Annotated in this window: 54 protein-coding genes and 1 tRNA gene (2 of these 55 only partly in view); 26 read left to right on the top strand and 29 right to left on the bottom strand. The window is 60.9% G+C overall.

Features of this window, described 5'->3' with window-relative positions:
- From AC0L7I_RS11460 to AC0L7I_RS11450, 3 genes are all read left to right on the top strand, one after another.
- Window positions 1–747, top strand: partial view of a sensor histidine kinase gene (locus tag AC0L7I_RS11460; RefSeq protein WP_473396558.1) — the 3' portion only. It extends 423 nt beyond the left edge of the window; only the last 747 of its 1,170 coding nucleotides appear in the window; its start codon lies off the left edge, out of view; the stop codon is at window positions 745–747.
- Window positions 744–1,370 carry a response regulator transcription factor gene (locus tag AC0L7I_RS11455; RefSeq protein ID WP_473396557.1) on the top strand — a complete coding sequence of 209 codons (627 nt, stop codon included), beginning with the start codon at window positions 744–746 and terminating at the stop codon, window positions 1,368–1,370. Before AC0L7I_RS11460 ends, AC0L7I_RS11455 begins: the two co-directional genes overlap by 4 nt.
- Before the next feature lie 73 nt (window positions 1,371–1,443).
- Entirely contained in the window at window positions 1,444–1,830 is a 387-nt protein-coding gene (locus tag AC0L7I_RS11450; protein WP_473396556.1) for a response regulator transcription factor, read from the top strand.
- A 237-nt stretch (window positions 1,831–2,067) separates the two neighbouring features.
- Here AC0L7I_RS11450 and AC0L7I_RS11445 read toward each other — a convergent pair whose 3' ends face one another.
- The 6 genes from AC0L7I_RS11445 to AC0L7I_RS11420 form a co-directional block, all read right to left on the bottom strand.
- The gene (locus AC0L7I_RS11445; RefSeq protein WP_473396555.1) at window positions 2,068–2,871 is read right to left on the bottom strand and encodes an MBL fold metallo-hydrolase; all 804 of its coding nucleotides are present in this window, start codon (window positions 2,869–2,871) and stop codon (window positions 2,068–2,070) included.
- The gene (locus AC0L7I_RS11440; protein ID WP_473396554.1) at window positions 2,868–3,641 is read right to left on the bottom strand and encodes a TatD family hydrolase; all 774 of its coding nucleotides are present in this window, start codon (window positions 3,639–3,641) and stop codon (window positions 2,868–2,870) included. The genes AC0L7I_RS11445 and AC0L7I_RS11440 overlap by 4 nt, the downstream gene beginning before the upstream one ends.
- A gap of 10 nt (window positions 3,642–3,651) precedes the next feature.
- Complete coding sequence (locus AC0L7I_RS11435; protein WP_473396553.1) at window positions 3,652–4,587, bottom strand: DNA polymerase III subunit delta'; 936 nt, start codon at window positions 4,585–4,587, stop codon at window positions 3,652–3,654.
- On the bottom strand, window positions 4,584–5,246 hold the full coding sequence (tmk, locus tag AC0L7I_RS11430; protein ID WP_473396552.1) for a dTMP kinase: 663 nt from the start codon (window positions 5,244–5,246) through the stop codon (window positions 4,584–4,586). The genes AC0L7I_RS11435 and tmk overlap by 4 nt, the downstream gene beginning before the upstream one ends.
- The gene (locus AC0L7I_RS11425) at window positions 5,236–6,387 is read right to left on the bottom strand and encodes a D-alanyl-D-alanine carboxypeptidase family protein (protein WP_473396551.1); all 1,152 of its coding nucleotides are present in this window, start codon (window positions 6,385–6,387) and stop codon (window positions 5,236–5,238) included. The genes tmk and AC0L7I_RS11425 overlap by 11 nt, the downstream gene beginning before the upstream one ends.
- A gap of 120 nt (window positions 6,388–6,507) precedes the next feature.
- On the bottom strand, window positions 6,508–7,695 hold the full coding sequence (locus AC0L7I_RS11420) for a septal ring lytic transglycosylase RlpA family protein (protein ID WP_473396550.1): 1,188 nt from the start codon (window positions 7,693–7,695) through the stop codon (window positions 6,508–6,510).
- Between the two features lie 285 nt (window positions 7,696–7,980).
- Here AC0L7I_RS11420 and AC0L7I_RS11415 point away from each other — a divergent pair.
- Window positions 7,981–8,070 (top strand) — tRNA-Ser (locus tag AC0L7I_RS11415).
- A 58-nt stretch (window positions 8,071–8,128) separates the two neighbouring features.
- Here AC0L7I_RS11415 and AC0L7I_RS11410 read toward each other — a convergent pair.
- The 7 genes from AC0L7I_RS11410 to AC0L7I_RS11380 form a co-directional block, all read right to left on the bottom strand.
- Window positions 8,129–9,484: a GntP family permease gene (locus AC0L7I_RS11410; RefSeq protein WP_473396549.1), complete on the bottom strand. Its 1,356-nt coding sequence runs from the start codon at window positions 9,482–9,484 to the stop codon at window positions 8,129–8,131.
- Between the two features lie 5 nt (window positions 9,485–9,489).
- Window positions 9,490–10,584, bottom strand: a complete 1,095-nt coding sequence (locus AC0L7I_RS11405; RefSeq protein WP_473396548.1) for an SMP-30/gluconolactonase/LRE family protein — start codon at window positions 10,582–10,584, stop codon at window positions 9,490–9,492.
- Window positions 10,585–12,783: a glycoside hydrolase family 3 N-terminal domain-containing protein gene (locus AC0L7I_RS11400; protein ID WP_473396547.1), complete on the bottom strand. Its 2,199-nt coding sequence runs from the start codon at window positions 12,781–12,783 to the stop codon at window positions 10,585–10,587.
- Between the two features lie 480 nt (window positions 12,784–13,263).
- The gene (locus tag AC0L7I_RS11395) at window positions 13,264–13,581 is read right to left on the bottom strand and encodes an ArsR/SmtB family transcription factor (RefSeq protein ID WP_473396546.1); all 318 of its coding nucleotides are present in this window, start codon (window positions 13,579–13,581) and stop codon (window positions 13,264–13,266) included.
- Entirely contained in the window at window positions 13,581–16,856 is a 3,276-nt protein-coding gene (locus tag AC0L7I_RS11390) for an efflux RND transporter permease subunit (RefSeq protein WP_473396545.1), read from the bottom strand. Before AC0L7I_RS11390 ends, AC0L7I_RS11395 begins: the two co-directional genes overlap by 1 nt.
- Window positions 16,857–16,862: 6 nt before the next feature.
- Window positions 16,863–17,855, bottom strand: coding sequence for an efflux RND transporter periplasmic adaptor subunit (locus AC0L7I_RS11385; protein WP_473396544.1), 993 nt, complete (start codon window positions 17,853–17,855; stop codon window positions 16,863–16,865).
- Window positions 17,842–18,201, bottom strand: coding sequence for a rhodanese-like domain-containing protein (locus tag AC0L7I_RS11380; RefSeq protein WP_473396543.1), 360 nt, complete (start codon window positions 18,199–18,201; stop codon window positions 17,842–17,844). Before AC0L7I_RS11380 ends, AC0L7I_RS11385 begins: the two co-directional genes overlap by 14 nt.
- Before the next feature lie 148 nt (window positions 18,202–18,349).
- Between AC0L7I_RS11380 and AC0L7I_RS11375 the strand changes: the two genes are divergently transcribed.
- From AC0L7I_RS11375 to AC0L7I_RS11340, 8 genes are all read left to right on the top strand, one after another.
- Window positions 18,350–19,624, top strand: coding sequence for an NAD(P)/FAD-dependent oxidoreductase (locus tag AC0L7I_RS11375; RefSeq protein ID WP_473396542.1), 1,275 nt, complete (start codon window positions 18,350–18,352; stop codon window positions 19,622–19,624).
- 176 nt (window positions 19,625–19,800) lie between these two features.
- Entirely contained in the window at window positions 19,801–20,091 is a 291-nt protein-coding gene (locus AC0L7I_RS11370; RefSeq protein WP_473396541.1) for a thioredoxin family protein, read from the top strand.
- A gap of 34 nt (window positions 20,092–20,125) precedes the next feature.
- Window positions 20,126–20,329, top strand: a complete 204-nt coding sequence (locus tag AC0L7I_RS11365; protein WP_473396540.1) for a YgaP family membrane protein — start codon at window positions 20,126–20,128, stop codon at window positions 20,327–20,329.
- Between the two features lie 204 nt (window positions 20,330–20,533).
- Entirely contained in the window at window positions 20,534–21,961 is a 1,428-nt protein-coding gene (locus AC0L7I_RS11360) for a circularly permuted type 2 ATP-grasp protein (protein ID WP_473396539.1), read from the top strand.
- Window positions 21,962–21,965: 4 nt separating this feature from the next.
- Window positions 21,966–22,907 (top strand): alpha-E domain-containing protein, encoded by a 942-nt coding sequence (locus tag AC0L7I_RS11355; RefSeq protein ID WP_473396538.1) that lies wholly within the window; start codon window positions 21,966–21,968, stop codon window positions 22,905–22,907.
- Window positions 22,908–22,910: 3 nt separating this feature from the next.
- On the top strand, window positions 22,911–23,708 hold the full coding sequence (locus tag AC0L7I_RS11350) for a transglutaminase family protein (protein ID WP_473396537.1): 798 nt from the start codon (window positions 22,911–22,913) through the stop codon (window positions 23,706–23,708).
- Window positions 23,709–23,746: 38 nt separating this feature from the next.
- Window positions 23,747–24,478 (top strand): proteasome-type protease, encoded by a 732-nt coding sequence (locus tag AC0L7I_RS11345; RefSeq protein WP_473396536.1) that lies wholly within the window; start codon window positions 23,747–23,749, stop codon window positions 24,476–24,478.
- Window positions 24,479–24,615: 137 nt separating this feature from the next.
- Window positions 24,616–25,815 (top strand): CaiB/BaiF CoA transferase family protein, encoded by a 1,200-nt coding sequence (locus tag AC0L7I_RS11340; RefSeq protein WP_473396535.1) that lies wholly within the window; start codon window positions 24,616–24,618, stop codon window positions 25,813–25,815.
- 24 nt (window positions 25,816–25,839) lie between these two features.
- Here AC0L7I_RS11340 and AC0L7I_RS11335 read toward each other — a convergent pair whose 3' ends face one another.
- Window positions 25,840–26,718: a LysR family transcriptional regulator gene (locus AC0L7I_RS11335; RefSeq protein WP_473396534.1), complete on the bottom strand. Its 879-nt coding sequence runs from the start codon at window positions 26,716–26,718 to the stop codon at window positions 25,840–25,842.
- Window positions 26,719–26,826: 108 nt separating this feature from the next.
- Between AC0L7I_RS11335 and AC0L7I_RS11330 the strand changes: the two genes are divergently transcribed.
- The 3 genes from AC0L7I_RS11330 (at window position 26,827) to mmsB (ending at window position 30,281) form a co-directional block, all read left to right on the top strand.
- Entirely contained in the window at window positions 26,827–28,326 is a 1,500-nt protein-coding gene (locus tag AC0L7I_RS11330) for a CoA-acylating methylmalonate-semialdehyde dehydrogenase (RefSeq protein WP_473396533.1), read from the top strand.
- Window positions 28,327–28,331: 5 nt separating this feature from the next.
- A complete protein-coding gene (locus AC0L7I_RS11325) occupies window positions 28,332–29,108 on the top strand; it encodes an enoyl-CoA hydratase-related protein (RefSeq protein ID WP_473396532.1) in 777 nt (258 codons plus the stop codon).
- Between the two features lie 282 nt (window positions 29,109–29,390).
- Window positions 29,391–30,281 (top strand): 3-hydroxyisobutyrate dehydrogenase, encoded by an 891-nt coding sequence (gene mmsB, locus AC0L7I_RS11320; RefSeq protein WP_473396531.1) that lies wholly within the window; start codon window positions 29,391–29,393, stop codon window positions 30,279–30,281.
- Here mmsB and AC0L7I_RS11315 read toward each other — a convergent pair.
- From AC0L7I_RS11315 to AC0L7I_RS11300, 4 genes are all read right to left on the bottom strand, one after another.
- Window positions 30,278–31,075 carry a crotonase/enoyl-CoA hydratase family protein gene (locus tag AC0L7I_RS11315; RefSeq protein WP_473396530.1) on the bottom strand — a complete coding sequence of 266 codons (798 nt, stop codon included), beginning with the start codon at window positions 31,073–31,075 and terminating at the stop codon, window positions 30,278–30,280. The genes mmsB and AC0L7I_RS11315 overlap by 4 nt on opposite strands.
- A gap of 214 nt (window positions 31,076–31,289) precedes the next feature.
- The gene (locus AC0L7I_RS11310) at window positions 31,290–32,099 is read right to left on the bottom strand and encodes a TIGR03084 family metal-binding protein (RefSeq protein ID WP_473396529.1); all 810 of its coding nucleotides are present in this window, start codon (window positions 32,097–32,099) and stop codon (window positions 31,290–31,292) included.
- A 5-nt stretch (window positions 32,100–32,104) separates the two neighbouring features.
- A complete protein-coding gene (gene guaA, locus AC0L7I_RS11305; protein ID WP_473396528.1) occupies window positions 32,105–33,667 on the bottom strand; it encodes a glutamine-hydrolyzing GMP synthase in 1,563 nt (520 codons plus the stop codon).
- Window positions 33,668–33,736: 69 nt separating this feature from the next.
- Window positions 33,737–34,357, bottom strand: a complete 621-nt coding sequence (locus AC0L7I_RS11300) for a M15 family metallopeptidase (protein WP_473396527.1) — start codon at window positions 34,355–34,357, stop codon at window positions 33,737–33,739.
- Between the two features lie 146 nt (window positions 34,358–34,503).
- Here AC0L7I_RS11300 and AC0L7I_RS11295 point away from each other — a divergent pair, with 146 nt between their 5' ends.
- Window positions 34,504–35,568: an aspartyl/asparaginyl beta-hydroxylase domain-containing protein gene (locus tag AC0L7I_RS11295; RefSeq protein WP_473396526.1), complete on the top strand. Its 1,065-nt coding sequence runs from the start codon at window positions 34,504–34,506 to the stop codon at window positions 35,566–35,568.
- Here AC0L7I_RS11295 and AC0L7I_RS11290 read toward each other — a convergent pair.
- Window positions 35,565–36,869, bottom strand: a complete 1,305-nt coding sequence (locus AC0L7I_RS11290) for an RsmB/NOP family class I SAM-dependent RNA methyltransferase (protein ID WP_473396525.1) — start codon at window positions 36,867–36,869, stop codon at window positions 35,565–35,567. The genes AC0L7I_RS11295 and AC0L7I_RS11290 overlap by 4 nt on opposite strands.
- A gap of 118 nt (window positions 36,870–36,987) precedes the next feature.
- Here AC0L7I_RS11290 and AC0L7I_RS11285 point away from each other — a divergent pair, with 118 nt between their 5' ends.
- Window positions 36,988–37,290: a DUF1330 domain-containing protein gene (locus tag AC0L7I_RS11285; protein WP_473396524.1), complete on the top strand. Its 303-nt coding sequence runs from the start codon at window positions 36,988–36,990 to the stop codon at window positions 37,288–37,290.
- A gap of 10 nt (window positions 37,291–37,300) precedes the next feature.
- A complete protein-coding gene (locus AC0L7I_RS11280; RefSeq protein WP_473396523.1) occupies window positions 37,301–37,900 on the top strand; it encodes a GNAT family N-acetyltransferase in 600 nt (199 codons plus the stop codon).
- On the opposite strand, the gene AC0L7I_RS11275 is transcribed toward AC0L7I_RS11280, so the two are convergent.
- A complete protein-coding gene (locus AC0L7I_RS11275) occupies window positions 37,810–38,118 on the bottom strand; it encodes a hypothetical protein (protein WP_473396522.1) in 309 nt (102 codons plus the stop codon). The two genes, AC0L7I_RS11280 and AC0L7I_RS11275, sit on opposite strands and share 91 nt — an antisense overlap.
- Window positions 38,119–38,870: 752 nt before the next feature.
- A complete protein-coding gene (gene guaB / locus AC0L7I_RS11270; RefSeq protein WP_473396521.1) occupies window positions 38,871–40,328 on the bottom strand; it encodes an IMP dehydrogenase in 1,458 nt (485 codons plus the stop codon).
- A gap of 169 nt (window positions 40,329–40,497) precedes the next feature.
- Between guaB and AC0L7I_RS11265 the strand changes: the two genes are divergently transcribed.
- Window positions 40,498–41,664: a PrnB family protein gene (locus tag AC0L7I_RS11265; protein ID WP_473396520.1), complete on the top strand. Its 1,167-nt coding sequence runs from the start codon at window positions 40,498–40,500 to the stop codon at window positions 41,662–41,664.
- Window positions 41,665–41,670: 6 nt separating this feature from the next.
- Here the strand turns inward: AC0L7I_RS11265 and AC0L7I_RS11260 are convergent, their stop codons facing one another.
- The 4 genes from AC0L7I_RS11260 to AC0L7I_RS11245 form a co-directional block, all read right to left on the bottom strand.
- A complete protein-coding gene (locus AC0L7I_RS11260; RefSeq protein ID WP_473396519.1) occupies window positions 41,671–42,084 on the bottom strand; it encodes a hypothetical protein in 414 nt (137 codons plus the stop codon).
- The gene (locus AC0L7I_RS11255; protein ID WP_473396518.1) at window positions 42,081–42,488 is read right to left on the bottom strand and encodes a GFA family protein; all 408 of its coding nucleotides are present in this window, start codon (window positions 42,486–42,488) and stop codon (window positions 42,081–42,083) included. Before AC0L7I_RS11255 ends, AC0L7I_RS11260 begins: the two co-directional genes overlap by 4 nt.
- Window positions 42,489–42,598: 110 nt before the next feature.
- Entirely contained in the window at window positions 42,599–43,303 is a 705-nt protein-coding gene (locus AC0L7I_RS11250) for an RlmE family RNA methyltransferase (protein WP_473396517.1), read from the bottom strand.
- Entirely contained in the window at window positions 43,296–44,420 is a 1,125-nt protein-coding gene (locus AC0L7I_RS11245; RefSeq protein ID WP_473396516.1) for a Ppx/GppA phosphatase family protein, read from the bottom strand. Before AC0L7I_RS11245 ends, AC0L7I_RS11250 begins: the two co-directional genes overlap by 8 nt.
- A 134-nt stretch (window positions 44,421–44,554) precedes the next feature.
- Between AC0L7I_RS11245 and hspQ the strand changes: the two genes are divergently transcribed.
- Window positions 44,555–44,923, top strand: coding sequence for a heat shock protein HspQ (hspQ, locus tag AC0L7I_RS11240; RefSeq protein WP_473396515.1), 369 nt, complete (start codon window positions 44,555–44,557; stop codon window positions 44,921–44,923).
- Between the two features lie 14 nt (window positions 44,924–44,937).
- Here hspQ and rfaE2 read toward each other — a convergent pair whose 3' ends face one another.
- A complete protein-coding gene (rfaE2, locus tag AC0L7I_RS11235) occupies window positions 44,938–46,404 on the bottom strand; it encodes a D-glycero-beta-D-manno-heptose 1-phosphate adenylyltransferase (RefSeq protein WP_473396514.1) in 1,467 nt (488 codons plus the stop codon).
- 216 nt (window positions 46,405–46,620) lie between these two features.
- Between rfaE2 and AC0L7I_RS11230 the strand changes: the two genes are divergently transcribed.
- The 5 genes from AC0L7I_RS11230 (at window position 46,621) to AC0L7I_RS11210 (ending at window position 52,223) form a co-directional block, all read left to right on the top strand.
- The gene (locus AC0L7I_RS11230) at window positions 46,621–48,078 is read left to right on the top strand and encodes a cryptochrome/photolyase family protein (protein WP_473399149.1); all 1,458 of its coding nucleotides are present in this window, start codon (window positions 46,621–46,623) and stop codon (window positions 48,076–48,078) included.
- Window positions 48,075–49,391, top strand: coding sequence for an NAD(P)/FAD-dependent oxidoreductase (locus AC0L7I_RS11225; protein ID WP_473396513.1), 1,317 nt, complete (start codon window positions 48,075–48,077; stop codon window positions 49,389–49,391). The genes AC0L7I_RS11230 and AC0L7I_RS11225 overlap by 4 nt, the downstream gene beginning before the upstream one ends.
- Window positions 49,388–50,194 (top strand): DUF1365 domain-containing protein, encoded by an 807-nt coding sequence (locus tag AC0L7I_RS11220; RefSeq protein WP_473396512.1) that lies wholly within the window; start codon window positions 49,388–49,390, stop codon window positions 50,192–50,194. The genes AC0L7I_RS11225 and AC0L7I_RS11220 overlap by 4 nt, the downstream gene beginning before the upstream one ends.
- Complete coding sequence (locus AC0L7I_RS11215) at window positions 50,191–51,414, top strand: class I SAM-dependent methyltransferase (protein ID WP_473396511.1); 1,224 nt, start codon at window positions 50,191–50,193, stop codon at window positions 51,412–51,414. Before AC0L7I_RS11220 ends, AC0L7I_RS11215 begins: the two co-directional genes overlap by 4 nt.
- Window positions 51,415–51,527: 113 nt before the next feature.
- A complete protein-coding gene (locus AC0L7I_RS11210) occupies window positions 51,528–52,223 on the top strand; it encodes a hypothetical protein (RefSeq protein WP_473396510.1) in 696 nt (231 codons plus the stop codon).
- Window positions 52,224–52,294: 71 nt separating this feature from the next.
- Here the strand turns inward: AC0L7I_RS11210 and AC0L7I_RS11205 are convergent, their stop codons facing one another.
- The 3 genes from AC0L7I_RS11205 to tpiA all read right to left on the bottom strand — a co-directional run bounded on the left by AC0L7I_RS11205 (window position 52,295) and on the right by tpiA (window position 55,297).
- The gene (locus tag AC0L7I_RS11205; protein ID WP_473396509.1) at window positions 52,295–53,929 is read right to left on the bottom strand and encodes a CTP synthase; all 1,635 of its coding nucleotides are present in this window, start codon (window positions 53,927–53,929) and stop codon (window positions 52,295–52,297) included.
- A gap of 63 nt (window positions 53,930–53,992) precedes the next feature.
- The gene (secG, locus tag AC0L7I_RS11200) at window positions 53,993–54,469 is read right to left on the bottom strand and encodes a preprotein translocase subunit SecG (protein ID WP_473396508.1); all 477 of its coding nucleotides are present in this window, start codon (window positions 54,467–54,469) and stop codon (window positions 53,993–53,995) included.
- 81 nt (window positions 54,470–54,550) lie between these two features.
- On the bottom strand, window positions 54,551–55,297 hold the full coding sequence (gene tpiA / locus AC0L7I_RS11195; RefSeq protein ID WP_473396507.1) for a triose-phosphate isomerase: 747 nt from the start codon (window positions 55,295–55,297) through the stop codon (window positions 54,551–54,553).
- 98 nt (window positions 55,298–55,395) lie between these two features.
- On the opposite strand from tpiA, the gene AC0L7I_RS11190 reads away from it, so the two are divergent.
- Window positions 55,396–56,832, top strand: partial view of a SurA N-terminal domain-containing protein gene (locus AC0L7I_RS11190; RefSeq protein WP_473396506.1) — the 5' portion only. It continues 465 nt past the right edge of the window; only the first 1,437 of its 1,902 coding nucleotides appear in the window; its start codon is at window positions 55,396–55,398; its stop codon lies off the right edge, out of view.

Here is a 56,832-nt window from a genome sequence, read left to right as displayed (position 1 = left end):
CGGGCCGAAATGCGAATGCGGGAGATGCAATCAGAGCTCGTACACTTTTCGCGGTTGAGCGCCGTTGGAACAATGGCGTCGGCTCTGGCCCATGAGCTCAACCAGCCGCTCACAGCTGTTGCCAACTATCTTGAGGCCGGTCGCGACATTCTGGACCTTCCCGGTGACGACAAACGGGAAATACTGCGGGAGGCCCTCGACGAGGGGGCCCGTCAAGCCGTGCGGGCAGGAGATATCGTCAGGAAATTACGGGGTTATGTGTCCAGGGGCGAGATTGACGCGCGCTCTGTGGAACTTGGACCGCTCCTCAATGATGCGGCGGCATTGGCGCGCATGTCGATAAGTTCAAGCGACGTTCCCATGGTGCTGCGCGTTGCTTCGGATGTCGGCAGCGTCTTGGCGGATCCTATTCAGGTGCAGCAGGTTGTTATCAATCTGGTCAGAAACGCTCAGGAAGCGCTCGCAGCTACCGCAAGTCCAAAAATCCAGATAGAAGCCCAGGTCGGGACGAATGGGCTTGTTGAAATTTCGGTGTGCGACAATGGGCCCGGCCTTGATCCGGATGTCAAGAATTCGCTATTCAAACCCTTCACCACATCCAAGTCGGGAGGCATGGGACTTGGCCTGTCTATTTGCCAAACCATTGTCGAAGCTCATGGCGGCACAATCTGCGCTGATTTGGCACCAGACGGAGGTACATGTTTCCGGTTCACACTTCGGTCTGATCCAGCTAGTTATTCCGCATGAATGAACCGCGGCTGATCCATTTGGTAGACGACGATGAGGCTGTTCGCCATTCGGCCAGTTTCATGCTGCGCCACGCCGGATTTACAGTGAAAACCTATCCCGATGGCGTGACATTCCTCGAAAGCGCGCAGCAGGCTGCCCTCGGGTGTATCCTGCTCGACGTCCAGATGCCGCACATGGACGGCCTCGAAGTCCAGGAACGTCTCAATGACCTTGGCGTTGCGCTACCCGTGATTGTTTTGACCGGACACGGGGATGTCGAAGTGGCCGTCAAGGCGATGAAAGCTGGCGCTGTTGATTTTGTCGAAAAACCTTATGAAAAACAAACGCTTGTAGCGGCGTTGACGCGTGCTTTTGATCGCCTGGACGCCCGCACCCAGAAAGACGTTCTCGTTGATGAAGCTAAAGGCCGGGTTGAGCGCCTGACACCGCGCGAAAGGGACGTGCTCGTTGGTCTTGTTGACGGCTTCACCAACAAGATGATTGCAGAATCTCTGGATATTTCGCCCCGAACAGTCGAGATCCACCGGGCAAACTTGATGGAAAAGCTCGACGCGCCGAGCCTTTCCAACGTGTTACGAATCGCATTTGCTGCTGGTGTCGGCCTAGATGGCCCGAATTAGGGGCATCTACCTACAGACATTGCCAAAGTGCTGATCCAACTTTCGACAAACTCAATTTTGTCGATGGAACAACATGAAACCAGCACCCCAACCAACAGAACGCGCGCAAATCGGAATTGTCGACGACAATGAGGCTGTTTGCAGGTCATTGTCGCTGCTGTTGCGCTCGAAGGGGTATGGCGTTTCCGTGTTCGATAGTGGATTGGCTTTTCTCGGCAGGGGAGGGTCCAAAGCATTTGACTGCCTCCTGATCGACTTCAAGATGTCTCCTAGTGATGGAATCGATCTCCTGCGCGAACTGAGAGCCCGAGGTGACACCGTGCCTGCGATCATGATCACTGGCTGGCAGTCAAAGGACATTTTTGATCTCGCAAAACAAGAGGGCTTTGAGGATGTCATCTACAAGCCGATGCTTGATGACACACTTGTAGAGGCGCTCGACCTGATCCTGGAACGTTAAAGAAGATACGTTCACGGGAAGGGCGCAATGCGCGGTCCAGATTATTAACAATGTCTTTATAGGCGTGGACGCCACGGTTGCTGAATCTTCCAGCCAGTCGCAGCCAGCTCAGGCAACTGCCGTTTCGGGGCATCGAGAGAAAATGGCAACTTCTTCACATGATAAGCAGCGCCGAAGCTTCTCATCCATGAGTCGCATAATCATCATTATGGGTAATTATTATTCTGGCGGCTCGATTTAAAACGGCAGCCGCATGCCATCAAAACCAGGCTCTACGCCATCAGGCAGTTCCCTTTGCAGCGTCTTGAAGTCCATATCCACGTGCATGTTGGTGAGTACGGCCCGCGCTGGCTGCAGTTCGGAAATCCACTCCAGCGCCTGCTCGAGATTGGCGTGGGTGGGATGCGGCGTGTAGCGCAGGGCGTCAATGATCAGGATGTCCAGCCCTCTAAGCTGCTCGATGCTGTCGTCCGGCAACGCGTTCACATCGTTACAGTAAGCCAGGCCGCCGATCCGGAACCCACAGCATCGGATCCGTCCATGCTCCATGTCGATCGGCAGGAATTCTACCGTGCCGCCAGCCCCATCTATAGTGAAAACCTGCCCGGCCACGATATCCGGCATGGTATTCAGGATGGGCGGATATCCGCCCATGCCCTCAAAGCAATACCTGAAGCGTTGATGCAAGGACATGCGTGTCGCCGCATCCATGTAGGTTGGAATGGGCCTCCGCATCGCGATAACCAGCGGCCTCACATCATCGATGCCATGGGTCTGGTCGGCATGGTCGTGCGTATAAACGATCGCGTCCAGGTGCCGTACCTCCGCAGCCAGCAGCTGTTCGCGCATATCTGGCGAGGTGTCGATCAGGACACGCGTCTTCGCACCACTGTCGCCAATTCGATCAACGAGAACAGAACAACGCGAGCGCCGATTGCGTGGCTCGTTCGGGTCACACACACCCCAGTCGCCGCCCACGCGCGGCACACCGCCCGATGACCCTGTTCCAAGCAGGGTCAGGAAGTGGCCGGATGAGGTCATGTGTCGACCTTGGCGAAAAGTCTTCGCGCATTTGACTCGGTGACCCGTTTCACCTCATCGACATCGAGTCCCTTCAGCGTGGCGAGCGCTTCCGCCACATGCACGAGATACGCGGGTTCATTGCGGCGCCCCCGCATTGGCATCGGCGCCAGGAAAGGACAATCCGTTTCAAGAATGATCCGGTCCATCGGCACATCGGCGATCACATCGCGCACTGCGCTCGCGCTTTTAAACGACAGGATGCCGGATACAGAAACATAGGCGCCCAAAGCCAGTCCGCGCTGCGCCAGACGCGCGCCGCCAGTATAGCAATGCAGCAGCGGCTGAAAGGCCCCCTTGCTGAATTCGTCCTCCAGCACATCGCCCATCATGTCATCGGCCTCGCGTGTGTGCAGTATCAGGGGCAAGCCGGTTCGCCGGGCCGCTTCGATATGTTTCCGGAGACTCTCGACTTGAGCGCCCTCGGGGCTGTAGCCATAGTGAAAGTCCAGCCCCGTCTCACCGATTGCCACCACCTGTGGTCGCTCAGCGGCGACCGTAAGGTCCTCGACCGCCAAGTCGGGAAAGTCCTTGGTGTGATGCGGGTGAACGCCAACGGAGCACCAGATGTCGTCATGGGCGGCCGCAATCGCGCAAACAGATTCGAAATTGTCGAACCGGTCGCAAATAGCCAGGAACCGGCTCACGCCAGCGTCGCGGGCACGGTCCAGGACATCTTCCAGGTCATCGGCGAATACCTCGCCGTGCAGGTTTACGTGCGTATCGAACATGGTCGACGCCTTAGCTCCGACTGACCGAGGAATAAAGCCCGGCGATCAGCTTGGCCGTAGTCTGTGATGCTTCCATGTTCAGTGCACTGGCTTCACCCAGCAGGCGCGACGTCTTCAGCCACGCATCAGCTGCAGCGGGATTTCCTTCAGCCTTGTCTGCCAGCCAGCCGAGCACTTCCTCGCTGAATGCCTCCAGCGCGATGGCATCGGTGTTCGCGGACTGGACGGCGGCTGTCAGCAACGCGTCATTCGGTTTGGGCATGGACCTGAGCAAGGCCCGCGCAGTATTGGCAGCCTGCAGACCGTTTGCGCTCGAAAGCCGCATGCCCAATCCGGGGCGTCCGCGAGACAGTCCGGCAGCCTCTTTGGGCGCACCGACCAGTTTCAGGACACGCAACGTTTCATCATCCGATAAGGCCTTGAGACGCAGCGTTCGGCAGCGCGACCGAATAGTAGGCAATATGGGCCGGGAGCCATGATTGATCAGGAACAGAATGCTTGAGCCCGGTGGCTCCTCCAGCGTCTTTAGCAACGCGTTGGATGCGTTCCGGTTCAGTTCATCTAACGCATCGATAATCCCCACCCGCCAGCCGCCCATAGCTGGCCGCAGGGTAAAAAAGTGATTCAGCTCTCGAACCTGGTCAACGGTAATATCTTGCCTTGGCTTGCCCTTGTCGTTCAATTCAATTTGCACAGTGCGCCGATCAGGATGCGCGGCGGCAAGGAATGTCTGCATGACCGGATCATCGTTCGTCGCATCAAGCGGCGCGTCAGCCGGTCCGCGTGCGCCAAGCATGAATGCCGCCAGTCGCTGGACCAGACGAGACTTGCCGATACCTGCAGGGCCTTCGATCAGCCAGGCATGATGGAGCTTGCCGCTCGCGTTTGCAGAAAGAAAGGCGGTTTCAGCATCTGAATGTCCAACAAGGGGCAGTGCGCTTGTCATCCGGCCTCTCCCCCTTCAGCGGCGAACAACGCCTGCACATCTTGCCACGCGGCCTCAGCCACACTGTTTGCATCCTGCGATGCATCAATTAGTTTCACACGGTCTGGTTCGGATTTGACGAGGTTCAGAAACGCCTGGCGCACCGCAGAATGGAAAGTATCAGGCCGCATTTCGAACACGTCCTTGCGTTCATCGCGTAACTTGCGTCTGGCCTCTGTCGCCGACGGTGGAGCGTCCAGCACCAATGTCAGATCAGGTCGCGTATCGCCCAGAACAGGTGCTTCAATAGCGATGAGCACCTCTTCCGGCACGCCGTCTCCCACGCTCTGGTAGACCCGGGTCGAGTCCGAGAAACGATCACATATCACCCACAGGCCTTTTGTTAGAGCAGGTCTGATCAGCTTGTCGAGATGGTCGACGCGGGCCGCATTCATGAGCAGCGCTTCAGCCATTGGAGACCACGTCTCGCCATTCAATGGATGAAGCGCCAGTTCTCGAAGGCGTTCAGCCAGCGGTGTGCCACCTGGTTCCCGGGTCATCACAACCCCGAAGCCGGCCTCCTCCAGCCGTTCTGCGAGTGCTCGCTGCAACGTCGATTTACCGACGCCTTCTCCGCCCTCAAGCGTAATGAACCGTCCGCGCGCCGTATCAGCCATCATTGCCCGAAATCAGCGCGCTCAATCCCTCCACGGCCCGGCCGAAAAACCCGAGCCGTTCGACGTTCGCCTCGGCGATGATCGGTGCCTCGACTGGTGGTCGGCCATCCAATGTCACGACCAGGCGTCCAACGCGGTCGCCTTTCTTGACCGGTGCTTGCAGCGCTTTGTCGAGCACAATTTCAGTCTTGGCTTTGTCGAACGCCGCCTTGTGGCCTGCGATCAGCATCGGCTCGGCAAGGGATACCGGAACGGTGCGCTCCTGGCCCAACCAGACTTTTTGTTCTGGAAGCAAAACGCTCTCGGGCGCGACAGTCTTCAGTTCAAAGCTCTGGAACGCCAGTCGCAGCATCCGTTCGCCCTCTGCAGCACGCGCCGCCATAGACTCCATGCCGTTGATGACAATCGTACGGCGTACGCCGTCCCGGACCGCCGATCCGGTCAGGCCGTAACCAGATGCTTCCAAATGCCCGGTCTTCAGTCCGTCCGCGCCCTCAATACCCAGCAAGGGATTGCGGTTTGGTTGCGTATATTCGCGCCATGAATATGAGGGGAGATCGTACCAGTCATAGTATTCCGGAAAATCGTCGATCGTAAGCTTTGCAAGCCGCGCCAGGTCCTCGGCCGATATGACATGCCCGACAGCTTCCAGCCCGGTTGAGTTGAGGAAATGCGCGGATTTCAATCCCTTCTCATGCGCCAGCTGGGTCATGCGTTTGGCGAACGCGTCCTCAGATCCCGAAATGCCTTCCGCAAGAACGATGCAAGCATCATTTCCCGACATGATGATCACGCCGTGGAGCAGTTCCTCAATTGTCGGAGTGTCCTTCGGGACGAGGCCCATCGTCGATGTACCGGAGGGGAACCCACCGCGCCGCCACGCATCAGCGCTAACTGTCAGGCGATCCGTCATTTTCAACTCACCACGCTTGACCATGTCGAAGACCAGATATGCGGTCATCATCTTGGTCATGGAAGCGGGAATCATCGGTTCCGCGCCATCCTTGGAGTACAGGATTTCACCCGTCGTATTGTCCATGATGACAGCATGCTGCGCTGGTGTGTCGATAATCTGGGCGCTTGCCGGAGCGACCAGCAGGGTCAGGAGCGCGATCGTGGCGAGAATAGGTGTTCGGCACTTCATGTGGCCAGGGCCTCCGTTGCAATTAGGCGCGGGCCAGAACGACTGCGGCCCTCATTCCCGTGTAGTCGGGAAAAAGGGCCGGTTTGTGGTCAGCGTCAATGGGGCGTTGTGCCGTACCGGCTAGTCCGCCGAGACGATCCGGCCATTTGCTACCCCCCGATTGGCAAGATCGTCGCGCATGTCGGCCGCATATGACCGGCTGTCGAGCGGACCGACCCTGACACGGAAATAGTCGGCGCCATTCACGCGTGCCGGCACGATCAGCACCGGAAGGTCAGATCCCAGGGATTGCCGAAAGGACTGTGCGTTCCCAATATCGGCAAAGGAGCCAACCTGGACAAAATAAGCACCTTGCCCCGATTGGGCGGGTGCCGTGAAGACGGGCGCAGCCGACTGATTGGCCGACGCATAAATTACCGGCATTTGCTCCAACGACTGGTCCCCGCCAGAATAACTTGCCGGAATCACGCGCTCGCTTGCCATGGACGGGTTATAGACCACGGCTTGGTGCTTCACAGGGGCCGGACCAAGATAGCGGACGCGGACATTCGCACGGCCATCTGCACCGGATTCCAGTTCATTCGACGCGCGCTTTGAAAGCTGCAACGATGCGCCATCCTCGAAGGGCCCACGATCATTCACCCGTACGACAACCTGTTTTTGGGTATCGAGATTGATCACCTGCACAAGGCTCGGCAGCGGCAATGTCGGATGTGCGGCCGTCATGCCGTTCTGTTCGAAGACTTCTCCATTGGCCGTTGGAAGACCCGCAAATTCATCGCCATAGGTCACGCTGATGCCGGTTTCGTCGAATACAGGCGCGGCCTCTGGCGACACGACGAAAGTTGGCGCAGGCAAGACGGCCATCGCCATCTGGGCAGGCGCCGCGCTCCCCTGCCCTTCGGCTTGCGCCATCGGCTCGAGCGCAACCAACGGTTCCGACTCAACGACCTGAGTCTCACGCGTGGCAGCGATCTGCGCCGCCGCAGCGCGCGCGTCAAAGCTGTCGGGTGTCATCACCTGGTTTGTCACCTGCTGCGGCGCGGACATTTGAGGCGCATTCGCGCTGGCATATTCGCGAGCCACAGGCTCGGGCTGGCGGATGGCAGATGTCCCCGGGTAGCGGAATGCAATACGCTTACCCTCGTCGCCCGGCGCGGGCGCAGAGGACTGGCTCGGAGGCGCGACCGGGAAACTACGGACAGGTTCAACCGTTCCGCCCTGCCCGGCATAGATGATCGGCGCGGGGTTTCGCTTGCTGGCATCTGCGGGGCCCGTCGCGACGAGAACGAAAGCGCTCGCGGCCACAAAGGCTCGAATTTTGATGGAACGGCACTGTGTCGGAAAACGCATAGCGTAAAGTAGACCTCATTCTGCGGCTTCGGAATTGACCTTTTGTCATTCCTGAACGGCTGTTCTGCCGCTCTCAGTTCGTATGGTTACCACAGCAAAATGCACAGGCGATGAACCGGGAAATCCGTATTGGCCGAACGCGGCAAGGACGCGTTAACACTTTCCCGGTCGGGCGAACCTGACGCGGGCCGCACATCGGCACTTGCAAACAGCCGGTCATTATTCCAAACACGGCCCGCCGGAGGAGTGGCAGAGTGGTTGAATGCGGCGGTCTTGAAAACCGTTGAGCCTTCGCGGGCTCCGGGGGTTCGAATCCCTCCTCCTCCGCCATCGTTTTCGATAGTGACTTGAATTGATTAGTATTCGTATTCGATCTTAGCCGCGTGCCCTAAACGAATAGCGACAATGCCAGAGTTGCCGCGAGCCCGACGATACCCACCAATGTTGCTGTCACTGTCCAGCTGCGCAGCGTCTGCGCTTCAGATAATCCAAGATACCGGCTGACCAGCCAGAACCCGCTGTCATTGACGTGGCTGAGCACAGTAGCCCCCGAAGCAATCGCCAGTACCATCAGCGCCGTCTCAACCGGGTTGAGCCCGGCAAGCTCTGCGACCGGCGCCGCAATCCCTGCAGCCGTCAGCATTGCGACTGTCGCCGAGCCCTGCGCCACCCGGATGATCGCCGCGACGGCAAAGCCGAATAGCAAGGGCGACATACCCGTTGCCGTCAGCGTCTGCGCCAGCGCCGCACCTGCTTCAGAATCGACGAGGATTTGTTTGAATGCCCCACCGGCCCCGGTGATCAGTACGACGACGCCAGCAGGTTCCAGGGCCTTCACCATTGCTCCTGCCAACGCTTTAGAAGGCATTCCGTGCAGCCGTCCGAATGTGCCCCATGCCAGTCCGCACGCGATCATGAGCGCAATGAACGGATGCCCGGCAAACACGACGAAGCGCGTAACGCCCTCCGGCAGGTCAAGCAAGCCAGTCTTGCCCAACGCGTCCACAATCGTCCCCGCAACGATCAGCACAAGCGGCACCAGCACGATGCCCAGCGCGGTCAGGAATCCTACTCCCTCGCCGCCCGCCTCAACACCCTGCTCGTCCGGAACGCCACCCTGAAAGGCAGGTTGCCGCTCCAGCCATCGCGCGAAAAGCGGCCCGGCCACGAGCATCGCCGGCAGGCCCGTGATCGCCCCGAATACTATTACGAGTCCAAGGTCTGCGCCGAGAATGTCCGCCACTGCTATCGGACCCGGCGTGGGCGGGATGAAAGCATGCGAGACCGCAAGGCCCGCGAGCAGGGGGATCGCAAATGCCACGATCGGACGACCGGTCCGGCGCGTCAGGCCATAGATTACCGGCGCCAGGATGATCAGCGCGACGTCCAGGAATACCGGTATAGCGACAACCAGCCCGACGAGGCCCAGCGCCAGCGGCGCCCGCTTTTCGCCGAAAGCGTTCAGCATGCCCGAGGACAGCGCGCGCACGCCGCCCGAAACTTCCAGCAGCGCGCCGAGCATTGCGCCAAGCCCCACTACGACCGCGACGAATCCCAGCGTGCCGCCCATGCCGGATTGTATCGAGTGGATGATCGCCGCCGGCTCCATGCCATAGACGATTCCGAATCCGGTGCTCACGACAAGCAATGCAAGGAAGGCCGGAATTTTCGCCCGAAGGATCAGCCCCAGCAGCGCTGCAATGCTCGCAGCGACGACGACCAGTGCGCTAGCCGACTCCCCCACCGCCGTCAGTCCCGGAAGCCAAGGCCAGTTGCCTTCAGCCGAACGCGCGCGAGAAATGACGCCGATGTGAGGTAAAGCGTGTGACCGTCATCACCGAATGCGCAGTTCGCCACCGGCGTTCCCGTCGCGATCCGAGCCACCGGCGTGCCATCAGGCAGGAACACATGCACGCCGCCCGGACCGGCGACATAGAGACGTCCATCCGTGTCGACGGCCATACCGTCCGGAAGACCCTGGTAGCCCTCTCCCACCATTGCCGTCAGATCAGCAAACAGGCGCCGCTCGGCCGCCAATCCGTCCGTTCCCAAAGCATAGGCATAAACCTGCGCAGCCTCCGGATCAGACACTGACACATAAAGCGTTTCGCCATCCGGCGACTGCACGACGCCGTTCGGCCGCGTCAGGCTGTCATCGACCACGCGGACCGATCCGCCGCCCTCGTCCGGTCGCCAGAGGTAAACGCCATTGAAAGCCAGTTCCTTGAAGGGCGAGGCGTCAAGGTCCCGGAGACCGTAAGGCGGATCGGTGAAATAGATGGCGCCATCTTCTGAAAGCACCAGGTCGTTGGGACTCGAAAACCGCTTGCCGTCAAAATGCGTTGCAAGGAAAGTCTTTTCCTTTGTCTCAAGGTCGAGCCGCGCAATCGCCCGATTGCCATGGTCTGCCAACAGAATGGTGCCCGGCCTGTCGCCGGGGATCAGACCGTTGGCGCCGGGCTCCCTGAACACGTTCTCTGTGTCCTTACCCGTAAAACCGGAAGGCTTGAGGAAGGTTTCCAGCCCAGCCGCGTCACTCCATTTGTAAATTGCGTTTCCAGGCACATCCGTGAACAGGAGGTATCCGCCATCCCGGATCCAAACCGGCCCCTCGGACCAACCGAACTGGTCCTCCGTCAACTTCTCGATTTGCACGCCCGCGGCGAACATGTCAGCCGCATGCGCTGTGTCGAGCAGCACAATCGCTGCGCCTTCCGGCGGCGCAAATGCGAGGCTCGCCTCCGCCGATGGCGGTGCTGAAGCGCCTTCCTCGGACTCACAGCCCGTAGCAGCCAACAGTCCGGCAAGAAAAATTACCCCGCACATGTGCCGAAAATGCCCCATTCATTCCTCCAAAATCGAAACCTGTGTCGCAATCGCCGCCGCCGGCCCGTCGGCAATCACTGGCTCTGTCATTTGGAAACTCCCGGTCAGGCGAATGTCGGCCGCCCCCGCTCCGAGACCAAAATCGATCCGCCCCGCATCCGCTTCGAACTGGCCGGACGGCGCAAAATAGGCAAACTGCTCAGGCTGCAGTGTAAACGACACGCGTTTCGTTTTCCCCGCTGCAATCGGCACGCGGGCAAAGCCGCGCAATTCCTGTTGCGGCCTTGCGACCTGGGCTACCGGATCGCGCACATAAAGTTGCACCACCTCATCAGAATCTGTACGCGACGTGTTCGTGATGTCTGCGCTGATCGTCAGGGAGGTGCCGGGGGACAGTGTCTCGTCCGACAGATGAAGATTGTCATACTCGAATGCCGCATAGCTGAGCCCGTGGCCGAAGGCATAGGCGGGCGTTGTCGGTATATCGATGTAGCGCGAGCTATCTTTTGACAGGTCCTCATTAGCAGGCCGGCCGGTCGGATAATGCCCGATGAAATAAGGCGACTGCCCGGTCCGGCGCGGGAAGGATGCAGGCAGGCGTCCCGCGGGCGACACATCGCCGAACAGCACGTCGGCAATGGCGGGGCCTGCTTCGACACCGGGGAACCAGGCCACAAGGATCGCTGCGCCTTCCCGGTCAATCGGACCAAGGTTCAGCGGGCGCCCGGTCATGACGACTGTGACGACCAGCTTGCCTGTCGCCAGAATGGCTTCGGCAAGAACCTGCTGCGGCGCTGGCAGGCCGATATCGGAGCGCGAACGCGCCTCGCCGGAATAATTGTAATCCTCACCCGTCACAAGGATGACAACATCTGCCGCTTCGGCCGCAGCGACCGCATGTGCGATCGCCGTCGGATCGGTTGAAGCGCGCGTGTCGGCGCCGGGCTCAAAGACGACTCGCTCCTCGCCCAGCCGCTGGCGCAGGGAGTCCACCAGCGTGATCACATCTTCTTCACGCCCCTGCGCTTTCCAGGAGCCAATCATGGAGCGCGCATCGTCGGCAAGCGAGCCAATGACTGCCACCTTGCCCGGTGCCGGTTTGAGCGGCAGCAGACCGCCATCATTGCGAAGCAGCACCATCGAACGTTCCGCCACACGGCGCGCCGCCGCCCGGTGGTCCGGCGTGAGCATCACAGCCATCTCTCGGGCCGGGTCGCTATAGGCATACGGATTATCGAACAGACCTAGGCGCTCCTTGGCCATTAGCACCCGCCGGACCGACGCATCGAGCGCCGCCAGAAGCGCTGGCGAGGCCTCCACGGCGGCAAGCATGTTTCCGGCATAGATGCCGCTGGTCATCTCCATGTCGACACTCGCCGAAAGCGCCAGTGCCCCCGCCTCAGCGGGGGTTTCCGTAACGCCATGATTGATCAGCTCGAACACGGAATTCCAGTCGCTGACCACCAGTCCCTTGTAGCCCCACGTATCCCTGAGCAAGTCGTTTAAAAGCGCCTTGTTCGCGGTCGTAGGTACCCCGCCTATGTCGTTGAAGGCCACCATGAAACTCCCCGCACCTTCCTCTGCGGCGGCTTTGAAGGGCGGCAGGTAGACATCCATCAGCGTCCGTTCGGAAATGTCGGCGCTGTCATAGTCGCGCCCACCCGCACCTGCGCCATACGCGCCGAAATGCTTGGCGGTGGCGATGATCGTGTCAGCCCGCGTCAGATCCCTGCCCTGGTATCCACGCACCTGCGCCCGGGCCATCGCCGATCCGAAGAAGGGTTCTTCTCCTGCTCCTTCAACGATCCGCCCCCAGCGCGCATCGCGTGCAATGTCCAGCATCGGCGCAAAGGTCCAGTGCAATCCCGCGCCAGACGCCTCAACTGCCGCCACTCGTGCTGCGCGTTCCGCATCCCCTGTATCGAATGTCGCCGCGATACCGAGCGGCACAGGAAAGATCGTTCGGTAGCCGTGCACTACATCCATTGCGAACAGAAGCGGTATGCCATGCTGGCTCTCGTCGACTGCAATACGTTGAAGCCTGCCCAGGAACTCCGCCCCTGCCACATGCAGGTAGGAGCCAACCCCTCCCGCTCGCACCCGGTCATACTCTGCATCCGTAATCCGGGAGTTGAGCGCTATTTGCCGGCCGCCCGCCATCTGGTTCAACTGCCCGAGCTTCTGCTCGGTCGTCATCCGCGCAAGGATGTAATCCACACGCTCCGCCCCGCGAAGGCCATTAGCCGTCGCCTGACCGGCCGTGGTTTTTTCATTAGCCGGCACCACCTCCGCCTGGGCGACTGAACTCCCCCCAAGGGCGCACGCCGAAGTAGCTACCAGAAAAATCGCGATAGCCGCTTTTGTAAAAAAGGACCTCGAAAGCCATTTGCCGAGTGATGCTCTTCGGGCAACTCGCATTCCGTCCTCCGCAGTTTTGTAATTATTGTTAGCGCTAGCAAAACTGGCACCAGAAACACCGCGTGTCAAACTGTCGGTAGCGTCCGTCTAATGCGATCCCCTCAAAATCATTCGCGGTCCAGAAGGCGTCTTGTTACCAGATGGGCCAAAGGACCGCGGGGCTTCTCTTCATGGCCGAGAGCGCGAAGAAAGTGCTTTTCGCCTCGCATGTTGGCCACCGCCTGCCTAGGGCTGGCGATTGCCTCCTCGGCAATGACGATGCCGCTAGATATGCGGAAACTACCTGTAGAAATCGCAAAGTGTGTTGACCACAGCACTGCCGATGCCTCCGCTGCACCGATAGTAGATCGTCTGGGCATCACGCCGGGACGCGACCAGTCCGACCGCACGCAATCTGGAGAGGTGCTGGGAAACTGCAGATGAAGACTGGTCCGTCAACTCCGCCAATTGGGTGACGGACATTTCATTTTCGCTCAGTGCACACAGAATTTTTAGACGCGTATTGCTTGCCATCGCCTTCAGGACGTCAGCGGCTTCAGCGACCCTTTCCGACATTTGCAGGAATGCCTCAGGAGTAGTTGGTTTCGACTTCGGCATCAGGTCGGCGTGTCCTTCAAGGCGGTCATGTCCATTTGGGCGGCTGGGGCTTTCCTGGTCGGCGTCCAGTCTGGCCCCCGCAACGCGATATAGATCGCGGGAATGACCAATACGGTAAGCGCCGTTGATGATGCGAGGCCAAACAACAGAGAAATCGCAAGACCCTGGAATATCGGATCCGTCAGGATGACCGACGCGCCAATCATTGCTGCGAGTGCCGTCAACAGGATCGGCTTGAACCGGATCGCGCCTGCATCCAGCAAAACCTCCTTCAGCGGCGTGTCGGCATCCGTCCTGTGCCTCACAAAATCCACCAGCAGGATCGAATTGCGGACAATGATACCCGCCAGCGCGATGAATCCGATCATCGACGTCGCCGTAAAGGCAGCACCGAACATCCAGTGGCCGATCATGATGCCGATCAAGGTGAGTGGAACCGGCGTCAGGATGATGAGCGGCACACGGAAGGTGCCGAATTGCGCGACCACCAGGATGTAGATGCCGACCAGGGCCACGCCAAAGGCCAGCCCCATGTCGCGGAACGTGACATAGGTGATTTCCCACTCGCCGTCCCATAGCAGAGTTGGACGCGTTTCATCCTCGGGCTGGCCGTACATGCGAATGGCAGGCTTGACGAGACCGGCACCTGCCCAGTCAAAGGCTTCGACACGGTCCTGAATCTCGAACATGCCATAAATCGGCGCTTCGTACCGCCCGGCCAACTCGCCCATCACCATGTCCGTGAAATGGCCGTCCCGCCGGAACACAACAGGCGAGCCTTCCTCTTCCGACACATTGACGAGTGCGCCAAGTTCCACAGGCAACACCCCGGCGCCAGCCAAGCGGCGCGGAACGGGTATGGACGCGGTATCCTGCGACCAGATGCGTTCGGATTTCGGAAGGCGGATCCGGATATCGAGCGGATTGCGACCTTCTCCGCGCGGACTGACGCCAACAGTCTGGCCCGCAAAGGCCAGCGCTATCGTATCAAGAATATCCTGCTGCATCACGCCATAGTCGGACGCCTGGGGTTCGTTGATCGCAATTGTCAGGCGAGGTTGCGGGTCACCGATGGAATCATCGACATCGACGATGAAGTCAGTCTCTTCGAACAGCGTCCGGACCACGCCCGCTGTCTGCCGGCGAGCCTCCGGAGTTGGGCCATAGATTTCCGCCATCAAGGTTGCAATCACTGGCGGCCCGGGCGGCACTTCAACGACCTTGGCGCTTCCGCCAGGCGGCAACGCCAGGGAACTCAGCCGTTCGCGCATGTCGAGCGCGATCTCATGGCTGGCGCGCTTGCGTTCGGACTTTTCTGACAGGTTCACCTGAAGGTCACCGAGTTCTGGCGCATTTCGCAGGAAGTAGTGTCGCACAAGCCCGTTGAAATTGAACGGCGCGGCAGTGCCGGCATAGGCCTGCAGAGTCTCAACCTCGGGAACATCGCGGATCAGGTCCGCCATCGCGAACAGCGCCCGCTCGGTGTCTTCGACCGATGCACCTTCCGGCAAGTCCAGGACGACCTGGATCTCCGATTTGTTGTCGAATGGCAGCAGCTTCACGGAAACCGCCTTGGTCGCGAACAGGCTGACGGACAAGAGAGTCGCCACTCCCACGGCTATGAGGAAAATCCAGGAATTGCGCCGGGACGCAACAATCGGCCCGGCGACGCGGCGGTAAAACCGACCGAGCCGTGTGTCTGCGCCACCATGCCCGCCGGCATGTGCCGCAACCTTCACGCCACCTGCAATGCGCATCAGCAACCAGGGCGCAATGCCAACGGCGACAAAGAACGAGAACAGCATCGCCGCGGACGCATTTGCCGGGATCGGTGCCATATATGGCCCCATCAGGCCCGACACGAACATCATCGGCAGCAGCGCGGCGATCACCGTCAATGTGGCAATCACGGTCGGGTTGCCCACTTCCGACACGGCGTTGATCGCGGCCTCGACCTTTGTGCGCCCGTCATTCATCGCCCAGTGACGCGCTATGTTCTCGATCATGACGATGGCATCATCGACCAGGATGCCAATCGAGAAGATCAAGGCAAACAGGCTGACCCGGTTGATGGTATAGCCCATCATCAGCGACGCAAAGAGAGTCAGCAATATCGTCGTCGGAATGACAATCAGGGTCACGAGCGCCTCGCGCCAGCCAATTGCGAATGCGATCAGAATCACGATCGACACGGTCGCGAGGCCGAGGTGGTAGAGTAGTTCATTGGCTTTGTGATTGGCCGTCTCGCCATAATTGCGCGTGACTTCCAGGCGTACACCCTCCGGGACGAGATCGCCCTCGAGATGTTCCGCCCGCGCAAGGATAGCTTCGGCCACCTGCACCGCATTCGCACCAGGCCGTTTCGCCAGCGCCACGGTCACCGCAGGCGCCGCGCGGAAGCCGTCTGCCTCTTCGTTGCGGTCAAGCGTCCAGACACGCGATTCCGTTTCGGCGCCCGTCACGCGGATGGTCGCGACATCCGACAGGTAGACTGTCCGCCCATCGGAGCCGCGCAGTTCCAGTCGCTCCAGCTCACTCAAGGCATTGACCCGGTCCCCGGCCTGCACGAGCAGCGACTCCCCGTCCCGACGCGCTATCCCGACGGGATTGACATTGGCTGCCTGGCTGACGATCTCGACCAAAGTTTGCAGGGGAACACCATAGGCCGCCAGTGCGTGGATATCCGGTTCGACCCGCATTTCCAGCGCCCGTCCGCCAACAACGGTCGTCAGTCCGACATCGTCGACCTTGATCAATTCCTTCTGCAGCTCTTCCGCCAGCATCCGCAGGGACGTGTCGTTCCACACATCTCCGGTCCACGGCTCAGGCGACAGCGTGAGCGTGACGATCGGCACATCATTAATTCCGCGTCCGACGACGAGCGGCATCGGCACACCGGTGGGAATCCGGTCAAGATTTGCCCTTATCTTCTCATGTACACGCAGGATGGCATCATCGGCATCGGTGCCGACATCAAACCGTGCCGTCACAAGCGCCCCATCGTCCCGGCTTTGCGAATAGACATGTTCGACGTCCGGAATCGCCTTGATGATTTCCTCAAGCGGCTCGGTCACCTGTTCGACCACATCGGCGGCGCGCAAGCCCGGCGCCGCAATGATCATGTCGACCATCGGCACTGAAATCTGGGGTTCCTCTTCGCGCGGAATGGTCATCAGCGCGATCAGGCCGACAGCGAGCGCTGTCAGCAGGAAAAGCGGCGTTAACGGCGAGCGGATCGTTGCCCGTGTAATCGAGCCGGACAGGTCGGGTTTCATGGGCGCCTACTCCGGTTTTTCTATCTGGTCGCCGCTTTTCAATCCGGAAAGGACTTCAAGTTGGCCAGCATCATTCGGCAACGGCGCCGACAGGGCCACAGGCGCATCGACAAAGCGTTCGCCGACTTTGACGCGGACGAAATCCACGCCGTATCGCGTTGACACAAAGTCAGCTGGCACCAGCATGGCGCGTCGTTCACCCACGGGGGCTAGCACGTCCACGCGCTCACCGACCAGGGCCTCCAGGCCACCCTGAACCGTTGCATCGGCGACAACCGCACCGTCTCGCAATTCCGGGTACACTTTCACGATTGTCGCGGTACGCACTTCTCCACCACGCGTCGGCAGGCGAAGCGAGACCGTCTCCCCTTCCGCCATTTCGGCAGCATGGCGCTCTGGCAGAGAGAGGCGCACGATGCCTTCGAGTGTTGCGAAACTGGCAATCACCTCGCCCGGCGACACAACGGATCCGGCCACCACATTGACAGCCGTCACTTTCGCGTTGGCGGGCGCAAGAATCCGACCTTCAGCCTTCCGCGCCGCGAGCGCCCGGCGCTCGGCTTCAGCCGACGCAAGGCTGCGCCGCAAAACATCCAGCGCCGTACGTTCGCCTTCAAGGCGCGCCTTCGGATAAAAACCTTGCTTTGCCAAGGCTTCCGCCCGGGCGAGGTCGTCCTCATTCTGTTTGACTTGTGATTTCATGCCGGCGGTGCGCGAATCCAGCGCAGCCAATTGAGGGTCAAGCGTGGCATCCGTGACAAGCGCCACCAGGTCGCCAGTCTTCACAACGCTGCCTTCGTCAACCAGCAGTCTGCTGACAACGCCCTGCAGTCGAGAACGGGCGGTTGCCGTGTCTCCGGCTTCCACGCGCGCGACAACAGGCCGGTAGTCCACGATTACGGACTCTTCCACTGTCATCACCTGGGCTGACGCCTGAACAGAGAATGCGACGGACGCCGCCGTCACTCGCAAGAGGGAAAACACGCTAGTAATGTCCATGATCGACCACCCGCCCTGTTGCTGGATCAATATGGGCACATGGAAGGCCTTGTTGCCTCCAAGCGGCGATACCGCCTGCCATGTGGGCCGCGTCCACGCCTGTTTCGGCGACGAATGAATCGAGTGCTTTGCGCGAGCGTTTGCCCGATCCGCACTGGAATACGACCCGGCGCGAGCCGTCGGTCGGCAGCGCCTTGGGTTCGAAAGTGGACAGCGGCATCAGCACGGCGCCATGGATACGCTGGTTCGCAAATTCGGCCGGCTCGCGCACATCTACCAGCAAGACACGTCCTGCCTTCAGATCGTCGAATATGGCGTTTGGTGCAAGGTCTCGTGCGTCACTCATGTTTGCCCCTTTTCCTGAAATGATTTCGCGCCAGCTGCGCAACAGTGGAAAGGATAGTGTCATCCCTATTTGGCCCCTATCCGTATAATTGCGTATTTTATGATCTACTAAATTAAGAGACCTTTGCGACAAGATAAAGGAGAGGTCAATGGCAAGAGTGGTTGTACTCGGAGCGGGTCTGGGTGGCGTGATCGCCGCTTACAATATCCGCAAGGAAGTCCCCCGGCAGGACGAAGTCATCGTTATCAACGAGAACAGCTTCTATCAGTTTGTTCCCTCCAATCCCTGGGTCCTCGTCGGCTGGCGAGAACGCGAAGACATTCTGGTCGATCTGGCAAAGCCGATGAAGAAGCGCCGCGTGCAACTTATTGTCGGCGCGGCAAAAAAGGTCGATCCGGAAGCCAAGGCTGTGCTGATGTCGGATGGAACGAACGTGCCTTATGACTATCTTGTCATCGCCACCGGCCCCGAACTCGCCTTCGACGATATTGAAGGCCTTGGCCCCCAATCCGGCTTTACCCAGTCGGTTTGCCATATCGACCACGCACAATCGGGTCACGCTGCATTCGAGGCTCTCTGCGAAGATCCCGGTCCCGTGATTGTAGGCGCGGTCCAGGGCGCCTCGTGTTTCGGACCCGCTTATGAAACGGCCATGATCATCGAAACCGAACTGCGCAAGCGCAAGATTCGCGACCGGGTGCCGATGACGTTCGTGACGTCTGAACCCTATATCGGCCACCTCGGCCTCGACGGTGTCGGCGACACGAAGGGCTTGCTCGAAAGCGAAATGCGCGAGCGCCACATCAAGTGGATTACCAATGCACGGGTCAAGAAAGTTGAGGCAACCCGCATGCTGGTTGAAGAACTCAATGAAGACGGCACAGTGAAGACCGAGCACGACTTGCCGATGAAATTCTCGATGATGCTCCCGGCCTTCCGCGGCGTTCCTGCCGTGCGTGACATTGAAGGCCTCGTGAATCCCAAAGGCTTCGTCTTCACCGACAAGCACCAGCGTAATCCAAAATACCCGGACATCTTCGGGATAGGCGTCTGCATCGCCATTCCGCCCGTTGGAAAGACGCCCGTCCCGGTCGGCGTTCCAAAGACGGGCTTCATGATCGAGTCCATGGTCAATGCCGTCGCAGAAAATATTGGCGCCCTGCGCAAGGGAAAGGAACCTACCCATGAAGCAACATGGAACGCCATCTGCATCGCGGATTTCGGAGATGGCGGCGTCGCCTTCATAGCCCAGCCGCAGATCCCGCCGCGCAACGTAAACTGGTCGGTATCAGGCGGCTGGGTACATACAGCCAAGATTGCCTTCGAGAAGTATTTCCTGCGCAAGGTCCGCACTGGCCACGCTGAAACATTCTATGAAAACGCAGCGCTGGGTTTGCTGAAAACCCATAAGATCAAGCACTGAAAGCCTATGACATGACGACATCTATTGATCCGTCTACCACCATTGTGTGTCACCAATGCGGTACCCTGAACCGGACGCCGCGCGGACGGCCATTGTCAGCCGGGAAGTGCGGAAGATGTGCAGCCTCGCTCTCAACGCCCCACCCGGTGGAGATAGACGGCGCCAGACTCGCCCGGATGCAGGCGCGCGACACAGGGGCTTTCATTGTCGATGTCTGGGCGCCCTGGTGCGGCCCCTGCCGGATGATGGCGCCGTCCTATGATGAGGCTGCAGGTGCCTTCGCCGATCGTGTGCGCCTGTTCAAACTCAACTCCGATGAAAACCAGCCTGCTGCCGCGAGTCTCGGCATCCGCGGCGTACCGACGCTGATCGCCTATCACGACGGTCGTCAGGTGGCTCATCAATCCGGCGCCCAAACCGGTCCAGGTCTAAGCCGGTGGATAGAAGCCGCATTGGCGTCCGGCTAAATACAGTTTCATTCCAACAAGAAGGATAGTTCTCATGAATATCGACCGCGCTGTTTTCGCCTTCGCAGGCATTGTCGTCCTTGCCGGGCTCGGGCTTGGTTATTGGGTCTCACCATGGTGGTTTCTTTTGGTCGCTTTCGCGGGGCTCAACATGCTGCAAGCATCCTTCACGGGATTTTGCCCGGCGGCTCTCGTCTTCAAAGTCGCTGGCCTGAAGTCTGGTTGCGCCTTCAAATAGTCCCGCCGGAGCCCGCTTGATCAATGCGGGCTCCGCCACGCTTGGCCGGAAACCCAAAACATAAACCGGCCCGAATAAGCTCAATTGGTTGTTTTTAAAGCGCGCTTTCAAGTAGTTGCTGCAAACTCGCCCATGGTTTGCCAGCCTTTCAGCAACCGCAAATCATCCCTTGCAAGTGTTCGGAAAGTAGAGCGTTCTGTAATCATGGGAGACAAACCGGTATTCTTTGACGAAATGCGACGCGCGGACGGTTCTCCGCGCCAACCTTATGCGAATTATGGCGAATGGTTGGAGTCGGTCCAAATCAGCGACCTGCACAAGAAGTCCCGGGAAGCGGAGAAATTTTTCCGGCGAACCGGCATCACGTTCAATGTCTATGGCGAAAAGGAAGCCGACGAACGCCTCATCCCTTTTGATCTCGTGCCGCGCATTATCGACGGAAGGGAGTGGCGCCTTCTGGCGCGTGGAATCGAACAGCGCGTAAAGGCAATCAACGCCTTTCTGCACGACATCTATCACCGTCAGGAGATACTCAAGGCTGGGCGCATACCCGAACACCTGGTCTCGCAAAACGCCGCCTTCTTGCCGCAGATGATCGGCGTAACACCTCCCGGAGGCGTCTACACCCACATCGTCGGAACCGATCTTGTGCGCACCGGGGCTGACGAATTTTTCGTACTCGAAGACAATGCCCGTACACCGTCCGGCGTTTCATACATGCTCGAAAACCGGGAAACCATGCTGAAGATGTTCCCGGAACTCTTTTCGCGCATCAAGGTGCAACCCGTCGGCAACTATCCGACGCTGCTCCGCCGATCGCTGGGCAAGTGTGCTCCAGCACAATGTGCCGGCCAGCCCACGGTGGCGGTGCTCACACCCGGATTGCACAATTCTGCCTATTTTGAACACGCCTTCCTGGCTGACCAGATGGGCGCCGAACTGGTCGAGGGGCACGATCTACGTGTTGTCGATGGCCGCGTTGCCATGCGCACGACACAGGGGTTTCAGCCCGTCGACGTCCTATACCGACGCATCGATGACGACTATATCGATCCGCTGAATTTCAATCGCGACTCTCTGCTCGGTGTCCCGGGCATTATGGACGTCTACCGCGCCGGTGGCATCACACTCGCTAACGCGCCGGGCACAGGAATCGCCGACGACAAGGCGATCTACTCCTACATGCCTGAAATCGTAGAATTTTACACGGGCCAAACCGCTATATTGAAGAACGTGCCGACGCATCGCTGCTCCGAGCCGGATACGCTTAAATACGTACTCGAACATCTCGCTGAGCTCGTCGTCAAGGAAGTGCATGGATCCGGCGGTTATGGGATGTTGGTCGGTCCTGCGGCGAGCAAGCGCGAGCTAGCCGCCTTCCGCGCTAAGCTGGAAGCGAACCCATCCAACTATATCGCCCAGCCGACGCTCGCCCTCTCGACCGTGGCTGTACTCACTCGCACCGGGCTCGCGCCGCGCCATGTAGACCTCCGACCTTATGTGCTCGTCTCGCCCGACAGTATCGACATCACGCCGGGTGGCTTGACCCGCGTCGCCATGAAAGCAGGTTCGCTTGTAGTCAATTCCAGTCAGGGCGGCGGGACCAAGGACACTTGGGTGCTGGAGGAATGACCCAATGCTAGGCAAGACGGCAGGAGGACTCTTCTGGTTATCTCGGTTTCTCGAGCGCAGCGAAAACACCGCGCGCCTTGTCGAAGCGGGTTTTCGCATGGCACTGACGCGTGCGGCCTCGGGCGAAGACGAATGGGCTTCGGTCCTGACCACAGTCGGGTGCCTCGATGCCTATCTTGCCAGGCACGAGACTGTCGCACCAAACACGGCGGTGGATTACCTTCTACGTGACAAGACCAATCCCATGAGCGTCTATTCGGTCATGCAGATGGCGCGCGACAATGCCCGCGCCACACGCACCGCGCTGACGCGGGAAGTATGGGAAGCCGTCAATGACGGATGGATGCTTTTACAGGACATGCTGAAGCGACCCGTTCCTCAATCCGAACTTCCAGCCGTACTGTCCAGCATCCGTCAACAAAGCGCGCTCGTTCGCGGAGCGCTTCAGGGCACTATGCTGCGCAATGACATTTTCAGCTTTTCCCGGATCGGGGCGCTGATCGAGCGGGCCGACAACACGGCGCGCATTCTCGATGTCAAATACTATGTCCTCCTCCCTACGGGGGCACCGGTCGGCTCGTCACTCGACAATGTGCAATGGGAAATGATCCTCCGTTCGGCCTCGGCTGAACGCTCTTTCCACTGGCTGAACCCCGGCAACGCGAACCCGACTGCAATCGCGGAATTCCTCATCCTTGACGCACGCATGCCCCGGTCCCTGGCATTCTGCTACGATGAGTTGATCGCCTGCCTAGCCAACCTCGAGAAAGACTATGGTGACCGCCGCCCCAGCCATGACCTCGCGGCTGCATTGGAAGCCAGCCTCACCGGGAAGTCGATCGACGACATTATTGAATCCGGGCTGCACGAGTTCATACGTGAGTTTCTGCGGAACAATGCGGCCCTCGCTACGCAGATCGAAACAGATTACAGGTTTTACGAATAAGCCATGCGACTTCATATCAGCCACAAGACGCACTATTCCTACGACCAGCCCGTTCCCTACGGACTGCAACAGGTCAGGCTGACTCCGAAATCCTGCGCCACGCAAACAGTCGACAACTGGACGATCAAGATTGAAGGTGGCCGGGAAGAATGCGTTTTCGACGACCAGCACGGCAACCGCGTACAGCTGATCAGCCTTGATGCAGGCCAGCAGGCGATATCTATCACGTGTTCAGGCGATATCGACACAGTGCCGACGAACGGCGTAGTCGGGCCGCATTCGGGTTTCGCACCCCTCTGGTACTACAAGCGCCAGACGCCTCTTACCCGACCGGGTAAGTTGATTCGCAAGCTGGCCGCTGACATGCCCGAAAACCCTGACCGGATACGACGCCTCCACGACCTGTCGGCCACGATTCGCGAAGCTATCGCCTACGAAACAGACCGCACCGATTCTGGCACTACCGCAGAAGAAGCGCTCAAGGTCGGCCACGGCGTATGCCAGGACCATGCGCATACATTTGTCAGTGCGGCGCGCCTGCTCGGAATTCCCGCGCGCTATGTCAGCGGATACCTGATGATGAACGACCGGATCCAGCAGGAGGCCAGTCATGCCTGGGCCGAGGCCTATGTCGCGGATGTCGGCTGGATCGGCTTTGATGTGTCGAACGTCATTTCTCCCGATGAACGCTATGTGCGCGTCGCCACCGGGCTGGACTATGACGAAGCCGCGCCGATTTCCGGAATCGTCTTCGGCGGCGCTGCTGAATCCCTGCTTGTCTCCTTGCAGGTCCAGCAGTAACGCTGGACGGAATCGTCGAAAATCAGCACAGGACTCGCATGACCTACTGCGTCGCGCTTCGCCTCGATAAAGGCCTTCTCTTCATGTCAGACACCCGGACGAATGCCGGCGTCGACAACATTTCGACATTTCGCAAGATGTTCACCTGGTCCGTAGAAGGCGATCGGGTCATCACCATCATGACGGCTGGAAATCTGGCCACGACACAGGCCGTTATCAGCCTGCTGGATGAGCGCTCCGTCGTCCCGGCCGAACGCAAGCAGACGCTCCTCGCCGCCCCCACCATGTTCCAGGTTGCACGCCTCGTTGGCGATACGCTGAAGGAAGTGATCCACTCCCAGGCTGAAGACCAGCAAGGTGCGGAAAACACGTTCGGTGCGACGATGATCGTCGGCGGCCAGATCCAGGGCATGGAACCGCGGCTCTTCCTGATCTACCCGGAAGGCAATTTCATCGAGGCGAGTGACGAGACGCCGTTTTTCCAGATTGGCGAAACCAAGTACGGTCGTCCCATCATCCTGCGCGCATTTGATTCCGCCATGAGCTTCGAAGACGCTATCAAACTACTCTACGTCTCGTTTGACTCTACCCTGAAAGCCAATCTCGCTGTCGGTATGCCGCTCGATCTGCACGCCTACAGGATCGACACGTTCGAGACTGGCATCCAGCGTCGGATACCGTCAGACGATCCGTATTTTCACACAATCTCTTCGGGTTGGGGCGAAGCCCTCAAGGAGGCGTTCGAGAAACTTCCGGACTTCACCTTCTGAAAGCGGCGGCTCTGCCGGAATATGAGCACTTGTCGCGAGGTCAACGCGCCTCTACGGCGGTCTCTCCCCTTCCCTTTTGAGCGTCCAGCGTTCAAACCTTGTCCCAGAAAATTGATAAAAGGGTCAGAGGTCCAGGAATGCTCGAAGGTCTGAAAGTCATTGAATACGCCACATATATGGCCGCGCCGGGTGCAGGCTGCATCCTTGCCGACTGGGGCGCGGAAGTCATCAAGATCGAGCCACCCGGCGGCGACCCCATCCGCAACTTTTTCCGCACCATCGGCACGGATTACCAGGACAATCCGGTCTTCGATTTTGACAATCGCGGAAAGAAATCCATCGTCGTCGACACCACAACGCCCGAAGGACAGGACATCGTCCGCAAGCTCGCGGCCGAGGCCGATGTCTTCCTCACCAATGTCCGCCCCGGTGGCCTCACACGTTCCGGCATGGACCATGAGAGCCTGCGCAGCCTGAACCCGAAGCTCGTTTATTGCTCTCTGACCGGCTATGGGCTCGAAGGCCCGGACGCTGACCGGCCCGGCTTCGACATTGCCAGCTTCTGGAGCCGAACGGGCGTCGCCCGGCTGACCATTCCAAAGGGTGAAGATCCCTACGCGCTCCGGACGGCCTTCGGTGACCATACCACGTCCATGTCGGCAGCCGCCGGGATCTGCGCCGCTTTGGTCGAGGCGCAGCGTACCGGCAAGGGACGCCTCGTGGAGGCCTCCCTGTTCCGTACCGGACTCTATGCCATGGGGTCGGACTTCGCGATCCAGCTCTTTTTCGGCCGCATTGCGTCGACAAAAAGCCGGACCGAGCAGATCGTCCCGATCTCAAATTTCTACAAGACGAAGGACGATCATTGGATATGCACCGTCGCGCGCCAGGGCGATGTCGATTGGGTGCCTATGTGCAAGGTGATCGACCGCGAAGACCTCTCCGAGGACCCGCGCTTCGTCACCGCCAAGGGGCGGCGCCAGAACATGGAAGAAGTCATCGCCATTATCGACGAGGGATTTGCCAAATATACCAAGGCCGAGATTTCCGAGCGGCTCGACGCCAATTCGATCGCCTGGGCCCCGGTCCAGACACTCGGTGAGGTAGCACAGGACCCACAGGCTTTCGCATCGGGCGCCATCGTGCAAACACCGAGCGCCAAGGGTGACGGATCGACCTATCCGGCTCCCGCCTCTCCCGTTCGCTTTCCCGGCGCGGATGACGGCCCAAAGGGGCCGTCGCCCAAAATGGGCCAGCACACGAAAGAGGTCCTGGCATCGCTCGGGATCTCGGAAGCGGACATCAAGGCAATGTACGACGCGTCCGTTGTCGCCTGACCAGTCTTCATCGCACGAGTTGCGCTAGAATTCCGCCTGCCGCTTTTTGACCAATCTCGCGAGATAATCCGAAAGCACCTTGATGCGCGCCAGGCCGGCGACATCTTCGTGGATGGCAAGCCAGAATGACCGCTTCACGTCGATCTCGGCCTGCAGGATCGGCACGAGATCGGCGTGACGGGTCGCAATGAACTTCGGCAGGATGCACAGGCCTGATCCGGCCCGGGTCATTTCCATCTGCGCGATGATGCTGGGACTGGACAATCCGGGATGAAGCCCCGGAAGGACTTCGTCGAAGTACCGCAACTGCGGCGAATAGATGAGGTCGTCGACATAGCCGATCAGCTTGTGGTCGCTCAGCGCTTCGACGGTTGCGATCGGTCCGCGTGCCGCGAGATAGTCCTTGCTGGCATAAAGCTGCAACGAATAATCGGTCAGCTTGCGCACCTTCATCCGGCCGGCCTTCGGGCGCGTCAGCAGGACAGACATGTCCGCTTCGCGCTTCGGCACGCTCACCAGTCCCGACAGCGAGATCAGGTCGATCTCGATTCCCGGCCACTCGGCCACGAACTCCGACAGCGCCGGCGCAATGAAGGCCGTGCCAAATCCTTCCGTGACGCCCAACCGCACCTTGCCGACGAGCGAACGTTCGCCGTCTCCGGTGTCACCAATGCCCAATGTAATCGCTTCGATAGCTTCGGCGCGCTCTGCCAATGCTTCGCCTTCCGGCGTCAGGACATGGCCCCGCCGCGTCCGTTCGAACAGTGTCTGGCCGACATCGGCCTCCAGTCGCCGCAGGCGCCGGCTGAGCGTGGTCGGGTCCTGATGCAGGACGGCGCCAGCGAGGTCGAGCTTCTGTTGGCGGCTCACCACAAGGAATAGCTTCAGGTCGTCCCAGTTCATTCTGCGTTACCTGCAAAAACACAGGTATAAGCTGCATTTATGTTCATTTACCAGACGAAACACTGGTCTTAAGCTGGCGCAAAATGGCAATCAGAGGGATCAGCGCCCATGCGTGACGTTCATCATTTCATCGATGGCAAACAGGTCGTCGGCAAGTCCGGTCGCTTCGGAGACATTTACAACCCCAATACGGGTGAGATTCAGGCGCGGGTCCAGCTGGCGACCGAAGCCGAACTCGGCGCCGCCGTCGCCAGCGCCAAGGCCGCGTTCCCGGCCTGGTCGATGATGAATCCCCAGCGGCGCGCCCGCGTCATGTTCGAGTTCAAGCGCCTGCTTGAAGCCAATATCAACGAACTCGCCGAACTCCTCTCTGCTGAACATGGCAAGGTCGTTGCCGATTCAAAGGGCGACGTTCAGCGCGGCATCGACGTCGTTGAATTCGCCTGCGGCATCCCCCACCTTCAGAAGGGCGAATATACCGAAGGCGCCGGCCCCGGCATCGACGTCTATTCCATGCGCCAGCCGCTCGGTGTCGTCGCTGGCATCACCCCGTTCAACTTTCCCGCCATGATCCCCTGCTGGATGTCGGCTGTCGCCATCGCCTGCGGCAACACCTTCATCCTCAAGCCATCAGAGAAAGACCCGTCCGTCCCGCTCCGTCTCGCGGAACTGCTCATGGAAGCCGGCGCCCCGGCTGGCGTTCTCAACTGTGTCCATGGCGACAAGGTCTCAGTCGATGCAATCCTCAAGCATCCTGACATCAAGGCCGTCAGCTTCGTTGGCTCGTCCGACATCGCCCAATACGTCTACAGCCTCGGCACCAGCCACGGCAAACGCGTCCAGGCCATGGGCGGCGCGAAGAACCACGGCATCATCATGCCGGACTGCAACATGGAACAGGCCGTCAAGGATATCGTCGGCGCGGCCTATGGCTCGGCCGGCGAACGCTGCATGGCGCTGCCTGTCGCCGTGACCGTCGGCAAGAAAACCGGCGACGAATTCGTCGAGCGGATGATCGAGGCAGCCCGCGGCCTGAAGGTCGGCATCTCGACCGACACGGATGCCCATTACGGCCCGGTCGTCTCGGCCGCCCACAAGGCCAAGATCGAATCCTACATCCAGATGGGCGTCGACGAAGGCGCCGACTTGTTGATGGACGGTCGCGGCCATACCTTGCAGGGCCACGAGAACGGCTTCTTCGTCGGCCCGTCCCTGTTCGACAATGTGAAACCGCATATGCAGTCCTACAAGGAAGAGATTTTCGGCCCTGTCCTGCAGGTTGTGCGCGCTGAGACTCTGGAAGAGGCCGCCGCCCTGCCGTCCAACCACCAGTATGGCAATGGCTGCGCCATCTTCACCTCCAATGGTCGCGCCGCGCGCGAGTTCGCCGCGCAGGTCAATGTCGGCATGGTCGGCGTCAACGTACCGATCCCTGTGCCTGTCTCCTACCACACGTTCGGCGGCTGGAAGCGCTCAGCCTTTGGTGACACAAACCAGCACGGCCCCGAAGGCGTGCGATTCTGGACGAAGATCAAAACGGTCACCCAACGCTGGCCCGAAGGCGACGAAATCGGCGACCAGGCCTTCATCATTCCAACAATGGGTTAAGCGACATGGCAAACTACAACACGATCACTTTCGAGCACGGGAATCGCGTCGCGCTCGTCACACTGAACCGGCCCGAAAGCCTCAACGCGCTGAATGCCGAGACGATGGCCGAGATCGCCGCCCTGTTCGTAGAGATCGACCGTAACCCGGACATTGCTGTCACCGTCCTCACCGGTGAAGGCCGCGCCTTCGCCGCTGGCGCCGACATCAAGGAGATGCAGCCGCAGGGTTTCTCCGACATGTATATGGAAGACTATTTCGCCGGCTGGGACCGGTTCGCTGCCAGCCGCAAGCCGGTCATCGCTGCGGTCAACGGTTTCGCCCTCGGTGGCGGGTGTGAGCTGGCCATGATGTGCGATCTGATCATCGCGTCCGACAAGGCCAAGTTCGGCCAACCCGAGATCAAGCTCGGCGTGACGCCGGGCATGGGCGGCTCGATCCGCCTCACCAAGGCCGTTGGCAAGGCCAAGGCCATGGACATGGTCCTCACCGGCCGCATGATCGATGGCGCTGAGGCGGATCGCATCGGCCTCGTCTCCCGTGTTGTGCCGCATGACAACTTGATGGAAGAGGCGATGAAAGCCGCGAATGAAATCGCGTCCTACTCCCTGCCATCTCTCATGGCTGCCAAGGAAATGGTCGGCCGCGCCCTCGAACTGCCTACAACCGAAGGCGTCCGCTTCGAACGCCGCCTGTTCCAGGGCCTGTTCGGTACCGCAGACCAGAAGGAAGGCATGGCCGCCTTCACCGAAAAGCGCCCGCCGCAATTCAAAGACAAGTAGGCAATGGGCGATGAAGCTGTCGGCTATACAACGCAAGGCTCTCGTATGGGTAACGATGGCTGCGCTGCCGATCGTAGGGTTTGTAGCTTGGTTGGTATATTGGCCGAACGACAAGGTCGACAGCTGTCTGGATCGTGGCGGAGCTTGGGTTTACAGCCAAAGCACTTGCGTTTGTAGCTACACAGATCGCGGAGCTTATTCAGATAATCCTACTGAAGAGCAGCTTGCGCTCAGAGCCGAGTGCGCGCGAAAACCTCAAGGAAAAGATTGGAAGAGAACGCCATGACCAAAATCGCTTTCATCGGCCTCGGCAATATGGGCGCTGGCATGTGCGCCAATCTCGCAAAAGCGGGCCATCAGGTCCGGGCCTTCGATCTCAACAAGGAGGCCGTTGCCAAGGCGGAAACATTCGGCGCCAAAGGCGCCGCCAACGTGGCAGAAGCGGTTAGCGATGCCGAAGTCGTTGTGTCCATGCTGCCCGCTGGCAGGCACGTCCTCAGTGTCTATTTCGGCCCCGATGGCGTTGCCGCGCATGCGACCAGCGGCGCGCTTTTCCTCGACTGTTCGACCATCGCCGTTGAAGACGCCCGCGAGGCGGCGAAACAAGCCGAAGCTGCCGGTTTCACCATGGTGGATGCCCCGGTTTCCGGAGGGACGGCTGGCGCCGAGGCCGGCACGCTCACCTTCATGTGCGGCGGACCGGACGAAGCCTTCGCCCGCGCAAAGCCGCTGCTCGAAAAGATGGGCAAGAACATCTTCCATGCCGGTGGCAGCGGAAACGGCCAGGCCGCCAAGATTGCGAACAACATGCTGCTCGGCATCTCGATGATCGGTACGGCGGAAGCTTTCAACCTTGCGGAAAAGCTCGGCCTCGACGCCCAGACATTCTTCGACATCTCCTCGACCGCCTCCGGCCAGTGCTGGTCGATGACGTCCTATTGCCCCGCGCCCGGACCCGTCCCCACATCCCCGGCAAACCGTGACTACCGGCCCGGTTTTGCGGTTGCGATGATGCTGAAGGACCTCCACCTCGCCGCCGAAGCGGCCAAGGCGTCAGGCGCTGACATTCGCCTCGGCGAAATGGCCGAGGCGATTTATGCCAAGCTGGACGAGAAGGGCTTTGGCGGCCTCGACTTCTCCGGCGTCATCAAGGACGTACGTGGCGAGCTCTAGCGGCCCTTGAATTCGGGCTTGCGCTTTTCGAGGATCGCATTGACGCCCTCGATATGGTCCTCGGTCTCGTGCATCAGCGCCTGCGCGGCGGCCGACATTTCCATGATCGTGTCATAGGACGCTGTGTTCGCCTGGCGCATCAGCGTCTTGGCGAGGCGCAGGGCCTGCGGCGGCTGGCCGGCAATCCGCTCCGCCAGCTTCATCGCTTCGCCCATCAGTTCGTCTGCCGGATAGATCTCCGACACGAGGCCCCATTCCTTCGCGGTTGCGGCATCGATCACGTCACCTGTAAACAGGAGTTGCGCTGCGCGTGACGCGCCGATCAGGCGCGGTAGCAACCAGGCACCACCGTCGCCCGGAATCAGGCCCAGCTTCAGGAAGGTCACGCCCAGTTTCGCATGGTCCGCCGCCAGCCTCACATCGGCCATGCAGGCAACATCGCAGCCAAGGCCGATCGCCGGGCCATTGATCGCCGAAATCAGTGGTACTTCCAGATTGTACAACGACCGCACGATAACATGGATATTGTCCCGGTATCCGGCGCGCACGTCATACGGCTTTCCGCCGAACGCGCCTGAGCGTTCTTTCATTGCCTTGACGTCACCGCCGGCCGAAAAGGCCCGCCCTGCCCCGGTCAGCACGGCGCAGCGGATCGACGCATCGTCCACGATCTCCTTGCACACGGCCGCCACGGCCGGGCCGTCACCCGCCTGCCCCAGCGCATTCATCATGTCCGGCCGGTTCAGCGTCATGATTGCTATGGGGCCGCGCTTTTCGAGAAGGAGGATCGACATGTCTTTTGTCCCTGATTGTTTTGCTTTGTCTGCTGTGCTGGCAGGCAGAGGGCGATTTGTCCACCGCTCCTTCAGCGGCATCAGGTCCGCGTGAGGCAGAATGCGAACGTTGCTTCACCCAACAGCGCCGCGATGCGTGACAAAAAGAGCCTCAGGCTCGGCAGCTGATCAAGACGCGGGCCCGATGCCCTCGCAACGGCATATTATTCGTAGTCTATTTCGCGTGAGGCACAACGTCCTGCGTCTTGCGCACACCCGGCGCGGGGGGCGTCTCCGGCCTTCCCGCGAAACATTGCGCGAAACCCATCCACTGTGTCGCGATCGGGCCTGTCACGACAAGTCCCGTATCGGCAATGTTCCGCGTCTGCGTCACGACCTGGCAGAAGTCTTCCGCAAGTCCCTCGACACGCTCTACCGCGCTCTCCTCGCCATAGGTCCACACCTCACCGGACGGCGCCGTCAGCACGACGAAGGGCATGGTCTCAGGTATGTCGAGCTTGCGATTCTTGTACGTCCAGCCAAACGTATTGATCCCGAGCACGACGATATTGCGTATGCCATCCGTATTCTGACGGACCACGCCGAGCTGGTCGTAGACTTCCTGCCCGTGCGCCCAGGTCTCCATCAACCGCGCGGTGATCGACGAGCGTGCACTCATGTCCGGGCCGACCCATTTCAGACGCGCCTTGGGATCCGCCGATGCGTACGCCTGCGCTGCAGCCTCGGCCTGGGTCATCCACACCGCCAGCAGAGCCTGCCCGTGCGCATTGTCCACATGCGCCATTTCAACCGGGCGCATGCCGCCTGCGCGCGCGATTTCACCCATCTGGGCGACCAGCAAGGCCTCGTCATTCAGTTGCAGCCACGCCATCCAGTTCCAGTAGTGGAGGTGGCGAAGCACATCGTTGAGCGTCCAGCCCTTGAACGCCGTCGCCTGTTCGAAAGCCGCGTCATCAAGCGGCTCAAGCAAAGCGTACAGCGCCTTGCTCTCGTTCAGGAAGTCCCGGGCCTGCGGCATGCTCATCGCTGTCACTCCCACTCGATCGTGCCGGGCGGCTTGCTGGTCACGTCATAGACGACCCGGTTGACGCCCTTCACCTCGTTGATGATGCGCGTGGCGACCCGGCCGAGGAACGCATGCTCGAACGGGTAATAATCCGCCGTCATGCCGTCGGTAGAGGTCACGGCCCGCAGGGCCAGCACAGCCTCATAGGTCCGCTCGTCGCCCATCACACCGACCGTATTTACCGGCAGCAGCACGCTGAACGCCTGCCAGATTTCGTCGTACAGGCCTGCCTTCTTGATCTCGTCGATATAGATCAGGTCTGCCTTGCGCAACGTGTCGGCCTTTTCGCGCGTGATTTCGCCGGGAATGCGGATCGCCAGTCCCGGACCCGGGAACGGGTGGCGCCCGACAAAGGCTTCCGGCAAGCCCAGTTCACGACCCAGCGCCCGCACCTCGTCCTTGAACAGTTCGCGCAGCGGCTCGACCAATTTCATGTTCATGCGTTCAGGCAGGCCGCCAACATTATGGTGGCTCTTGATCGTCACCGAAGGCCCGCCAAGCGCCGAAACGCTCTCGATCACGTCCGGGTAGAGTGTGCCCTGCGCCAGGAAATCGGCCCCGCCGATCTTCTTCGCCTCGGCCTCGAACACGTCGATAAACAGGCCGCCGATGATCTTGCGCTTGCGCTCGGGATCAGACACGCCTGCCAGCTTGCCGAGGAACAGGTCAGACGCATCCACGTGTACCAGCGGGATATTGTAGTGCTCCCGGAACAGGCTCACGACTTCTTCGCTCTCATTCGCGCGCATCAGGCCGTGGTCGACGTACACACATGTCAGCTGTTCGCCGATGGCTTCATGGATCAGCACGGCCGCGACCGAGGAATCCACGCCGCCCGACAGGCCGCAGATCACCCTGCCCTTGCCGACCTGCGCGCGAATCTTCTCGATCGCCTCGGCCCGGTAAGCCGCCATGGTCCAGTCACCCTTCAGGCCCGCCACGCCATGCGTGAAGTTGCGCAGGATCTGCGCGCCATGTGTCGTATGCACGACTTCCGGATGGAACTGCGTCCCGTAAAAATTACGCTCCGGGTCCGCAATGATGGCATAGGGCGCGCCCGGCGACTTGGCGATCACGCCGAAGCCCGGTGCCATCTCGGCCACATGGTCGCCGTGGCTCATCCAGACTTGCTCATGATCGCCGCTTTTCAGCAGGCCATCGAGGAACGGGTCGTCCACAACCTTTTCGATGAAGGCCCGTCCGAACTCTCGGCTGGTACCACCTTCGACCCGCCCGCCCAGCTGGTGCATCATCACCTGCTGGCCGTAACAGATGCCGAGCACCGGGATGCCCGCCTCGAATATTGCCATGTCGGCCATCGGCGCATCGTCCCAGTAAACGCTCGACGGCCCGCCCGACAGGATCACGGCTTGCGGGGCATAGGCATCGAGAAACGCCTTATCGACCTTGTTGAACGGGTGGATTTCGCAATAGACGCCGCTTTCACGCAGGCGCCGGGCGATCAATTGCGTTACCTGACTGCCGAAATCGACGATAAGGGCGCGTTCGTGTCTTTGCTCTGTCATGGCGCCGTTTAGCTGAGTCCCACCTCACCGGGCAAGCCTGAAAGGCGTAATCGGGAGCAAATCTCGGCGTCACACATACGGTTCACCCGTTTCGAACCGTTTGCGTATCTCCGAAATCTTCCTGTACGCGCTCGCAAGCTGGTAATGTGGCGGATCGGGATAATTCTTCCAGGCCCCGCCCCATTCCAGTCCATCTGCCAGCGCGCGCCCGGCAAGGTCGCGGTAGGCCGGATCATCCTGCGGCTGGTCACCATTCATGTAACGGCCGCCCTCGAACAGGGCGACATCCCAGGCGATCCCGAAATTGTGGTTGCTCTGGCCGCCCTTTGCCTTGGTCACTTTCGGTCCCGGCGGACCGCCCCACCGGCCCTTGGCATACAGGTCATCCTGCTCGGCATAGGTTCGCGTGCCCGAGATGATCCGGACCGCGTAAGGAAAGCCAGCGGCCTTGCCCAGGAATTCCCGCGCCATCCTCTGCGCCTTGATGTGCAGGCCGAGAATGTTGCCTTCCGAGCGCACATCGAACGCGCCCAGTTCATCACGCAGTGCGGCGCTGGCTGCCAGGAAAGCGTCGTCTGCCGCACCCGTATTCTTGCCCCACATCCCATCCAGGCCTTTCGGGTCGAACCCGGAAGCCTTCAGCAGGCGCTGGCGGAACAGCACCTCTTTCTTGTTCAGTTGATAGCTCATGCTGGTCCCCTCAGCGAATTCGCCGATGCGACTCGGCGAAGGGGCAGGATACACATTCCTCGCCCCTCGGTCAGCCAGCGCCCTCGATAATCCGCGTCAGATTCCCACGTATTGACGTCGCCCGTCCTATCCGGCCATGTCGCGGCATGACCAGCTTGCCCACACAAGACGCCCTGAAACAGGCCGCTTTCGACCATGCCCGCAATGGCCGACTGGCAGAAGCGGAGTCCAGCCTGCAATCTGTCCTGCGCGAATCCCCGCGCGATCTTGGCGCCTTGCTCCTCCTCGGCGACGTCCAGCACGCCGCCGGCAGGACTCAGGATGCCAGCCGGGCCTATGGCGGCGCCATGCAGGTGGCGCAGATGCAGGGCGGCCCGGTGCCAGATGTCTTCAAGCCGGGCCTCCGGCGCGCCGCTGCCCGGCTTGGCGAGTATGCCAGCCAGTATGAAGCCTTTATCGCGGCCGCGCTGCCGCCCACGTCCCGCTCGCCGCGCTTCGACCAGTCGGTCGGCATCCTGCTCGGCAAGGCGCAGATTCATCTTCAGCAGCCGACCAAATACTATTTTCCAGAACTGCCCCAGATCCAGTTCTACGACAGGTCCGACTTCGACTGGGCACCCGCCCTCGAAGCGCAAACGCCTGCCATCCAGCAGGAACTGCACGCAGTCCTCGGCGACCACGCCGCATTCCGGCCCTATCTCGAGCGCGACGAAAGCAAGCCCCACGTCAAAAGCCACGACCTCGTCGGCAATGACGACTGGAGCGCCTTCTACCTCTGGAAGGACGGCGCCCGCGTCGAGGAAAACTGCGCCCGCTGCCCGGTCACGGCGGCCGCATTCGAAAACCTGCCACTCGACTACCTGCCCGGGCAGGCGCCATCGGTACTGTTCTCATTGCTGAAGCCCGGCGCGGCGATTCCGCCACACCATGGTCTCATCAACACGCGCCTCATCTGCCACCTGCCCCTTCTCGTGCCGGGACCGGCATGGCTGCGTGTCGGCAACCAGACCCATCACTGGAAAGAAGGTCAGCTCGTCATCTTCGACGACAGCATCGAGCATGAGGCAAAGAACGAGGCCGACCAGACACGGGTCGTCCTCCTCTTCGACATCTGGCGCCCGGAACTCTCCCTGCAGGAACGCGAGGAAGTCACCAAACTCCTCGGCGCCATCGCCCAATATTCCGGCGAGGCCGTTGTCAGCGGCAACTAGGCCCGGCGTAGGACCGCAAAGAAGAACCCGTCTGTCCCGGCCCGGTGCGGTGTCAGGCGTACGCTGCCCGTCGGAGTCCGGAATCGCTGCACATTGTTCGCGCCCTCATCCGTCAGCAGGCCTGATGCAATTGCCGATGCCGCCGCGTCTTCTTCGGCGAACTCAGGATGGGCTGCTAGGAATTCGGCGACGCGATCCTCGTCCTCTTCCATCAGGAACGAACAGGTCGCGTAGACGAGACGCCCGCCCGGCTTCACGAAGGCGCTCGCCTTCTCAAGGATATCAGTCTGTTCGGACATGCGCTTTTCCAGCTGGCCCTGCTTGACGCGCCACTTGGAATCCGGCCGCCGCCGCCATGTTCCCGTTCCCGTGCACGGCGCGTCGACGAACACGCAATCCATCAGCCCAGTCAGAGTGTCGAGTTGAACCGCCTCGCTCGGATGCACCAGTTGCACATTGGTCGCGCCGGATCGTTTCAGGCGCGGGATCAGCGCGCTCAGGCGTTTGCCATCGATGTCATAGGCAAAGATCTGTCCCTTGCCCTTCATCTGCGCTGCCAGCGCGATCGTCTTGCCGCCGCCGCCGGAACAATAGTCCAGCACCTGCTCGCCCGGCTGGGCATTCGCAGCCGCCGCCGCGATCTGGCTGCCCGCATCCTGCACTTCCACCCAGCCCTTGGAGTAGGCCGGAATGCTTTCAAGACTCGCTTCGCGCTCGCTCGGGTCTTTCGCTGGAATGTGAAACGCATTGTGTAACAGGCGCGATAGCTCGGCGTTTGCGCTCTTCAGCGGAAAAGCGGCCTTTTCGGCATCCACTTTCAGCGTGTTGACGCGCAGGTCCACATCGGCCCGCACGGCCATGGCCTGGGTCTCGGCAGCCACATCCTCACCGAACACGCGCACCATCATCGGCGTCATCCATTCTGGAAAATCACCTTGAACATGCAAAGGCGCTGCGCGGTCCATTTGGCCAGCAAGGCGTTCGCGCTCATCCGGCGTCAATGGCTCCGGGCCATGCTCGTCGCCCGCCGCCGCGTCCATCTGGTCGATATCCCAGTCCCAGACAAACCCCAGCGTACCAAGCACCAGCGCGCGCGGGCTATCGTCATTCATGCGAAAGGCGACTGAATTTCGCTTGCGCAGCGTGTCCAGCACCAGGCCAGACACCATCGCCCTGTCCTTGCTGCCTGCATAGCGCGCGCTCTTGCCCCAGTCGCGCATGGCCGTCTTGACCGGCTGGTGCCGCTCCAGCACGTCCGTCAAAACCTCGATTGCTGCGCTGATCCGCCCGCCATTCCGCATGAGTCACCTTTTTTCATCGTTTGGTGGACGCTTTACGCGCGCTTCACTAACATGGAAACAAACAGACACTTCAAATTGTGTAATCTTACACTTGGCTTTGCAGGTTCGAGGAGATGTCGTGGCCGTCTACATCGTCGCCCAGATCACGATTACAGACAGGGAAACGTACAGGAAATACGAGCAGGGCTTCATGGACGTATTCAATCGCTATGGCGGTCGCCTGCTGTCCGTAGACGAAAACGCGCATGTCCTTGAAGGCGACTGGAATTGCACACGCACCGTCCTCGCCGAATTTCCCAGCAAGGACATCGCGCTGGAATGGTATAACTGCACCGAATACCAGGCCCTCGCTCCCTTCCGCCACAAAGGGGCAACCAGCAAAGTTGCCCTGATCGAAGGCTTCCCGGGGCTCCCCGGCTGAAAGGCATGTGATGGAACTGGACCTGCCAGAGGGCGTACGCGCCGCAACGCCTGCCGACTGGCGCCAGCTGGGCGACATTACTGCCGAAGCCTTCTTCGAAGACCCGGTGAACGAATGGATATTCGGCACGCCACGCGCCATACAATCGGCCTTCACCGTGCTCGCGCGCGACGTCTATTCCAAACGCGGCCAATGCTATCTTGCCGGCAATGGCGGCGCGGCGATGTGGTGTACGTCCGAAACCAATCGCAACCTGCCGACCCTGTCCATGCTCGCGCTCGCTGCCGGTGTCGCGCGCTGGGGCACAAAGGGCGCCGTCAAGCGTGCGATCACGGCTGGCGAAACGATGGACACCAACCATCCGCACGAGCGGCACATGTATCTTTTTACGATCGGCACACGGAAATCAGCGCGCGGACAGGGCGTCGGCAAGGCGCTGATCCGCCCCATACTTGACGCCTGCGACCGGGAACAGCTGCCAGCCTACCTTGAGAACTCAAATCCCGCCAATACCGGATTCTACGTGAGCCACGGCTTTGAGCGCATGAAATTGTTCGCAGTGGGCGAAGGCTCGCCGGCGCTCGAGGCAATGTGGCGCGTGCCCCGCTGAGCAGATTTCTTGCGCCAGTTCCAGTCCGGATATTTCTTCAGCAGCGCCCGCGCATCCGGCTCGTTCAGGATGGCGGTCCGCAATCCGGCTGAACTGCATTCATGTTTGGCCAGGCGTTCGGTCATGCCAAACGTCTCGTCGATCCAGACGACTTTCTTCAATTCGCCCTTGGCATTGTAGCCAAACGCAGCGCGGACTTCCTGTCTTCGGCACCCCATCGGATACTCTCCTGTGTGTCGCGCAAAGTGTTCCGCGCTGTCGTTCGTTTCACCTTTTCTGGAACGAATTTGTCCCGTCGTGTCGCGACGCCCCAACCGGTCAAAGTCCCGGTATGAGACGCTGCGCCAGAACGCCGCAAGACCGACGCCAGACTAGGTGTTTTTACGGAAGTTTCGCCTGTGAGGGGATTTAAAGTTTGCAAACCGCTCGCAATTCGCGCAACCGACGAACTCGCGTGACCGGAAACAGGACCTGAGGCCGCGAATGGCGCCCAACATCACGTCTTGGCCGCACGTCGCAAATACTTTCGCGGCACAGGTCACGGTCGTGGGTGACGCCCCGGCAACGTGCGCCTTCCAAGGAACTCATACTGAGCGAAGTCGAAGGACGAAGTCCGTGCGTGTGGTACGATCCGCTCAGCCCGCCCGCACTTCATTTTTCTCATGTCCTCTCGTCCCCGCAATGGGCGCATGCATTACGCGGAATGCTGAGGGCCCAAGCTTGAAGCAGGTTCCGTTTGCCCCAATTCGGATCCTTCGGTCCGTGGACCCACCATACAACGCCACAGTTCTGGCACTTAAGGAAAAGTGCCCAGAAGCAGACAACGAAATGAATGCCAAAACCGGCCAAGATCGGCCACCATGCGCTCATGAGCAGCGCGAGAGCTGGTCCAAGCACGAGCATTGTAAAACTGCCCGAAATAACGGCGCTCCAATACTTTAACCGAAGCGGGTCCTTTGGTTCAGGCACCCTACCCCCGGCTCACCGAATAGTTCGGCGATTCGCGCGTCATCATCACGTCGTGCACATGGCTTTCCTGCAGGCCCGCGCCAGTGATCTGCACGAACTCGGCCTTCTTGTGCAGCTCGTCGATATCCTTGGCGCCGACATAGCCCATCGCCGCGCGCAGGCCGCCGACCATCTGGTGCAGGATCGGGCCGACTGGCCCCTTGAACGGCACCTGGCCTTCGATGCCTTCCGGCACCAGCTTGTCGGCTGCCGCATCCTTCTGGAAATAGCGGTCAGCCGAGCCGCGCGCCATCGCGCCCAGGCTGCCCATGCCGCGATACGCCTTGTAGCTGCGTCCCTGGTACAGGAACACTTCGCCGGGCGCTTCTTCGGTGCCGGCGAACATGCTCCCCATCATCGCGGTGGCCGCGCCGGCGGCCAGCGCCTTGGCAAAATCGCCAGAGAACTTGATGCCGCCATCGGCAATGATCGGGATACCGGATTTTTGCGCCGCGTTCGCGCACTGCTCGATCGCCGTCAGCTGCGGCACGCCGACGCCAGCCACGATCCGCGTCGTACAGATCGAGCCCGGCCCGATCCCCACTTTCACCGCATCTGCTCCGGCATCGATCAGCGCCTTGGTCGCTTCCGCCGTCGCCACGTTCCCGGCAATGATCTGCACTGCGTTCGACACTTTCTTCGCCCGCCGCACGGCATCCGCCACGCTGATCGAATGGCCGTGCGCCGTATCGATCACCACGGCATCAACGCCGGCCTCGATCAAGGCCATCGTGCGCGCAAAGCCCGCTTCGCCGACCGTGGAAGCAGCCGCCACGCGCAGGCGTCCAGCCGCATCCTTGGCTGCGTTCGGGTTCACGGCGGCCTTGTCCATGTCCTTGACCGTCAACAGGCCCAGGCACTTGCCGTCATTGTCGACGATCAGCAGGCGCTCGATCCGGTGCTTGTGCAGCAGGGCCCGCGCCTCGGCCGGATCGGTATCCATCTTCACGGTGACGATGTTGCGCGTCATCAGGCTCGCCACGGTCTGGTTCAGGTCCTCGGCAAAGCGCGTGTCGCGATTGGTGATGATGCCGACGACCATGCCGTCCTTCTCGACAACCGGGATTCCGGAAAAGCCGGTCCGCGCTTTCAGCTCGCGCAGGTCGCCCAGCGTCGCAGTTGGCGCGATTGTCACCGGGTTCATCACCACGCCGCTCTCGTATTTCTTCACCATGGCCACTTCGCCCGCCTGCTCCTCGATGGAGAGGTTGCGGTGGATCACGCCGATGCCGCCCGCCTGGGCCATGGCGATGGCGAGACGCGCCTCGGTTACCGTGTCCATGGCGGCAGAGATCAAGGGGATGTTCAGGCCGATGGACTTGGTCAGGAACGTCGAGACGTTCACATCGGCGGGTAAAACCTCGCTCGCGCCGGGCTGCAGAAGCACGTCGTCGAAAGTGATGGCTTGTCGGATTTTCATGTGGGGAGCTCCCTTTTTGGCCTAGTAAGGGAGTCGCGAAGGGTTGTGAAGCCCCCACTGCAAATTCCCCGCAGACCACAACCACAAGTTTATGACATCCGAATTCGGGAATGTGTTACGTCGGCAATGGTTTCAATTGTAATCATTATTTCCCGGGAGGAGAGCGCTGATGAAACTCGAAGATTATGGCCTCAGCCGTGCGCGCGGTTTCCTTGCCGCGACCGACCCCTCGACCACCACCTTGCCGGCCCCGCTCCACCCTGCCCGCGACATGGCACTGGACCTGCCGCGCCTCCTGCCTACAGGCCGCGTACGCGCCCTGCTCGGCCGCCTGCCACAGATAGACCTGGCAGGCTTCTGCGCGACGGCCTCCGAAGCCGAACTCCGCGCCGCGATGATGCACTACAGTTTCATGGTCCAGTCATACGTCTGGGGAGAGCCCGACGCCCCCAAGGCGCTGCCAGCGAACCTTGCCGTGCCCATCTGGCAGCTTGGCCAGCGCCTCGGCCAACCGCCCCTCCTGCCCTATTCCAGTTACACACTCGACAATTGGGGCCGCTATGACGCCGATGGCCCCATCGACCTCAGCAACATCTATACGATCCAGCATTTTGACGGCGGCATGGACGAAGCCTGGTTCATCCTTGTCCACGTCGCCATCGAGGCCCGGGCTGGCGAAATCCTCGACGAGACGACCCATCTCATCGCAGCGACAGATGAAGGCAGCGAAACGGAAGCTGCCCGCTGCCTGACCGCCATGTCCGGTGCCTGGGACGACATCAACGCGATCTTCGACCGCATGCCCGAGCGTTGCGACCCTTATATTTACTTCCACCGGGTCCGCCCCTGGATCCATGGCTGGAAAGACAATCCTGCCCTTGGCGAAGGCCTGGTCTACGAAGGGGTCGCCGAGACCGGAGGAGCGCCTCAGGCCTTCCGTGGCCAGACCGGTTCGCAATCCTCCATCGTGCCCACAATGGACGCCCTGCTCAGCGTCGGCCACGCATCGGACCCGCTGCGCACCTTCCTCGACGAATTGCATATCTACCGACCGCCCGAGCATCGCCGCTTCATCGACGATGTCCGCGCCGCGAGCCATGTGCGCGCCTTCATAGAAGGCATTGGCAACAAGACGCTGAAGTCACTCTACAATGACAATGTCGGACAACTCGCCCGCTTCCGCACGCGCCATCTTGAATATGCCGCCAGCTATATAAATCGGCAGTCGAAGGGCGGCGCGGGCAATGACCCGGATGTCGGCACGGGCGGCACGCCGTTCATGAAATACCTGAAGAAGCACCGCGACGAGGCCGAGGCGCATATGCTGCCTGTCTAGATCACGTCAATCGACGCAGATCGCCCATTGCACGATGCCGCCATCAACTTCGGCATGGCACCCGAACGGGCTGTCGGTCGCCTGGCACACGCCGTCGTCCGTGAGCTCGTCGGCATCGTCACCGGAATCCGGCGAGAGGAAGCACCGGCCAAGACAGTCATCAGGCGACATGCAGGAAGCACCTGCATCCGCATACGGTTGAACGCACTGGTCGTGGCCAAGCATGCCACCCGGGCCGACGGTGCCGCCTGCCGCTTCACATGCGGTCCGTTCAGCGCGGGTGGCCCGCTTGCCTTCGAACGCAATCTTCACGTGTCCGGCAGGCACAACTTCCTCACCCGGCGTTTCAGGCACACCGTTCGCAGTACAGGCTGCCAGCAGCGCCGCGCCGGCCCACGCAGCCGCCAAGCGCCGGATCATCCCGGAAATCTTTCGAAAGACGGAATGCCGTCAGGAATATGGTGAAAGCTCTGCGCGTCGGCCGTCTGCATCAGCATTTGCGGCTGTCCGAAGACGCTCGGGTCATCCAGCGAACCGATTTTCAGGATGACGGCGCCTTTCAGCGCCTGTGACCGGGTCAGGATATGCACGCCGCATTCCGGGCAGAACTCGCGTGTCACCGCGCCCGTAAAGTCGGGCTTGGTGAATCCCTTCGGCGTGCCCTTGGTGTATTTGAAGCTCGCTTCCGGCATCGCCATGAAGTCATTCGGCTGGCCGCCGGTAAAATACTGGCACTCCCGGCAATGGCACTGCGCCTTCATGATTGGCTCGCCCTCTGCCTCGTAGCGCAACGCCCCGCAATAACACCCGCCTGTCACATTCATGCCTGTCTCCCTTGGCTTTTTGCTTCGCACAGTCTGGTCCCTGAAGCGCGCAGGCGCAAGGCGCGATCAGGTCACGGCGAATTGGCGTCAAGCCGGACAGCGGATCCCGCTCAGCCTTTGAACCCCTTTGCCACTACGAAGATTTCCGGGCTTCCGGCGCGGCTGGCAGGCGGCTTGATATGCTTCACCGTGGTGAAGTTGGCTTTCAGCAATTCCAGCACTTCTTTCGTCGCGCCGCCCTGGAACACTTTCGAACAGAACGATCCGCCGGGCGCCAGGTGCTCGACCGCAAAGGCTGCCGCCATTTCCACCAGCGCGACCGTGCGCAGGTGATCGGTCTGTTTGTGGCCGGTCGTGTTCGCCGCCATGTCAGACAGGACCAGGTTCGGCTTGCCCGTGAGCCCCGTCATCATCCGTGCCACGTCACCGGGTTCGTTGACGTCGCCCTGCACGATATGTGCGCCCTCGACCGGGTCGACGGGCAAGAGGTCAATCCCGACCACTTCCATCGCGCCCTTGGCAACCGCCACCTGCAGCCAGCCTCCGGGTGCGCAGCCCAAATCGACAACCCGGGACCCGCGCTTCAGGAGTCCGACTTTTTCATCGATCTCCAGCAGCTTGTAGGCTGCGCGCGCACGGAACCCTTCGTCCTTCGCCTTGCGGACGTAAGGATCCTGCAGTTGACGCTCGATCCACTTCTTCGAACTTTCAGTCTTGGCCCGGTGGGCGAACACCTTGCGCTCATTCATCTGCCGCCCGGACGAGCCCTTGTCGCCCTTCGGGCCCTTCCAGCGACGCTTTTCTTCATCAGACATTTGTGTTGCCCTCTTGGCGGCCAGCGCCATCGCCGGGCCCACGACGTCCGCGCCGTCCCCGGCGCCGCGTCTTCGGCTTTTTCGGGCCATACATCATCGACAGCAGGAGGCCTTCGCGCAGGCCCCGGTCAGCGACCCGCAGCCGCCCGGCAGGAAACGCTTCCCACACCGCTTCGACAATCGCGCAGCCCGACAGCATCAACCCTGCCCGCTCATCGCCGATTGTCGGCAGCTTCATCCGCCCTTCAAGCCCCACATCACGCAGCATTTTGATCGCAGCTGCGCTTTCATCCCGGCTGAGCCATGTTCCATCCACCTTGTCACGCCGGTAGCGGTCGAGTTTCAGGTGAACCCCGGCAAGACACGTCACTGTGCCCGAAGTGCCGATCATGTGCGCTTCATTCCCGCCCATGGCTTCGCGGACGGCGTCGATCCCGTCCCACGTGCGGATTGTCTGCCGGGCATGTTCGAGCATCAGGGGATACGCCTCACCCTCATCAAGGTGCTGGAAGGCTTCCGACAAGGTGACCACACCAAGCGGAAGGCTGGTCCAGCCTAGGATAGGCGCTTTCTCCAGCAGGCCCTTGAACCCGTTTTCTCGGGCTGCTTCGGCGTTTACCCAGGACAGCTCCGTCGACCCGCCGCCAATGTCCACGACAAGCACGGACTTTGCCGTCGGCTCGATCAGGTCATGACAGCCGATTGTTGCAAGGCGGGCCTCTTCGCTGGCGCCGATAATCTTGAACGTGAGGCCGGTTTCTTCATGCACGCGGCGGATGAACTCGGCCCCGTTTTCGGCCTTCCGGCAGGCTTCGGTGGCGATGCACCGCACGCGCCCCACGCCATGCTGCTTCAGTTTCTTGCGGATGTTCTGCAACGCGTCGATGGCCCGTTCGATGGCGGCATCCGACAACCGTCCCGTCTCGTGAAGGCCTTCGCCCAACCGGGCAATCTGCGAATGGGAATCGACCACGCGAAATGTCTTCCCGCGGGGCTCAGCGACCAGCAGGCGACAATTGTTTGTTCCAAGGTCAACGGCCGCAAACAGCGGTACCGTCTTTCCATTGCGCGTAGCGCTCCGCTTGTTGCGGGCACCGGACGCCTTTTTTTCAGCCATGGTGTGGCCCAAATTGATGACTTGGGGCATTGTTACCATAGGAGCTGGAAATGGCTAGTGGACGCAAACACAACGGGTGGTTGAAGCGCTTGTTTGGAAAACGAAAGCAAAAAGCGGCGCGGAAGGCGTTGCTTTTGGACCAGCGTGTTGACGTAAATCGCAGGTATAACGCCATAACCAAGCATGTTGCCAAGTTCCAGATCGGGCAGGTCGTCCGGCACCGCATGTTTCCATTCAGGGGTGTAATTTTCGATGTCGACCCTCAGTTCGCCAACACGTCTGAATGGTATGAATCGATCCCGGAAGAGGTGCGCCCCCGCAAGGACCAGCCGTTTTACCACCTTTTCGCCGAGAACGAGCGCACGCACTACGTCGCCTATGTCTCCGAACAAAACCTGCTTGTGGACGAATCCGAGACGCCGCTCACCCATCCAGACATTCTGGAATGGTTCACCCTGACGGGGCGCGGGACTTATGAACTCAAGAAGGGCGTCGCCAACTAGTCACGGACGAACGCTTAGTCCGAATTAGCATTGGCGCGTTCGATTGCCGCCGTCGTCGACTGGCCATCGACCAGTGGCACGATGTGGACTGTCCCACCCCGCGCCAACACGACATCGGCCCCGACAATCGTCTCGATCGAATAATCCCCGCCCTTCACCAGCAGGTCTGGCTGCAAGGCGTCGATCAGCGCCTTCGGCGTGTCCTCATCGAACACGACCACCGCGTCCACCGCTGACAGGCCCGACAGGACCCGGGCACGCGAAGACTCATCATTGACGGGGCGATTGGGGCCTTTCAGCCGCTTCACGGAGGCATCCGAGTTCAGTCCCACGATCAGCCGCCCGCAGCGTGCCTTGGCCTCTTCCAGCACGCGCAGGTGTCCGGGATGCAGAATGTCGAAACAGCCATTGGTGAAACCGACGGTAAGATTTGTGTCGCGCCACACTTCAACCTGGCCGACAAGCGTTTCCAGCGGCACATGTGACACGCCGCCATTTCTCAGGCCCATTTGCAACGCTGTCTTCAGCTCGTTCGCCGACACCGTTGCCGTGCCCGATTTGCCGACAGCAATGCCCGAAGCCGCGATGGCCAGCTCGACCGCCTCCGCCAGGCTTCCGCCTGCGGCCAGCCCCAGCGCCAGCGCCGCGATGCTCGTATCGCCTGCGCCGGACACGTCATACACTTCCCGCGCCTCGCCAGAGCGGTGCATCACCGCCTCGTCCCGATGTACGAACGACATGCCCTTGGCCGCTCGCGTCACGACAATCGCCCTGGCCGGCAGAATGTCCATCGCCTTGGCAAGCGCGTCGGCTGCATCGCGATCGGTTTCCACCGACAGGCCCATGGCCTGTCCGAGTTCCATCGCGTTTGGTTTCAGCAGGTCCACTTCGCCGTAACGGGCAAAATCGAGCCCTTTCGGGTCGGCAATCACCGGGATGCCGTGCGCCCGTCCTGCGGCAATCGCTGCGGCAATGACATTCTCGGTAATCGCGCCCTTGGCATAGTCCGACAGGATGATCAGGCAGGCATCCTTCGCCGCATCTTCCAGCGACATGACGATATCGGACTCAGTCGCCACATCGATGGCACGCGAATCCTCTGCGTCCACACGCAATAGCTGCTGCCCGCCAGCCACGAAACGGGTTTTCAGCGTCGTCGGCCGGTCGCGCATCACGATGAGGTCGGCTTCAACGCCGTCGATCTGGCCCAGCAATTCGGCAAGCTGGCGCCCCTCCGCGTCGTCTCCCACGACTCCGATCAGCGCGGTGCGCAGGCCGAGTGTCGACAGGTTCCGGCCGACATTTCCGGCGCCGCCGGGCATGGCGGCTTCGCGCGTGCGCCGCATGATCGGCACCGGCGCCTCCGGTGAGATTCGGGTCACGTGGCCATAAACAAACCGGTCGAGCATCACGTCGCCGATACAGACAATGCGCTTACCGGCGGCAGCGTCGATCAGGCCCAGGAGCGCGGACGTTTCCATCACCGGCCACCGCTGGCGCGCAGGGCGCCTATACCAATCCGGGCGAAAGAATAGGGTTCGAATCGGAAACTCACGGCCATGTCGGCGACTCCCTTTGACCGTCCGATATAGCCTTGCAAAGCCCGGCATGAAACCCATCGCAGCACCGACTGATCCAGATACATCCCGTGGCCGTAAGACAGGCAAAGAAACACGTGATCTGATCCGGAGTCGTCCCTGTCCCAGCCTGCCCCCGCCCTCGTCTGGTTCCGCGAAGACCTCCGGCTTGCCGACAACCCCGCGCTGCATGCAGCCGTGTCCACGGGCAAGCCGCTCGTGCTCCTGTTCATTCATGACACGGTTTCGCCGGGCCTGCGGTTGCGCGGTGGAGCGTCCAGATGGTGGCTCGGCAAGTCCCTGGAGGCATTAGCGGCACAAATCGAACATGCGGGTGCCCGGCTGACATTGAGGTCAGGAGTGTCGACCGAGACCCTGCAGGCGGTGATTGCCGAAACCGGCGCCGACCACGTGTTCTGGAACCGCCGCTACCAGAAGGTCGAACGCGACCTCGACGCTGCAACAATGGAGGCCTTGAAGGAAAGCGGGATCGCCGTCTCCAGCTTCAATGGCCGCCTCCTGACCGAGCCTTGGCAAATCCAAACCGGTTCAGGTGGCCACTACAAAGTTTTCACGCCGTTCTGGAACGCTGTGAAAGCCAGGTATCGGGTGCCCGATGCGCTCCCCGCGCCTGCATCACTGGCCGGTCCCGTCGTGCCGTCCGAAACCTTGTCCAGGTTGGTCCTGCAGCCTTCCGGACCGGATTGGTCCGACGGGCATGACGCAACCTGGACGCCCGGCGAAGCGGGTGCCATGGAACGCCTGTCGAGTTTCCTCGACGGTCCAATCAACACCTATGCCGATACCCGCAACACGCCGGGGGTGGAAACAGGGACATCCCGCCTCTCGCCCCATCTTCACTTTGGCGAGATTGGTCCGGCGCAGGTCTGGCGCGCCGTCCAGTTTGGCATCAGCCTGGGCCGCATTGACGAATCCAGCGCCATGACATTCCTGTCGGAACTTGCCTGGCGTGAATTCTCCTACTCCCTGCTCTTCCACAATCCGGACCTGGCCAGCGAAAACTACAATCCGGACTTCCGCCACATGCCATGGCGCAGCGATCCTTACGCCTGGCGCGCTTGGTGCCGGGGCGAAACAGGCTATCCGATCGTCGACGCCGGCATGCGCCAGCTCTGGCACACCGGATTTATGCACAATCGCGTACGCATGATCACGGCGTCGTTCCTCACCAAGCACCTGCTCCTGCCATGGCAGATGGGAGAATCCTGGTTCTGGGACACGCTCGTCGATGCAGACCCGGCAGCCAATGCTGCCAGCTGGCAATGGACGGCAGGCAGCGGCGCCGACGCGGCCCCCTATTTCCGCGTCTTCAATCCGATCATACAGGGCCGAAAGTTTGACGGCACGGGTGCCTATGTCCGCCGTTGGTGCCCGGAACTTGCCCGCCTCCCGGACAAATACCTCCATGCCCCGTGGGAGGCCGACGCAGCCGTGCTCGACGCCTCAGGCGTCTCCCTCGGCACCACCTATCCCAAACCCATCGTCGATCACCCGGTTGCGCGCCAGCGCGCCCTCGACGCCTACGCCACGCTCAAGGAAAGACGGAACGCCGCATGAAACGTATCGCAATCATAGGCTCGGGCATTTCCGGCATCGGCGCCGCCTACGCGCTGAAGGACACCGCCGACGTCACCCTGTTCGAGGCTCAGGACCGTCTCGGCGGCCACGCCTGCACGCATGTCTTTGATTATGAAGGCCATGAGACCGCCGTCGATCTCGGCTTCATCGTCTATAACGGCCTGAATTACCCGAACCTGATCGGCCTGTTCGAAGCGCTTGGCGTCGAGACGCAGGAATCTGACATGAGCTTCGCGGTGTCTGATCGCGACGGATGGGAATGGGCCTCCACCGCCCGGGGCATGTTCGCCCAGAAACGCAACCTGTTCAGCCTGGACTTCCACCGCTTCTGGCGCACCATTCTGAAATTCAACGACCTCGCGCGTGCCGAACTTGCGGCTGGCAAGATCGAAGACACGACGCTGGGTGACTGGCTCGAGTTCCACGGCTTCGATCAGGCCTTTCGCTGCAACTATATCCTGCCCATGGGCGCGGCGATCTGGTCCACGCCGGAAGCCGGCATGCTCGACTATCCGGCTCGCAGCTTCTTCGAATTCTTTGACAATCACCGCCTGATGCACAGGGAGCGTCCGCAATGGCGCACCGTCACCGGCGGCAGCCGGTCTTACGTGAACGCCGCAGCCGCTGTGCTCGGCGGGCGCGTCCGCACGGGCACGCCGGTCAACCGTGTCTTCCCCTTTGGCGACAAGATCTCCGTGGTCACGGCAGACAACCGCTCACATATTTTCGACCACGTGGTTCTCGCCACCCATTCCGATCAGGCCCTTCGCCTTGTCGAGCAGAACTTCGAGGACCAGGCCTTCCTCCTGCGCTCGGTCCGCTACCGTCCGAACACGATCTACCTGCATCGTGACCCTGCCCTGATGCCCGCCCGGCGCAATGCCTGGGCCAGTTGGAATGTGATCAAGCAGGACAATGGCGACATCTGCCTGTCCTACTGGATGAACCGCCTGCAGGGGCTTGACGACAGCCGCCCGCTGTTCATCACGCTCAACCCGGAAACACCGCCGAGGCCGGACCTGACCTTCCACCAGTATGCCTTCGATCACCCCCAGTTCGATACCGCTGCCGAGGCCGCCGTGCGCGGATTGAAACGCATCCAGGGACAGGACGGCCTCTGGATCGCCGGGGCATGGATGGGGCGCGGTTTCCATGAAGATGGCCTGAAATCCGGCCTTTCTGCCGCCTTGTCGCTTGGCGGCAGCGTACCGTGGGACGCGAAAGGCGTGGACATCCACAGTCCATCGCGCAAAACTCCTCTCATGGAAATTGCAGCAGAGGTGTCGGTGTGACGGCTCCGGCGCTCAGTTTGTGGAAAGGCCAGACGGTACACGCACGCTATGTGCCGTTCGAGCGGCGCTTTGCCTATCGCGTCACCCTGATCGATATCGATATCGACCGCCTCGACGAAGCCGACCGTCAAAGCGCCCTTTTTACAGTCGACGCACCTGGGCTTTTCTCATTCCACCGCAGGGACCATGGCGCTCGCATGGATGCACCCTTGCGTCCGTGGGCAGAGCAGGTTCTCGCAAAGGCAGGCGTCAGGCTTGACGGCGGCGCCATACGCCTCGTCACCTTCCCGCGCCAGCTCTTCTACAAGTTCGCACCCATCTCGCTCTGGTATGGCTACGGCCCATCCGGAGATCTCCGCGGCATGATCTACGAAGTGAACAACACGTTCGGCGAAACCCATGCCTATGCCGCCGCCGTGTCGGGAGTGCGTTCACAGCATGAAGCCGAAAAGGCCTTCCACGTATCTCCCTTCTTCGATGTTACCGGCACCTATCGCTTCACCCTCCGTGCACCTACTGACCGGCTTGGAATCGTGGTTGAGAGCCTCGAAAACGGCGTCCGCCTCCACGTGGCCAACATTGCCGCCCGCCGCCATGCGGCCACCTTCGGCACCCTCCTCAACATCGCCCTTGCCACCCCCCTGGCCACCCCTGGCGTCACCCTCGCCATCCACTGGCAGGCGCTCAAAATCTGGCTGCGCGGAGCACGATACAGATCAAGGCCGCGCTTGCCCGTCTCTCCTACAACTATCGCACAATCAATGGAGACCCGTACGCCGACCCTCACGAAAGACGCCGCATGACCCAGCCGATTCTCGCCACAGCCCAGTCCATCGGCAAACTGAAACACGTCCCCGCCATATTCCGGCTCGGCGCGCTCGCCCTGCTGCGCACCCAGCGCGGCCAGCTCCTGTTCCATTTGCCAGACGGCAGCCAGCTCATGTATCAGAATGCGGAACCTGGCCCCGAAGCCGAAATCGTCATTCACGATTACAGTTTCATCAAGCGCGCCTTCGCGGGCGGCGATGTCGGGTTTGCCGAAGCCTATATGGACAGTCAGTGGTCAACGCCTGACCTGACGGCCGTATTGCGTTTCTTCTCCGCAAATTTCGAAGCCGCCGGCCAGCTCGCCCGTGGCGGCGCGGTCGTACGCTGGGCAAACCATGTCCGGCACTTCTTCAACCGCAACTCCAGGGCGGGCGCGCGCCGCAACATCATGGCGCACTATGATCTCGGCAATGATTTCTACGCCAAGTGGCTCGACCCCAGCATGACCTATTCGTCCGCCATGTACGACAGTCCGAACCAGTCGCTCCAACAGGCCCAGCAGGTGAAGTACAAAGGCATTTGCGACCGGATCGAGGCCGGCCCCTCCAGCAGTCTTCTCGAGATCGGATGCGGCTGGGGCGGCTTTGCCGAATACGCCGCCAAACACCGCGGCAGCAAGGTCACTTGCCTCACCATCTCGCCCTCCCAGCGCGACTACGCCATGCAGCGCATGCAGCGCGAAGGTCTCGCCGAGCAAGTCGACATCCGCCTCCAGGACTATCGCGACCATGTCGGCGTCTATGACGGCGTGGCGTCAATCGAGATGTTCGAAGCCGTCGGCGAATCCTATTGGCCGAGCTATTTCAGCAAGATATTCGACAGTCTGAAACAGGGCAGCAAGGCTGCACTCCAGATCATCACCATTGATGACGCCCTGTTCGAAAGCTACCGCAAGCGCGTCGATTTCATCCAGCGCTATATCTTTCCCGGCGGCATGTTGCCCGGCGAGTCGGTCCTCAAGGCGCAATTCGCCAAGGCGGGCCTGCGCCATGACGGCGTTCAGTATTTCGGCCAGGACTATGCCCGCACCTGCCACGAATGGGCCCGTACCTTTAACGAAAAATGGGACGAGATCGCCGAGCTCGGTTTCGACGAGCCGTTCAAGCGCATGTGGAATTTCTACTTGTCCTATTGCGAAGCCGGCTTCTCGGACGGGCGCATCAATGTCGGACAATTCCAGGTCTCCAGGGCCTGAGCGGCAGGACAAGAGCCTCTCTATCCTTCGCCCTCGGGGACGAAAGCAGCGCTCTCAAGCGGGTTGTCGCGCAATCTCTCCCACCGCACACACTCAGGCCCTATCATGGGCGCATGTCCTACCAGCCCTCTCGCTTGATCCGCAGCATGGTCCTCTTCTCGTGGGACCAGACGGCCTATTTGGTGAGTGAATGGGTCAGGTCCCTCGGCCTCGGCCGGACCGGATGCAAACCCTTCCTGCCGCGTCCCGAACGGGCCCGTCTGGCTGCAGCACTCGCCCGTTTCGAACCGCTCGTGCGCCGGCTCCTGTTCCTGATGGCGATGGAAAAAGGCGTGCTGGCGCCTCGGCGCGTGGCTACCTCTTCGCCGCATACGGCTCCCGGCATGGCTTCCGGCCGCGCCACACCCCGCTACCTCCGCACACCCCGCTTTCGCATCATCGAACCGCCAGCCCGCCGCGGCCATGGCAAGCCGCCCAATCGTGCCGCCGCCAATGGCCCGCGCATCCGGTTTCTCGACATGCCACTGGCTCCGCCGGGACCGTTCGACTATCCGCCGCGCGACACGGACCTCCTGCCGGCGCGTCCACTTGTCCAGCGCCTGCGCGCCTTGCACGATGTTTGGGAAAGCCCGGCTTTCTATATCGACGCCATGCGCCGTCGCCTGGGACAGACGGGCAAAGCCACCCCGATCCGGCCCAAGCTCCCGCCCGCCTTCCGCAGCCGCAGACTGTCAAAATCAGACAGAGAGACGGCTACGGTCCTGCACGTGGAAGCAGCAAGGCTCGGCGATAATTTTAATTCTTCCTGATACGAACTACTACGCAACCACCCTGCCGGACGGGATATCTCCCGTGCCGGACAAAGGTGCTGCCTGCTAGTTTAAACCAACCGGCTCTGCTTCACCGCTGCGCCAATAAAGCTCGCAAACAGCGGGTGCGGCTGGAACGGACGCGACTTCAGCTCCGGGTGGAACTGCACGCCGATGAACCATGGGTGGCTTGGCAGTTCGAAAATCTCCGGCAGCTTGCCGTCCGGCGACATGCCAGAGAACAGGACGCCCGCCTTTTCCAGCTTGGGAATATAGCTCGCATTCACTTCGTAGCGGTGACGGTGACGCTCGGAAATATCCAGGCTGCCATAGATTTCCGCGACCTTGCTGCCGTCTTTCAGGCGCGCCGGATAGGCGCCGAGGCGCATCGTGCCGCCCTTGTCGGTCGTCTCGTCGCGCACGACCTTTTCGTTGCCCTTGGTCCATTCTTCCATCAGGCCGACAATAGGCTGCTTGGTCGGGCCGAACTCGCTGGTCGAGGCGTCCTTGATACCCGCCAGGTGGCGCGCCGCCTCGATCACCGACAGCTGCATGCCATAGCAGATGCCGAAGCATGGCACGTTGCGTTCGCGCGCGAACCGGGCTGCCCGCATCTTGCCATGTGCCCCGCGCTCGCCGAAGCCGCCCGGCAGGATCACGCCATGCACGCCTTCAAGAATATCCAGCGGCGCGTGTTCATCGTCGAACTGTTCGGAATCGATCAGGCGCACATCGACCTTCACCTGGTTTGCGAGGCCGCCATGGACCAGCGCTTCCATCACCGACTTGTAGGCGTCCGGCACATCCGTGTACTTGCCGACAAGGCCGATGCAGACGTCACCATCCGGGTTGCGGATCGTCTTGGCAATCCGGTTCCAGGCCGTCAGGTCGGGCGCAGGTGCGTCATCGACCCGGAAATGCGCCAGCACTTCGGTATCGAGCCCCTCCGCATGATAGGCGGCTGGCACATCATAAATGTGCCCGACATCGCGCGCCTCGATAACACTCGTGGGGCGCACGTTACAGAAGCTGGCAATCTTGCCTTTTTCATTTTCCGGGATCGGCCGGTCGCAACGGCATAGCAGGATCTGCGGCTGGATGCCGATCGAGCGCAACTCCTTCACCGAGTGCTGCGTCGGCTTGGTCTTCATCTCGCCGGCTGCCGGAATGTAGGGCAGCAGCGTCAGGTGGATGAAGCAGGCCCGTTCCGGCCCCAGTTCCTGGCCCAGCTGGCGGATCGCCTCGAAGAAGGGCAGGCCTTCGATATCGCCGACCGTGCCGCCAATCTCGCAGAGCACGAATTCCACATCCTCGCCCGGATCGGACAGGACGAAATCCTTGATCTCGTTGGTCACGTGCGGAATCACCTGGATCGTCGCGCCAAGATAGTCCCCGCGCCGTTCTTTCTCGATGATGCGCTGATAGATTCGTCCGGTCGTGATATTGTCCGACTGTCGCGCCGACACGCCGGTAAAGCGCTCGTAGTGGCCAAGATCGAGATCGGTCTCGGCGCCATCATCGGTGACATAGACCTCGCCGTGCTGGCGCGGGCTCATCGTGCCGGGGTCGACATTGAGATAGGGGTCCAGCTTGCGCAGGCGAACCTTGTAGCCCCGTGCCTGAAGCAGCGCGCCGAGTGCGGCAGACGCAATGCCCTTGCCAAGGGAAGACACCACGCCGCCCGTAATGAAAATATAGCGGATCATGGGACTATCCCGATGCCGTGATTCGTTGACTGAAAGCGCGGACAAATTGTCCGCACTGCAAATTTACTGGGGATTGCCCGTATCCGGTTCAGCCGGAACAGGTGTTTCCTCGATTGCCGATGCACCGTCTGGCGCAGCGGGAACGGTTTCGGACGGTGCAATCGGCTCGTCCGTAACGGCCGGCAGGGCGCCAGAGCCGCCATCCTGGCCATCAAGCAGCGGGGCAGAAGGATCGAACAGGTCCACCGGCGCGGTGGTCTCGTTGATTTCGTCTGCGCCGAGCTCCATTTCGACCGCCGAGCGACCATCATCGTCCCGGTTGGCAATCGACGTCAGGGCCAGGCTCGTAACGAAGAACAGGCCGCCGATAATGATTGTCGTCCGCACCAGCGCGCCGGCCGCGCCGCGTCCCGACATCAGCGAGTTGCCGCCACCGCCGCCACCCATGCCGAGGCCACCGCCTTCGGACTTCTGGATCAGTACCAGGCCGGTCATGACAACACAGGCAAGGATATGGACGACGAGGATGACATTCTGCATGGGGCGACCGGATTTTCTGAAATCAAGGGGCCCGCATATCGCCAATGACGGCGAACGCCAAGCCTCTCGCTTCAGTCTGGGTTAAATTGCTGCCTTGTAAATGGAGAGGAAGTCGTCCGCCTTCAAGCTCGCGCCCCCGATCAATCCGCCATTAACATTGGGAACTTCAAGGATTTCCGCAGCATTCGACGGCTTCATGCTGCCGCCGTAAAGGATTGGTGTTTCAGCGCCCGACGCGTCAAACCGCCCCGACAGCCAGGCGCGGATGGCGCCGTGCACTTCCGCAATCTGCTCCGTATTGGCCACTTTCCCCGTGCCGATGGCCCAGATTGGCTCATAGGCGATGACGAAACCATCCGCGCCTACGCCGTCCGGAATCGACCCGGCAAGCTGGCTTTCGATCCGCGCGAGCGTTTTTCCGGCTTCGCGCTCGGCGAGGCTCTCCCCGACGCAAATGATCGGCACCAGCCCCCCACGCAGCGCCGCTGAAGCCTGCGCTGCAACGACGGCATCCGTCTCGCCATGATCGGCCCGGCGCTCGGAATGGCCGACAATAACGTGGGAAGCGCCGGCATCCGCCAGCATTTCAGCCGAGATATCGCCGGTATGGGCGCCTTTCTCGTTCGGATGGCAGGTCTCGCCCCCGATTCGCAGCGCCGAATCCCCTGCTGCTGCACGCCCCAGCGCCACCAGCGTGGCCGGAAGGCAAAGCAGCGCGGTCACGTTGGCCTCTCCCGCGCCAACCGCAGCAGCTACGGCCTCTACCTGCGAAAGACTTTCCCGCAGGCCGTTCATTTTCCAGTTTCCGGCGATCAGTGTCCGTGACATGCAGCCATCCCTATCTTGCAAGACATTGCTGTGTCGCCTAGCAAGCACTGAGCCATCCCGCAAATCGCCTGAGAGACCGCATCACAATGCTAGCCCTGATGAAAAGCCTGATGAATTCGATCCTCGGCAAGATCGTCGTCATGATTATCATTGCAGGCATGGCGTTTTGGGGCGCCGACCAGGCCTGGACGTCGATGAATACAGGTCTCGGCAATGATCTGGCCGCAGCCGGTCCGCGCGGCATCGACATGCCGACTTTCGATCGCCGGGTCGAAAACCTGCTGCGTAATCTCAACGCCAATGCAGAAAAACCGATCACCAAGTCCGAAGCGGCTGATCAGGGGATCATTGATCAGGTATTCGCCCTTGAAACTTCCAAGATCGTAAACCTCGGTTACGCCAGCACGATCGGCATCAAGCCATCCACGAAAGCCGTGGTCGAACAGCTGAAATTGGTCGATGCGTTCAAGAACCCGCTGACCGGCGAACTGGATCTCAACACCTATCGCGAAGTCCTTTACCAGAACCGTTTCACCAAGGAAGAATACGAGCAGCAGATCTCCGATGACCTGACTCTGAAGACGCTCGGCGAAGCCGCGACGGCTGCTGTCTACCCGCCGCAGATTCTGGCGGGCATCCAGGCTCTCTATATTGGCGAGACGCGGGACGTATCCTGGTTCATCCTGGACGCCACGAAGGCTCCAAAACCGGATTCGCCGACCGATGAAGATATCCGCGCCTTCTACGACGAAAATCTTGTCGCCCTCGAACAGCCGGAACGCCGCGCCATCGACCTTCTCAGGATGTCCGCTGACGACTTCCTCTCCGAGGTGACGGTCACCGAGCAGGAAATCGCGACCATCTACGAAGCCACCAAATCCGAGCGCTTCTCGGAACCTGACCAGCGAACCTATATCGAACTCTACTTCGCAGACCGCGACACGGCCCGTGCCGCATTCGGCCAGCTTGCCGGCGGCGCAGACCCGGCCACGCTCTCAGGTGTCCTGTCCAGCGAAACCCGGACCGGCAACAAGGAAAGCATCGCCGATACCGCTCTGCAGGACGCCATGTTCGGCCCCGGCAAGCAGAGCGGCGCACTGTTCGGTCCCCGCGAATCCGACGGCAGATGGCTTGTCGCGCGACTGGTGTCGGTGCAGCCGGGCGCCGTCTTTCCAATCGAAACGGTGTCGGAAGTGATCCGCGATGAGCTCACTCGCGAGCGCGCGCAGGTCCTGTTCTATGAGAAACTGGACTCGCTCGACCGCTCCATCGGGGCGGGTTATCCGCTCTCCCAGATCGCGTCGGAAGTTGGCGTCCCCGTGATCAGCTTCGCGCCCGTCGACGAAACCGGAACCACACGGGACGGCGTCAACATGACGGGTCTCACCGAAGCCCGCGATGCCTTCAGCGACGCGTTCCGTATCAATGCCGATGATGTGTCCAGTCGCTACGATGGCGACGAAGCAATCTACCTCACGTCCCCGCGCACCATCATCGCGCCGAGCACGCCCGAGTTCGATACCGTCAAGGACGAC

This window comes from Hyphomonas sp. J20-32, assembly GCF_055808555.1.
This window is presented reverse-complemented; position numbering and strand designations above follow the sequence as displayed.

Excerpts from the sequence above, each read along its gene's own strand:
- AC0L7I_RS11455 (WP_473396557.1), top strand. The coding sequence starts at position 744 with ATGAATGAACCGCGGCTGATCCATTTGGTAGACGACGATGAGGCTGTT.
- AC0L7I_RS11450 (WP_473396556.1), top strand. The coding sequence starts at position 1,444 with ATGAAACCAGCACCCCAACCAACAGAACGCGCGCAAATCGGAATTGTC.
- AC0L7I_RS11445 (WP_473396555.1), bottom strand. The coding sequence starts at position 2,871 with ATGACCTCATCCGGCCACTTCCTGACCCTGCTTGGAACAGGGTCATCG.
- AC0L7I_RS11440 (WP_473396554.1), bottom strand. The coding sequence starts at position 3,641 with ATGTTCGATACGCACGTAAACCTGCACGGCGAGGTATTCGCCGATGAC.
- AC0L7I_RS11435 (WP_473396553.1), bottom strand. The coding sequence starts at position 4,587 with ATGACAAGCGCACTGCCCCTTGTTGGACATTCAGATGCTGAAACCGCC.
- tmk (WP_473396552.1), bottom strand. The coding sequence starts at position 5,246 with ATGATGGCTGATACGGCGCGCGGACGGTTCATTACGCTTGAGGGCGGA.
- AC0L7I_RS11425 (WP_473396551.1), bottom strand. The coding sequence starts at position 6,387 with ATGAAGTGCCGAACACCTATTCTCGCCACGATCGCGCTCCTGACCCTG.
- AC0L7I_RS11405 (WP_473396548.1), bottom strand. The coding sequence starts at position 10,584 with ATGGGGCATTTTCGGCACATGTGCGGGGTAATTTTTCTTGCCGGACTG.
- AC0L7I_RS11395 (WP_473396546.1), bottom strand. The coding sequence starts at position 13,581 with ATGCCGAAGTCGAAACCAACTACTCCTGAGGCATTCCTGCAAATGTCG.
- AC0L7I_RS11390 (WP_473396545.1), bottom strand. The coding sequence starts at position 16,856 with ATGAAACCCGACCTGTCCGGCTCGATTACACGGGCAACGATCCGCTCG.
- AC0L7I_RS11385 (WP_473396544.1), bottom strand. The coding sequence starts at position 17,855 with ATGGACATTACTAGCGTGTTTTCCCTCTTGCGAGTGACGGCGGCGTCC.
- AC0L7I_RS11380 (WP_473396543.1), bottom strand. The coding sequence starts at position 18,201 with ATGAGTGACGCACGAGACCTTGCACCAAACGCCATATTCGACGATCTG.
- AC0L7I_RS11375 (WP_473396542.1), top strand. The coding sequence starts at position 18,350 with ATGGCAAGAGTGGTTGTACTCGGAGCGGGTCTGGGTGGCGTGATCGCC.
- AC0L7I_RS11370 (WP_473396541.1), top strand. The coding sequence starts at position 19,801 with ATGCAGGCGCGCGACACAGGGGCTTTCATTGTCGATGTCTGGGCGCCC.
- AC0L7I_RS11365 (WP_473396540.1), top strand. The coding sequence starts at position 20,126 with ATGAATATCGACCGCGCTGTTTTCGCCTTCGCAGGCATTGTCGTCCTT.
- AC0L7I_RS11360 (WP_473396539.1), top strand. The coding sequence starts at position 20,534 with ATGGGAGACAAACCGGTATTCTTTGACGAAATGCGACGCGCGGACGGT.
- AC0L7I_RS11355 (WP_473396538.1), top strand. The coding sequence starts at position 21,966 with ATGCTAGGCAAGACGGCAGGAGGACTCTTCTGGTTATCTCGGTTTCTC.
- AC0L7I_RS11350 (WP_473396537.1), top strand. The coding sequence starts at position 22,911 with ATGCGACTTCATATCAGCCACAAGACGCACTATTCCTACGACCAGCCC.
- AC0L7I_RS11345 (WP_473396536.1), top strand. The coding sequence starts at position 23,747 with ATGACCTACTGCGTCGCGCTTCGCCTCGATAAAGGCCTTCTCTTCATG.
- AC0L7I_RS11340 (WP_473396535.1), top strand. The coding sequence starts at position 24,616 with ATGCTCGAAGGTCTGAAAGTCATTGAATACGCCACATATATGGCCGCG.
- AC0L7I_RS11335 (WP_473396534.1), bottom strand. The coding sequence starts at position 26,718 with ATGAACTGGGACGACCTGAAGCTATTCCTTGTGGTGAGCCGCCAACAG.
- AC0L7I_RS11330 (WP_473396533.1), top strand. The coding sequence starts at position 26,827 with ATGCGTGACGTTCATCATTTCATCGATGGCAAACAGGTCGTCGGCAAG.
- AC0L7I_RS11325 (WP_473396532.1), top strand. The coding sequence starts at position 28,332 with ATGGCAAACTACAACACGATCACTTTCGAGCACGGGAATCGCGTCGCG.
- mmsB (WP_473396531.1), top strand. The coding sequence starts at position 29,391 with ATGACCAAAATCGCTTTCATCGGCCTCGGCAATATGGGCGCTGGCATG.
- AC0L7I_RS11315 (WP_473396530.1), bottom strand. The coding sequence starts at position 31,075 with ATGTCGATCCTCCTTCTCGAAAAGCGCGGCCCCATAGCAATCATGACG.
- AC0L7I_RS11310 (WP_473396529.1), bottom strand. The coding sequence starts at position 32,099 with ATGAGCATGCCGCAGGCCCGGGACTTCCTGAACGAGAGCAAGGCGCTG.
- guaA (WP_473396528.1), bottom strand. The coding sequence starts at position 33,667 with ATGACAGAGCAAAGACACGAACGCGCCCTTATCGTCGATTTCGGCAGT.
- AC0L7I_RS11300 (WP_473396527.1), bottom strand. The coding sequence starts at position 34,357 with ATGAGCTATCAACTGAACAAGAAAGAGGTGCTGTTCCGCCAGCGCCTG.
- AC0L7I_RS11295 (WP_473396526.1), top strand. The coding sequence starts at position 34,504 with ATGACCAGCTTGCCCACACAAGACGCCCTGAAACAGGCCGCTTTCGAC.
- AC0L7I_RS11290 (WP_473396525.1), bottom strand. The coding sequence starts at position 36,869 with ATGCGGAATGGCGGGCGGATCAGCGCAGCAATCGAGGTTTTGACGGAC.
- AC0L7I_RS11280 (WP_473396523.1), top strand. The coding sequence starts at position 37,301 with ATGGAACTGGACCTGCCAGAGGGCGTACGCGCCGCAACGCCTGCCGAC.
- AC0L7I_RS11275 (WP_473396522.1), bottom strand. The coding sequence starts at position 38,118 with ATGGGGTGCCGAAGACAGGAAGTCCGCGCTGCGTTTGGCTACAATGCC.
- guaB (WP_473396521.1), bottom strand. The coding sequence starts at position 40,328 with ATGAAAATCCGACAAGCCATCACTTTCGACGACGTGCTTCTGCAGCCC.
- AC0L7I_RS11265 (WP_473396520.1), top strand. The coding sequence starts at position 40,498 with ATGAAACTCGAAGATTATGGCCTCAGCCGTGCGCGCGGTTTCCTTGCC.
- AC0L7I_RS11260 (WP_473396519.1), bottom strand. The coding sequence starts at position 42,084 with ATGATCCGGCGCTTGGCGGCTGCGTGGGCCGGCGCGGCGCTGCTGGCA.
- AC0L7I_RS11255 (WP_473396518.1), bottom strand. The coding sequence starts at position 42,488 with ATGAATGTGACAGGCGGGTGTTATTGCGGGGCGTTGCGCTACGAGGCA.
- AC0L7I_RS11250 (WP_473396517.1), bottom strand. The coding sequence starts at position 43,303 with ATGTCTGATGAAGAAAAGCGTCGCTGGAAGGGCCCGAAGGGCGACAAG.
- AC0L7I_RS11245 (WP_473396516.1), bottom strand. The coding sequence starts at position 44,420 with ATGGCTGAAAAAAAGGCGTCCGGTGCCCGCAACAAGCGGAGCGCTACG.
- rfaE2 (WP_473396514.1), bottom strand. The coding sequence starts at position 46,404 with ATGGAAACGTCCGCGCTCCTGGGCCTGATCGACGCTGCCGCCGGTAAG.
- AC0L7I_RS11225 (WP_473396513.1), top strand. The coding sequence starts at position 48,075 with ATGAAACGTATCGCAATCATAGGCTCGGGCATTTCCGGCATCGGCGCC.
- AC0L7I_RS11215 (WP_473396511.1), top strand. The coding sequence starts at position 50,191 with ATGACCCAGCCGATTCTCGCCACAGCCCAGTCCATCGGCAAACTGAAA.
- AC0L7I_RS11210 (WP_473396510.1), top strand. The coding sequence starts at position 51,528 with ATGTCCTACCAGCCCTCTCGCTTGATCCGCAGCATGGTCCTCTTCTCG.
- AC0L7I_RS11205 (WP_473396509.1), bottom strand. The coding sequence starts at position 53,929 with ATGATCCGCTATATTTTCATTACGGGCGGCGTGGTGTCTTCCCTTGGC.
- secG (WP_473396508.1), bottom strand. The coding sequence starts at position 54,469 with ATGCAGAATGTCATCCTCGTCGTCCATATCCTTGCCTGTGTTGTCATG.
- tpiA (WP_473396507.1), bottom strand. The coding sequence starts at position 55,297 with ATGTCACGGACACTGATCGCCGGAAACTGGAAAATGAACGGCCTGCGG.